The sequence below is a fragment of the Aquimarina sp. KJ22-3 genome, assembly GCF_055808215.1.
In genome coordinates this window covers 3576001-3633671 of record NZ_CM147859.1, presented here as the reverse complement: position 1 = coordinate 3633671, position 57671 = coordinate 3576001, and the positions used below count along the sequence as shown (strand labels likewise).

General features: G+C 36.2%; 53 protein-coding genes and 3 pseudogenes (2 of these 56 only partly in view). 24 read left to right on the top strand and 32 right to left on the bottom strand.

All coding sequences use genetic code 11. The annotated features are described in order from the left end of the window. From AC0L3Q_RS16630 to AC0L3Q_RS16605, 6 genes are all read left to right on the top strand, one after another. A protein-coding gene (locus AC0L3Q_RS16630; protein WP_473281157.1) for an enoyl-ACP reductase FabI crosses the window boundary here: on the top strand, positions 1 to 571 show its 3' portion. Its footprint begins 248 nt before the window's first position; 571 of the gene's 819 nt are visible here — the last part of the coding sequence; its start codon lies beyond the left edge, outside the window; its stop codon occupies positions 569 to 571. 76 nt (positions 572 to 647) lie between these two features. Beyond that, a complete protein-coding gene (locus AC0L3Q_RS16625) occupies positions 648 to 1652 on the top strand; it encodes a glycosyltransferase family 2 protein (RefSeq protein WP_473281155.1) in 1005 nt (334 codons plus the stop codon). 6 nt (positions 1653 to 1658) lie between these two features. Further along, on the top strand, positions 1659 to 2630 hold the full coding sequence (locus tag AC0L3Q_RS16620; RefSeq protein ID WP_473281153.1) for a CdaR family protein: 972 nt from the start codon (positions 1659 to 1661) through the stop codon (positions 2628 to 2630). Positions 2631 to 2632: 2 nt separating this feature from the next. Next, complete coding sequence (gene coaE / locus AC0L3Q_RS16615; RefSeq protein ID WP_473281151.1) at positions 2633 to 3211, top strand: dephospho-CoA kinase; 579 nt, start codon at positions 2633 to 2635, stop codon at positions 3209 to 3211. Positions 3212 to 3295: 84 nt separating this feature from the next. Further along, positions 3296 to 4864, top strand: a complete 1569-nt coding sequence (locus AC0L3Q_RS16610; protein WP_473281149.1) for a sensor histidine kinase — start codon at positions 3296 to 3298, stop codon at positions 4862 to 4864. A 3-nt stretch (positions 4865 to 4867) separates the two neighbouring features. Next, a complete protein-coding gene (locus tag AC0L3Q_RS16605) occupies positions 4868 to 5581 on the top strand; it encodes a response regulator transcription factor (protein WP_073316271.1) in 714 nt (237 codons plus the stop codon). Positions 5582 to 5618: 37 nt separating this feature from the next. Here the strand turns inward: AC0L3Q_RS16605 and miaA are convergent. From miaA to AC0L3Q_RS16570, 7 genes and pseudogenes are all read right to left on the bottom strand, one after another. Next, positions 5619 to 6529 (bottom strand): annotated as a pseudogene (miaA, locus tag AC0L3Q_RS16600) (tRNA (adenosine(37)-N6)-dimethylallyltransferase MiaA). Continuing rightward, a complete protein-coding gene (locus AC0L3Q_RS16595) occupies positions 6526 to 7281 on the bottom strand; it encodes an ion transporter (RefSeq protein ID WP_084549539.1) in 756 nt (251 codons plus the stop codon). Before AC0L3Q_RS16595 ends, miaA begins: the two are co-directional and overlap by 4 nt. 101 nt (positions 7282 to 7382) lie before the next feature. Next, positions 7383 to 8759: an exonuclease domain-containing protein gene (locus tag AC0L3Q_RS16590; protein WP_473281147.1), complete on the bottom strand. Its 1377-nt coding sequence runs from the start codon at positions 8757 to 8759 to the stop codon at positions 7383 to 7385. A gap of 156 nt (positions 8760 to 8915) precedes the next feature. Next, positions 8916 to 9578: a YggS family pyridoxal phosphate-dependent enzyme gene (locus AC0L3Q_RS16585; RefSeq protein ID WP_473281145.1), complete on the bottom strand. Its 663-nt coding sequence runs from the start codon at positions 9576 to 9578 to the stop codon at positions 8916 to 8918. 69 nt (positions 9579 to 9647) lie between these two features. Further along, on the bottom strand, positions 9648 to 10886 hold the full coding sequence (locus AC0L3Q_RS16580) for a DUF1015 domain-containing protein (protein WP_473281143.1): 1239 nt from the start codon (positions 10884 to 10886) through the stop codon (positions 9648 to 9650). Between the two features lie 144 nt (positions 10887 to 11030). Further along, the gene (locus AC0L3Q_RS16575; protein WP_473281141.1) at positions 11031 to 11918 is read right to left on the bottom strand and encodes a 3-hydroxybutyryl-CoA dehydrogenase; all 888 of its coding nucleotides are present in this window, start codon (positions 11916 to 11918) and stop codon (positions 11031 to 11033) included. Positions 11919 to 12040: 122 nt separating this feature from the next. After that, positions 12041 to 13006 (bottom strand): Gfo/Idh/MocA family protein, encoded by a 966-nt coding sequence (locus tag AC0L3Q_RS16570; protein ID WP_473281139.1) that lies wholly within the window; start codon positions 13004 to 13006, stop codon positions 12041 to 12043. A gap of 229 nt (positions 13007 to 13235) precedes the next feature. On the opposite strand from AC0L3Q_RS16570, the gene AC0L3Q_RS16565 reads away from it, so the two are divergent. After that, positions 13236 to 13877 carry a protein-L-isoaspartate(D-aspartate) O-methyltransferase gene (locus tag AC0L3Q_RS16565; protein WP_473281137.1) on the top strand — a complete coding sequence of 214 codons (642 nt, stop codon included), beginning with the start codon at positions 13236 to 13238 and terminating at the stop codon, positions 13875 to 13877. Here the strand turns inward: AC0L3Q_RS16565 and smpB are convergent, their stop codons facing one another. Together smpB and AC0L3Q_RS16555 are read right to left on the bottom strand one after the other, a co-directional pair. Further along, entirely contained in the window at positions 13878 to 14336 is a 459-nt protein-coding gene (smpB, locus tag AC0L3Q_RS16560) for an SsrA-binding protein SmpB (RefSeq protein WP_073316281.1), read from the bottom strand. An 82-nt stretch (positions 14337 to 14418) separates the two neighbouring features. Continuing rightward, on the bottom strand, positions 14419 to 14775 hold the full coding sequence (locus AC0L3Q_RS16555; RefSeq protein ID WP_473281135.1) for a DUF3887 domain-containing protein: 357 nt from the start codon (positions 14773 to 14775) through the stop codon (positions 14419 to 14421). Between the two features lie 165 nt (positions 14776 to 14940). Here AC0L3Q_RS16555 and AC0L3Q_RS16550 point away from each other — a divergent pair, with 165 nt between their 5' ends. Continuing rightward, a complete protein-coding gene (locus tag AC0L3Q_RS16550; protein ID WP_473281133.1) occupies positions 14941 to 15693 on the top strand; it encodes a DUF6503 family protein in 753 nt (250 codons plus the stop codon). On the opposite strand, the gene AC0L3Q_RS16545 is transcribed toward AC0L3Q_RS16550, so the two are convergent. The 6 genes and pseudogenes from AC0L3Q_RS16545 to clpB all read right to left on the bottom strand — a co-directional run bounded on the left by AC0L3Q_RS16545 (position 15686) and on the right by clpB (position 21079). Then, positions 15686 to 16192, bottom strand: a complete 507-nt coding sequence (locus AC0L3Q_RS16545) for a phosphoglycerate mutase family protein (RefSeq protein WP_473281131.1) — start codon at positions 16190 to 16192, stop codon at positions 15686 to 15688. The two genes, AC0L3Q_RS16550 and AC0L3Q_RS16545, sit on opposite strands and share 8 nt — an antisense overlap. A 32-nt stretch (positions 16193 to 16224) precedes the next feature. Continuing rightward, complete coding sequence (locus AC0L3Q_RS16540; protein ID WP_280174027.1) at positions 16225 to 16350, bottom strand: hypothetical protein; 126 nt, start codon at positions 16348 to 16350, stop codon at positions 16225 to 16227. 56 nt (positions 16351 to 16406) lie between these two features. Then, positions 16407 to 16889 (bottom strand): acyl-CoA thioesterase, encoded by a 483-nt coding sequence (locus AC0L3Q_RS16535; protein WP_473281129.1) that lies wholly within the window; start codon positions 16887 to 16889, stop codon positions 16407 to 16409. A gap of 49 nt (positions 16890 to 16938) precedes the next feature. Continuing rightward, positions 16939 to 17535, bottom strand: a complete 597-nt coding sequence (locus tag AC0L3Q_RS16530; protein ID WP_473281127.1) for a TetR/AcrR family transcriptional regulator — start codon at positions 17533 to 17535, stop codon at positions 16939 to 16941. Positions 17536 to 17627: 92 nt separating this feature from the next. Then, positions 17628 to 18269, bottom strand: a complete 642-nt coding sequence (locus tag AC0L3Q_RS16525) for a hypothetical protein (RefSeq protein WP_473281125.1) — start codon at positions 18267 to 18269, stop codon at positions 17628 to 17630. Between the two features lie 210 nt (positions 18270 to 18479). Further along, positions 18480 to 21079, bottom strand: a pseudogene (gene clpB, locus AC0L3Q_RS16520) (ATP-dependent chaperone ClpB). A gap of 199 nt (positions 21080 to 21278) precedes the next feature. On the opposite strand from clpB, the gene ytxJ reads away from it, so the two are divergent. Continuing rightward, positions 21279 to 21674, top strand: a complete 396-nt coding sequence (gene ytxJ / locus AC0L3Q_RS16515; RefSeq protein WP_473281123.1) for a bacillithiol system redox-active protein YtxJ — start codon at positions 21279 to 21281, stop codon at positions 21672 to 21674. A 47-nt stretch (positions 21675 to 21721) separates the two neighbouring features. On the opposite strand, the gene AC0L3Q_RS16510 is transcribed toward ytxJ, so the two are convergent. Beyond that, positions 21722 to 22909, bottom strand: a complete 1188-nt coding sequence (locus tag AC0L3Q_RS16510; protein ID WP_473281121.1) for a hypothetical protein — start codon at positions 22907 to 22909, stop codon at positions 21722 to 21724. Between the two features lie 107 nt (positions 22910 to 23016). Next, on the bottom strand, positions 23017 to 24297 hold the full coding sequence (fahA, locus tag AC0L3Q_RS16505; protein WP_473281119.1) for a fumarylacetoacetase: 1281 nt from the start codon (positions 24295 to 24297) through the stop codon (positions 23017 to 23019). A gap of 308 nt (positions 24298 to 24605) precedes the next feature. Between fahA and glyA the strand changes: the two genes are divergently transcribed. After that, positions 24606 to 25880, top strand: a complete 1275-nt coding sequence (gene glyA, locus AC0L3Q_RS16500; protein WP_073316291.1) for a serine hydroxymethyltransferase — start codon at positions 24606 to 24608, stop codon at positions 25878 to 25880. A gap of 83 nt (positions 25881 to 25963) precedes the next feature. Here glyA and AC0L3Q_RS16495 read toward each other — a convergent pair whose 3' ends face one another. The 4 genes and pseudogenes from AC0L3Q_RS16495 to AC0L3Q_RS16480 form a co-directional block, all read right to left on the bottom strand. Further along, complete coding sequence (locus tag AC0L3Q_RS16495) at positions 25964 to 26569, bottom strand: carboxymuconolactone decarboxylase family protein (protein WP_073316292.1); 606 nt, start codon at positions 26567 to 26569, stop codon at positions 25964 to 25966. A 5-nt stretch (positions 26570 to 26574) separates the two neighbouring features. Next, positions 26575 to 27087, bottom strand: a complete 513-nt coding sequence (gene lspA, locus AC0L3Q_RS16490; protein ID WP_473281117.1) for a signal peptidase II — start codon at positions 27085 to 27087, stop codon at positions 26575 to 26577. A 45-nt stretch (positions 27088 to 27132) separates the two neighbouring features. Next, complete coding sequence (locus AC0L3Q_RS16485) at positions 27133 to 27669, bottom strand: DUF4440 domain-containing protein (RefSeq protein WP_473281115.1); 537 nt, start codon at positions 27667 to 27669, stop codon at positions 27133 to 27135. 149 nt (positions 27670 to 27818) lie between these two features. Next, positions 27819 to 28210, bottom strand: a pseudogene (locus tag AC0L3Q_RS16480) (GNAT family N-acetyltransferase); the annotation flags it as partial. A gap of 87 nt (positions 28211 to 28297) precedes the next feature. Here AC0L3Q_RS16480 and AC0L3Q_RS16475 point away from each other — a divergent pair. Both AC0L3Q_RS16475 and AC0L3Q_RS16470 read left to right on the top strand, forming a co-directional pair. Further along, the gene (locus AC0L3Q_RS16475; RefSeq protein WP_073316296.1) at positions 28298 to 28876 is read left to right on the top strand and encodes a Crp/Fnr family transcriptional regulator; all 579 of its coding nucleotides are present in this window, start codon (positions 28298 to 28300) and stop codon (positions 28874 to 28876) included. Positions 28877 to 29001: 125 nt separating this feature from the next. Continuing rightward, positions 29002 to 29868: an SMP-30/gluconolactonase/LRE family protein gene (locus AC0L3Q_RS16470; RefSeq protein WP_473281113.1), complete on the top strand. Its 867-nt coding sequence runs from the start codon at positions 29002 to 29004 to the stop codon at positions 29866 to 29868. Positions 29869 to 29942: 74 nt separating this feature from the next. Here AC0L3Q_RS16470 and AC0L3Q_RS16465 read toward each other — a convergent pair whose 3' ends face one another. After that, positions 29943 to 31499: a hypothetical protein gene (locus tag AC0L3Q_RS16465; RefSeq protein WP_473281111.1), complete on the bottom strand. Its 1557-nt coding sequence runs from the start codon at positions 31497 to 31499 to the stop codon at positions 29943 to 29945. A 214-nt stretch (positions 31500 to 31713) separates the two neighbouring features. Here AC0L3Q_RS16465 and lpdA point away from each other — a divergent pair, with 214 nt between their 5' ends. Beyond that, positions 31714 to 33120, top strand: a complete 1407-nt coding sequence (lpdA, locus tag AC0L3Q_RS16460; RefSeq protein ID WP_473281109.1) for a dihydrolipoyl dehydrogenase — start codon at positions 31714 to 31716, stop codon at positions 33118 to 33120. A 64-nt stretch (positions 33121 to 33184) separates the two neighbouring features. Here lpdA and AC0L3Q_RS16455 read toward each other — a convergent pair whose 3' ends face one another. Continuing rightward, entirely contained in the window at positions 33185 to 33895 is a 711-nt protein-coding gene (locus AC0L3Q_RS16455; protein ID WP_473281108.1) for a LytR/AlgR family response regulator transcription factor, read from the bottom strand. After that, complete coding sequence (locus AC0L3Q_RS16450; protein ID WP_473281106.1) at positions 33885 to 34961, bottom strand: sensor histidine kinase; 1077 nt, start codon at positions 34959 to 34961, stop codon at positions 33885 to 33887. Before AC0L3Q_RS16450 ends, AC0L3Q_RS16455 begins: the two co-directional genes overlap by 11 nt. 215 nt (positions 34962 to 35176) lie before the next feature. Here AC0L3Q_RS16450 and AC0L3Q_RS16445 point away from each other — a divergent pair, with 215 nt between their 5' ends. Genes AC0L3Q_RS16445 through AC0L3Q_RS16435 form a run of 3 tightly spaced genes read left to right on the top strand, consistent with a single transcriptional unit; the run spans position 35177 to position 38416 of the window. Then, positions 35177 to 36622 carry an alpha/beta hydrolase family protein gene (locus tag AC0L3Q_RS16445; protein WP_473281104.1) on the top strand — a complete coding sequence of 482 codons (1446 nt, stop codon included), beginning with the start codon at positions 35177 to 35179 and terminating at the stop codon, positions 36620 to 36622. Between the two features lie 51 nt (positions 36623 to 36673). Next, positions 36674 to 37087, top strand: a complete 414-nt coding sequence (locus tag AC0L3Q_RS16440; RefSeq protein WP_473281102.1) for a MotA/TolQ/ExbB proton channel family protein — start codon at positions 36674 to 36676, stop codon at positions 37085 to 37087. A 12-nt stretch (positions 37088 to 37099) separates the two neighbouring features. Then, positions 37100 to 38416 carry a serine hydrolase domain-containing protein gene (locus AC0L3Q_RS16435; RefSeq protein WP_473281101.1) on the top strand — a complete coding sequence of 439 codons (1317 nt, stop codon included), beginning with the start codon at positions 37100 to 37102 and terminating at the stop codon, positions 38414 to 38416. Positions 38417 to 38466: 50 nt separating this feature from the next. Here AC0L3Q_RS16435 and AC0L3Q_RS16430 read toward each other — a convergent pair whose 3' ends face one another. The 7 genes from AC0L3Q_RS16430 to AC0L3Q_RS16400 all read right to left on the bottom strand — a co-directional run bounded on the left by AC0L3Q_RS16430 (position 38467) and on the right by AC0L3Q_RS16400 (position 44721). Next, positions 38467 to 38706 (bottom strand): CDGSH iron-sulfur domain-containing protein, encoded by a 240-nt coding sequence (locus AC0L3Q_RS16430; protein WP_473281099.1) that lies wholly within the window; start codon positions 38704 to 38706, stop codon positions 38467 to 38469. A 112-nt stretch (positions 38707 to 38818) separates the two neighbouring features. Beyond that, positions 38819 to 39787, bottom strand: coding sequence for a DUF3179 domain-containing protein (locus AC0L3Q_RS16425; protein ID WP_473281097.1), 969 nt, complete (start codon positions 39785 to 39787; stop codon positions 38819 to 38821). A 23-nt stretch (positions 39788 to 39810) separates the two neighbouring features. Next, complete coding sequence (locus tag AC0L3Q_RS16420; protein WP_473281095.1) at positions 39811 to 40185, bottom strand: hypothetical protein; 375 nt, start codon at positions 40183 to 40185, stop codon at positions 39811 to 39813. Positions 40186 to 40253: 68 nt separating this feature from the next. Then, complete coding sequence (locus AC0L3Q_RS16415) at positions 40254 to 42020, bottom strand: ABC transporter ATP-binding protein (RefSeq protein WP_473281093.1); 1767 nt, start codon at positions 42018 to 42020, stop codon at positions 40254 to 40256. Further along, positions 42017 to 42778, bottom strand: a complete 762-nt coding sequence (gene bla / locus AC0L3Q_RS16410) for a subclass B1 metallo-beta-lactamase (protein ID WP_473281091.1) — start codon at positions 42776 to 42778, stop codon at positions 42017 to 42019. Before bla ends, AC0L3Q_RS16415 begins: the two co-directional genes overlap by 4 nt. Then, positions 42775 to 43323, bottom strand: coding sequence for a metal-dependent hydrolase (locus tag AC0L3Q_RS16405; protein ID WP_473281089.1), 549 nt, complete (start codon positions 43321 to 43323; stop codon positions 42775 to 42777). The genes bla and AC0L3Q_RS16405 overlap by 4 nt, the downstream gene beginning before the upstream one ends. Before the next feature lie 36 nt (positions 43324 to 43359). Further along, positions 43360 to 44721 (bottom strand): DEAD/DEAH box helicase, encoded by a 1362-nt coding sequence (locus AC0L3Q_RS16400; protein WP_473281088.1) that lies wholly within the window; start codon positions 44719 to 44721, stop codon positions 43360 to 43362. A gap of 85 nt (positions 44722 to 44806) precedes the next feature. Here AC0L3Q_RS16400 and AC0L3Q_RS16395 point away from each other — a divergent pair, with 85 nt between their 5' ends. Both AC0L3Q_RS16395 and pabB read left to right on the top strand, forming a co-directional pair. Beyond that, positions 44807 to 45343, top strand: coding sequence for an NADPH-dependent FMN reductase (locus tag AC0L3Q_RS16395; protein ID WP_473281087.1), 537 nt, complete (start codon positions 44807 to 44809; stop codon positions 45341 to 45343). Positions 45344 to 45347: 4 nt separating this feature from the next. Next, entirely contained in the window at positions 45348 to 46658 is a 1311-nt protein-coding gene (gene pabB, locus AC0L3Q_RS16390) for an aminodeoxychorismate synthase component I (RefSeq protein ID WP_473286953.1), read from the top strand. Between the two features lie 24 nt (positions 46659 to 46682). Here the strand turns inward: pabB and AC0L3Q_RS16385 are convergent, their stop codons facing one another. After that, positions 46683 to 47381, bottom strand: coding sequence for a hypothetical protein (locus AC0L3Q_RS16385; protein ID WP_473281085.1), 699 nt, complete (start codon positions 47379 to 47381; stop codon positions 46683 to 46685). A 159-nt stretch (positions 47382 to 47540) separates the two neighbouring features. Between AC0L3Q_RS16385 and tilS the strand changes: the two genes are divergently transcribed. From tilS to AC0L3Q_RS16355, 6 genes are all read left to right on the top strand, one after another. Next, positions 47541 to 48857 (top strand): tRNA lysidine(34) synthetase TilS, encoded by a 1317-nt coding sequence (tilS, locus tag AC0L3Q_RS16380; protein WP_473281083.1) that lies wholly within the window; start codon positions 47541 to 47543, stop codon positions 48855 to 48857. Further along, positions 48857 to 50833, top strand: coding sequence for a protein-disulfide reductase DsbD family protein (locus AC0L3Q_RS16375; RefSeq protein ID WP_473281082.1), 1977 nt, complete (start codon positions 48857 to 48859; stop codon positions 50831 to 50833). The genes tilS and AC0L3Q_RS16375 overlap by 1 nt, the downstream gene beginning before the upstream one ends. 98 nt (positions 50834 to 50931) lie before the next feature. After that, positions 50932 to 51576: a Crp/Fnr family transcriptional regulator gene (locus tag AC0L3Q_RS16370; RefSeq protein WP_073316315.1), complete on the top strand. Its 645-nt coding sequence runs from the start codon at positions 50932 to 50934 to the stop codon at positions 51574 to 51576. Between the two features lie 199 nt (positions 51577 to 51775). Beyond that, positions 51776 to 54079, top strand: a complete 2304-nt coding sequence (locus AC0L3Q_RS16365; protein WP_473281080.1) for a spondin domain-containing protein — start codon at positions 51776 to 51778, stop codon at positions 54077 to 54079. Between the two features lie 218 nt (positions 54080 to 54297). Beyond that, positions 54298 to 56139: a CocE/NonD family hydrolase gene (locus AC0L3Q_RS16360; RefSeq protein WP_473281078.1), complete on the top strand. Its 1842-nt coding sequence runs from the start codon at positions 54298 to 54300 to the stop codon at positions 56137 to 56139. Positions 56140 to 56165: 26 nt separating this feature from the next. After that, positions 56166 to 57671, top strand: partial view of a DUF885 domain-containing protein gene (locus AC0L3Q_RS16355; RefSeq protein WP_473281076.1) — the 5' portion only. It continues 342 nt past the right edge of the window; the window shows 1506 of its 1848 coding nt (coding positions 1-1506); the start codon lies at positions 56166 to 56168; the stop codon falls past the right edge of the window.

The following is a 57671-nucleotide window of genomic DNA, read 5'->3' as shown; positions in this document are numbered from 1 at the left end:
TTTAGGCGGTAAGCTGGATTTTGTATTGCATTCTATAGGAATGTCTGTCAATGTTCGAAAAGGTCGTCATTATACAGATTTGAATTACAGTTTTAGTGAAAAAGGATGGGATGTGTCAGCATTATCTTTCCACAAAACCATGCAGACTTTGTATAAAAAGGATGCAATGAACGAGTGGGGGAGTATTGTGGCGTTAACCTATATGGCTGCGCAACGTGTGTTCCCTGATTATAATGATATGGCGGATAACAAAGCATATTTAGAATCTATAGGACGTAGTTTTGGATATTTCTTTGGAAGAGATAAAAAAGTACGCGTGAATACGATTTCACAATCTCCTACACCTACCACAGCAGGAAAAGGAGTAAAAGGTTTTGATGGCTTTATTGAGTATGCTGATAAAATGTCTCCACTTGGAAATGCAACTGCAGATGAATGTGCAGACTATACGATAACTTTGTTTTCGGATTTAACCAAAAAAGTTACACTACAAAACTTATATCACGATGGTGGATTCTCAAATATGGGAGTTAGTCAAATGGTGATGGATAAGTTTGTAGAAGAACAATAAATACTGATAAATAACGTAATAATAAAATCCCATTACCAGAGAGTAGATGGGATTTTTCTTTGATACATCTCGCTTTATGCAATTTGATTTTTCTTTTATTATACCGGTATATAATCGACCCAATGAGATTGATGAGCTTTTGGAAAGCATGTTGACCATGCAGTATTCCAAACCTTATGAAATCGTTATTGTAGAAGATGGTTCTTCGGATACGGCAGAGCAGGTAATAGAAGGATATCGTGATAAGTTAAAGATAAGCTATTATCAGAAAGAGAATACTGGACCTGGAGACTCTCGTAACTACGGAATGCGAAAAGCAAAAGGTAATTACTTTATCATTTTGGATAGCGATGTGCTAATGCCAGAGGATTACCTGGAAAAAGTGGATGCATTTTTATCAAAGAACTTTGTACATTGTTTTGGAGGACCAGACGATGCTCATCAAAGCTTTACAGATCTGCAAAAGGCCATAAGTTATAGTATGACTTCTTACCTGACTACAGGAGGAATTCGAGGACGAAAAAAAGTAGTAGGCAAATTTCAGCCGCGTAGTTTTAATATGGGGTTGTCTAAAGAAGCTTTTGAAGCTTCCAGGGGTTTTGGTAATATTCATCCGGGAGAAGACCCTGATTTAACGATACGACTTTGGAATTTGGGGTATGATACTGCTTTAATACCGGATGCAAAGGTGTTTCATAAACGAAGAATCTCCTGGAAAAAGTTTTACATACAGGTGAACAAATTTGGGCTTGTGCGCCCAATTCTTAATAAATGGCATCCTGAGACGGCAAAAATCACCTATTGGTTTCCTACTTTATTTCTGTGTTTTATTGGGTTCTCCTTGGTAACTGCGCTATTTGGATGGTGGTATTTCCTTGGATTGTTAGGACTGTATTTTGTGTTTATATTTTTTGGAGCTATTGCAGCTTACAAAAAACTTTCTATTGCATTGAAGGCGATTCTGGCAGTTTTGATACAATTTTATGGATACGGAAAAGGATTCCTGAAATCTTATTATTATATTCATCTACTCAATAGGGTTCCACAAAAGCAATTTAAGAAGTTGTTTTTTGAAAAGTAATAGCATATGTCAAACCGAAAAAAGAAGACTTTTTTATTCAAAAGAAGTAGTGTGAAAACTTTTCTGTTTTTTTTAGGTTTCACTTCTCTTTTATGGTTATTCATTCAATTTTCTAAAAATTATACAAAGGAAGTAGAAGTAGGTATTCGGTATACCAACTTGCCTGAGGGTAAGATCTTTAATGAAACCAGTGATCAAACCTTAAGAATGACTTTGAATGGTAATGGTTTCCGTTTGATCAATCATAATTGGCAAAAACCTATCCTGGAATTTAATGCAGAAGATGCTGTGTCCAAAAATGAAGATCATTTTTTGTTTTTTGTGGATAAAGAGTCTTCAATTTTGCAAAGTAAACTAGATTTTAAGGGGCGGGTATTGGCCATACAAAAAGATACACTTACTTTGAGACTGGATATCAACCTTGAGAAAAAGGTTCCTATAGCTATTCTTCAGGATATACAATATGCCAATGGGTATGGGAGTGATAAGGGATTAGTGATCACTCCGGATTCGGTAATGGTTAGTGGCCCTTCGGGGATGATAGACACCTTGCAACAGGTGCGAACTATACCATTAAGTTTAGAAGGACTTAATGTGGATTACGCTTCAGAATTAGAAATCGACACTCAGGTTTTGCCAACCAATATCAAGGTGTCTCCTGTTCAATTAAAAGCTGAGGTATTGGTAAGTAAATTTACAGAGGGAAGCCAAAGAATTCCTATTGTGCTTAACAATGTGCCTGAAGGGGTAAATATTAAAATCTTTCCCAAAGAAACATCAATCGTATATCGAGTTGGCCTGGATAAATACAATGAGATTACCGAAAGAGATTTTCGAGTAGTAGCTGATTATGCCAAAGCATCAGAAGAAAGTGTATTTCTAACTTTAGAATTGATGGATATTCCAGAGTCTATTCATGATGTGCGGCTTCAGGAAAAACAAGTGCAGTTTGTTGTTCTTAAACAAGAGAGTAATTAAGTATGAAAGTTGTTGGTCTTACCGGTGGTATTGGAAGTGGTAAATCCACAATTGCCAAGATGTTTGAGGACTTGGGAGTTGCAGTTTATATAGCGGATATCGAGGCTAAGAAACTGATGAATGAGGATCCCGCGGTAAAAAAAGAAATTACAGATTTGTTTGGTGAGGAGGCTTATCGGAATAATACCTTAAACAGACCTTTTATCGCCAATATTGTTTTTAATGATTCGACCCAGCTCGAGAAATTAAATGCTATCGTTCATCCTGCAGTAGCTGATCATTTCCACAAATGGAAAGACCGCCAAAACGGTAATTATGTAATCAAAGAAGCCGCTATCCTTTTCGAAAATGGCGGGTATAAACAGTGTCATCATACGATCCTTGTCGTGGCTCCATTAGAATTGAGAATTTCCAGAGTATTGAACCGAGATCAATCCACTAGAGATGAGGTTTTATCCAGAATAAAAAACCAGTGGGATGACGATCAAAAAATTCCTTTGGCCGATTTTGTTATACAGAACATCGATTTGCAAGATACCGAACAACAAGTCAATGAGATACACCAGAAAATATCTCGCTAACTACCTTGTAATCCTAATCCTTCATTTTGTTAACATTTGGTTAAACCCTAAAGTAGCTAAATGTTAAAGTCTTACTTTTGATCTATGAATAAAAGGTTATTCGTATTGCTGATAATCCTGATGAGTTTATCGTTGATTGGGATTATTTTTGTTCAGGGATATTGGATTAACAACACTGTAGAGAATAATGAAGAGCAGTTTTCTTTTAATGCAAAGCAAATTCTGATTTCGGTATCCAATGGGATACAATATCGAGAGTTTGAAGAAATGTTTTTTCCTTTACGAGAAATCATTCACAGCATAGAAGAGCCCGATAATAATACAATTCGTCAGCTGTTGAACCTTAGTATAGACAAAAGAACAAAGCCTTTTGAATATGCTAATGAAATTTTGGAAGAGGATGCAAAATTATTCTCTTCGTTCATTAATTTCAATATTGATACAGTTCGTTTAAAGAGTATTTTAAACCGAAATGTAGAAAACTCTTTACAAGAAACCCAGAGTAGTAATACAGAGCTTAGTGCAACGTCTAAGTTAGAAAGAAGGATAAAAGGGTTAACAGACCTGCAGAGAAAGGACTATGAAATTTTAATAGGAGAAATTGCGAGTTTTATTCCTATTCATAGAAGGGTAAAGAAAAAGGAAATTGAATATTTATTAAAAAAAGAGCTTGAAGAAAGAGATATAAAGGTAGGTTTTGAATATGCGATTTACAGCCGTTCTCTTGCTACCAAAGTACGTTCTGAAGATTTTAATTTGGATCACCCTGCAACTTACGCTATTGCACTATTTGCAGATGATCAAGGAGCTAGCGAATATCAGTTATTAGTTAATTTTACTGGTAAAAAACAATATGTGCTTTCCACTATTAAAGGAATGGCCATACTTTCTATCATTTTTACGCTGATTATTGTAATTGCTTATTCGAGTGCATTGTCGCAGTTGATGCAACAACGACAGATCTCCCAAATTAAAACCGATTTTATTAATAATATGACGCATGAGCTAAAAACTCCTATCGCTACCATCAACCTTGCTCTGGATGCTATCAAGAATCCTAAAATTTCGGGAGATAAAGAAAAGTTGCAACGGTATATGATGATGATAAGAGAAGAAAATAAGCGAATGCATGCCCAGGTCGAAAATGTTTTGAGGATTTCTCAATTAGAGAAAAATGAGCTTAACATCAAAAAAGACAGACAGGAATTACATGATATTATTGAAGATGCAGTGACACATGTCTCTTTGATTGTTGAAAATAGACAAGGGTATATCAAAACACATTTAGGAGCTTTAAAAACAACTATTTTGGCAAATGACAGTCATATGACCAATGTAGTTGTGAACGTTCTGGATAATGCTATTAAATATTCAGAAAGTGAACCCAAAATAGATATATATACTGAGAATGTAAAAAATAGTATTGTTCTTAAAATTCGTGACCATGGAATTGGTATGAGCAAAGTGGCGCAGAAAAAGATTTTTGAAAAGTTCTTTAGAGAGCATACAGGAGATCTGCATAACGTAAAAGGACACGGATTAGGACTAACATATGTGAAACGAATTATAGACGATCATCATGGTCAGATATGGGTAGAGAGTGAAAGGGGAAAAGGCTCTACATTTATAATTAAATTACCGTTAATATCATAAAATATGGAAACAGAAAACAAAAAGATTTTGCTTGTAGAGGATGATCCGAACTTTGGAACGGTTCTAAAGGATTATCTAGTAATGAATGATTATGATGTTGTGCATGCTAAAAATGGTATGGAAGGCTTCGAAAAGTTCAAAAAAGATGATTATGACATGTGTATCTTAGATGTCATGATGCCTTATAAAGATGGATTTACTTTGGCAAAAGAAATCCGTGATAAAAATGAAGAAATACCTATTATCTTCTTGACTGCAAAAGCAATGAAAGAAGATGTACTAAAAGGGTATAAGGTAGGTGCAGATGATTACCTAAATAAACCTTTTGATAGCGAGGTGTTATTAATGAAAATACAAGCTATTATGCAACGTAAGAGTACAGAGTCGGTTGCTGATAGCAAACAATTCGAATTCAAAATAGGAGGTTTTCATCTGAATTCAAAACTAAGATTCTTGACATATAAAGAAGAAGATCCTATAAAATTATCTCCAAAAGAAAATGAATTGCTTCGTCTTTTGGCACTACATCTTAATGACTTAATGCCAAGAGAACTTGCGTTAACTAAGATTTGGAGAGATGATAACTACTTCACCTCGAGAAGTATGGACGTATACATCGCTAAACTAAGAAAGTATCTAAAGAAAGATGAGAATGTTGAAATATTAAACATTCATGGAGAAGGGTTTAGATTAGTCGTAAGAGGCGAAGAAGTATAGAGAGCATATAACGGTACTATTTTATAAGGCATCATAATTATTTTATGGTGCTTTTTTCTTTTATATAAGTCACTACTTCTATTACATCTCCACTATACGGGAACCATTTGATTTCTGGGTCCTTTCTGAACCAGGTAAGTTGTCTTTTTGCGAAACGACGGGTATTCTTTTTGATTTCTGAAATGGCAAAATCTAATTCCCATTCCCCATCAAAATGGGTAAATAGTTCTTTATATCCTACAGTATTAAGTGCATTCAAATTTTTGTGTGGGAGTAAGGATTTAACTTCGTTAATTAATCCTTGCTCGACCATGACATTGACACGTTGATTGATACGATCATAAATAACTTCTCTATCTGCTGTAATCCCCACTTTTATAATCGAAAAAGGTCTGTTTTTTTGGTAGCCGTAGTAAAAGAAGAATAAGGCTGACCACTACTAATACAGATCTCTAATGCTCTCATTACTCTATGAGTATTTTGTTTGTCTACTTTGGAGTAATACTCGGGATCCAAAGCTTTTAGCTGAGCTTGAAGGTGTTCTATGCCTTTGGTTTCATAAGTGATATGTAATTCTTCTCGAATTTTGGGGTCAACTTCTGGAAATGTATCTAGTCCTTTGGTGATTGCATCAACATACAGTCCTGATCCTCCGACAAGAATGACAAAATCATTTTTTTGAAATAACCTATCTATTGTGTCTAGGGCTTCTTTTTCAAAATCTCCTACACTGTAGGGCTCTGTAATACTTTTGTGTTGTATAAAATGATGAGGTGCCTGGGCTAATTCTTCTTTTGATGGAGCCGCAGTACCAATATACATTTCCTTAAAAAACTGCCTGCTATCTGCAGAAACAATTTCGCAATCCAAATGATTGGCTAGCGCAATACTAAGACTGGTTTTTCCAATCGCGGTAGGTCCTATAACAACAATCAGGTTTTTACTCATTTCAGTAGATCTTCACCGCATTTATGACAAAACTTGGCATCATCTCTATGGTTACTTTCGTTACAGTTATTGCAGGATTGTGTGTTGAGATGAACTTTTTTGGTTTGGTGCGTATATTCTGCACTCACAATACCTGTTGGTACGGCAATGATACCATAACCCATGATCATTATGATAGCTGCCAAAAATTGGCCTAAAGGCGTAACCGGTGCAATATCTCCGTATCCTACCGTAGTAAGCGTAACGATACACCAATACACACTTATAGGAATGCTTTTGAAACCACTTTCTTCACCCTCTACGATATACATAACCGTTCCCATGATGATACATAATACCAAAACGGCGAATAGAAATACCAATATTTTGGCACGACTATCTTTGATCGCTTTTACTAATTTGTTGGATTCTCCAATGTACCTAGAGATTTTTAAAATCCTAAATATTCTTAATAACCGTAAGGCACGAACAGTAAGTAATGCACTGGATCCTGCAAAGAAAAAGGATAGGTATAATGGAATGGTAGATAAAAGATCTATGATGCCATAAAAACTAAAAATATACGAGGTGGGTTTCTTGATCGAAATAATCCGAGCGATATATTCAAAAGTAAAAAATATAGTAATGACCCATTCCGCGTAGTACAGGAACTCATAAATATCAATAGGAAGTCCTTTTACACTCTCCAGCATTACGAATACAATACTCAATACAATAAGGATTAATAAGGTAACATCAAATACCTTACCCATAGGAGTATCTGCTTCATAAATTATCTCATGTAATTTGTTTTTCCAGGTGTTATGATCTGCGTCTTTTGTCAAACTAAAATGTTTTACTTAAAATACAAACTTTAAGATTGTGTCTTCGGAAAAGGTACAATCTTTAATTTTTTATGCTGGCGAATGTAACTCTGAATAATATGTTGCGCATCTCTATTATGCTGCATAGGGGTAATGATCGTACGTAGTATTTCGATATTGTTGATTTGATGATTCAAATTGAAGTATCCAAACCCTTTAAATTTGCCATCTTCAACCAAAATAACTCCTTGTTCGTCAACATCTCGACCCCGATCAATGATGATCATATTCTGAGCTTCAAACGAGTTTTTATGAATTAATTTCTTCACTCGTTCATTGTACTCGTCCTTACTTTCGCTGCCAATACAAGCTCCTTCGCATTGTTTTATTGTATAATTAAAACAATTGCCTTTCCCATTAACCAGTCCCATTAATCGTTGGCAGAGGTTAAATTCTTCTGTCCAACGATGCATATAGCTTTTGGCCTGTTGTCTATTGGTAAAAGTGGTAATGCTCTTTTGTCGACCATTGGCTTTGCTTACTTTTAGATTGATGTATCCATCTTCGTCGACGAATTGATATAAGGCCTGGTCAAATTTTGTTTTTCGTAAGGCCCGGTTGTATTTTGGCTTGTTTACTTTTATCTCTTCACTTTCTTTTAGCAAGGCAAGTAATTCGCTACCTGTAATTTCATACGATACCGATACTACTTCTTCTTGTATACGTCTGGACTTTCTATTGTCATTTGTGAAATGTTGGTTGAGACGCTTTTTGATGTTCTTACTTTTGCCAATGTAAATGATATCTCCATTTTCATTATGCATATAATACACCCCCGTAGCAATGGGGGCTTGCTCAATCAATCGGAGTAATTTATCATCGATCTGACGCTTGGGGTCAGCTCGTACAGTATCGGTAATTATGCTTTTTTCAGAATCTTTAGTGAGGAGTAACTTAAAAAGCTTTACCGTTGCAAGGGCGTCACCATTTGCACGATGCCTATCTGATAAGGGAATACCTAGTCCTCTTACCAATTTCCCTAGGCTGTATGATTTTTGATCTGGAATCAGTTTTTTTGAAAGCTCTACTGTGCATAAAGAATGTCTTTCAAAGTCAAACCCTAGTCTTGAGAATTCAGTTCGTAGTATTCGGTAGTCAAAGCTTGCGTTATGAGCAACTACCACACAATCTTCTGTAATTTCTACGATTCTTTTGGCTACCTCATAAAACTTAGGCGCATTGCGAAGCATATCATTGTTAATACCAGTAAGATTTGCAACAAAGGGCTGTATAGGACGTTCTGGATTAACTAGACTTATAAACTGATCAACAACCTGTAAACCATCAAATTTGTAAATAGCAATTTCAGTAATACCTTCTTCATTATATTTTCCTCCTGTTGTTTCTATATCTAAAATTGCATACATAGTTTACTGTATAGGCATTTGTTTTACTGTTAAGATGTTTTGTGCTTTGAGTTTTCCTTTGTATTACTACCTAAAAGTAGTTTTGAAAATACTAAATTAACCCTTTTATTGATAGATCAAAATTAAAAGGGAGTATTGCTATTATACCTTTTGATATTAATGGTAATTTCTTGCACCAAAGATTGAACTTCCAATTCTTACCATGGTACTACCAGAGGCAATAGCGATTGCGTGATCTGCACTCATTCCAATAGATAGTGTTGTCAAGTTTGGATATTCCGGTTGTAATTGGTCAAAAAGACGCTTGATACCTCCGAATTCTGATTTTATTTGCTGTTCGTTATTGGTGAAAGTAGCCATTCCCATCAATCCTTTAATTTGTACATGAGTTAAGGATTTTACTTCTTCAGAGGCTAACAGAGCAATGGCATCTTCACTACTAAGACCAAATTTGCTGTCTTCTTCTGCAATTTTGATTTGGATAAGACAGGAGATTATTCTATCATGTTTTTTTGCCTGTTTGTCAATTTCCTTGAGTAACTTCAAACTATCTACGGCATGAATCAAATCCACAAACTCTGCCATATACTTTACCTTATTCGTTTGTACATGACCGATCATATGCCATTGAATATCTTTTGGCATTTGTTCCCATTTTTCGGTCATTTCCTGAATTTTATTTTCTCCAAAAACACGTTGCCCTGCATTATAGGCCTGCATTAATTCTTCAACGGGTTTGGTTTTTGAAACCGCAACAAGGGTGACTTCTTCCGGGATTTCTGTTCGAATTCGTTCGAGATTATGTTGGATATCGCTCATAGGCTGCAAATATATCTAAAATCGACGAGGTAAAAGGTGCCATCCTTGCACTTAGAAGTGTGTTGGATATCAAAATTCGTAGATGGTAATACCGCTTCTCAATTTGGGTTCGATATAGGTGCTTTTTGGAGGCATTTTTAGCCCTTCATCAGCTATTTTTTTCATCTGCGAGACCGAGGCAGGGAATAAAACAAAACCTACTTGAAATTCTTGATTGTCAATTCTACTTTTTACAGGAATAATATCGTTTTTACCGTGAGAATATTCAATTCTAGTATCAGTACGTAAATCTTCGATTCCAAGAATCGGTTTCAAAACGGTTTTATACAATATTTGAGCATCTAATTCTTCTAGTGCGTTATCGAACTGATAGCTGGTTTTTCTAAGGTAAAGCGAATAGAATTCTCCATCCAGATACATGCTAAAATGATGAGGTTTGGAAGGTTTGTAAGCTTCTATTCCTCTGTTCTCTATACGAAACCATTCGTCTAGCTTGATTAAAAACTCTTCTTTGGTCAATCCATTAAGATCTTTGATCAACCGATTGAACTCGTATATCCTCAGGTCGGACTCCGGAATCAAGTAACTCATAAAAAAGTTATAAGGCTCTTCTCCAGAATGATCGGGATTGTTGGCTTTGAGGTCTTGAGCAAGCAGGTGAGAAGATGCAGAACGATGATGACCGTCTGCAATATAAATAGTATCAATAGAAGCAAAAGCATCTTTTAGGACTTCTATGGATTTGGAATCTTCGACCTTCCAGAGATAGTGTGTGTCTCTATAAGTGGTTGTAAATTCGAACTCTGCTCTTTCCTGAATTTTTTTTGAAATCACATCTGATATCACATCATTGTCAGGGTAGGTAAGGAGTACAGGCTCGGCATTAAACCCTACTGTTTTTAGATACTCCTTAAACGTGTTTTCTCTATGTTGAAGCGTATCTTCATGTATTTTGATGACATTATTTTCGTAATCAGTAGTACTGGCAGCTGCCACAATACCAGAAAAAGATTCTTGTTCCCGATTTACAATTTTATAGACATAATAAGATGGTGTCTCATCCTGAACAAAAATTTCATCTTCTTTGAATTCCAGATATCTATTCCGAACCAGTTTGTAGCGTTCTTCTCCAGAGATTTCTTTTTGATATTTATATCCCGGATTAACAATATGAAGAAAAGAGTAAGGGTTGTATTCCATTCTTGAATCTCGTTGAAATGCGGTATAACTTTCATAAGATCTTGAAGCCACAAGACTTACTTTGTCTCTGGTTGGGCGAATTGCTTTAAACGGGTGGATTTTTGCCATTTCTTGATTTCGTATAACTTGGTATTCTTCGAGTTATTGAAGTATGTTTAATAATAAACACATTTTCAATATTAAATAAAAAAGTTGGACCTAGTGCAGATCCAACTTGTAAATATATAATTTCTGTATTCTGAAAGCTAGTCTTTATGCAAATTGCTTGGCAACTTTTTCTGCTTTTCTACTTTCCGAATAATCGTAAAATCCTTCTCCGCTTTTTACACCTAATTTACCAGCCATTACCATGTTAACCAATAGTGGGCAAGGCGCATACTTTGGGTTTTTGAAGCCTTCGTACATTACGTTAAGGATAGAAAGGCATACATCAAGACCAATAAAATCAGCTAATTGTAAGGGACCCATTGGGTGCGCCATTCCTAATTTCATTACCGTATCGATTTCAGTTACTCCGGCAACTCCATTGTATAACGTTTCGATAGATTCGTTGATCATTGGCATCAGGATTCTATTGGCTACAAATCCAGGGTAGTCATTTACCTCTACTGGGATTTTACCTAACTGCTTAGATACTTCCATGATGGTTTGTGTCACCTCGTCAGAAGTGTTATATCCTCTAATGATTTCTACCAATTTCATGATAGGTACAGGATTCATAAAATGCATCCCAATCACCATTTCTGGGCGATTAGTAACCGCTGCGATTTGTGTAATCGAGATAGAAGAAGTGTTGGTTGCCAAAATCGTGTCATCAGGACAAGCGTCGCTCAAATCTTTGAAAATCTTAAGTTTTAGATCTACGTTTTCAGTAGCGGCCTCTACTACCAATCCTGCGTATTCTACACCTTCTTTTATGTTGGTATAAGTAGAGATATTTCCTAAAGTAGCTTCTTTATCAGCTTCGGTGATTTTCTCTTTAGCGATCATACGATCCAAATTTTTGGTGATCGTTGCCAAACCTCTATCCAAAGCTTGTTGTGAGATGTCAATAAGTTGTACTTTAAAACCTTTTTGTGCAAAAGTATGTGCAATACCGTTGCCCATAGTTCCTGCACCAATTACTGCTATGTTTTTCATGTGTTTAGTCTATTTTTTATGACCATATAGAACTTGCCAAATTTCATTTTCGATGGTTTGTCAAAAACGTTGTTATGGCTTGTTTCATATGAGTTATTTGAGTGTATTGAAAGTTTAATTGTTTAGTGTTTGAAGCAATCGATAATTTTTAAAGCGACTTCCAAAGCTTTTTTACCTTGCTCTAGCGATACGATAGGAGTAGTGTCATTATTAATGGCATCTGCAAAAGTATCTAGCTCATCAAGGATTGCATTGTTTGATGGTATCGATGGGTTGTCAAAATAAATTTGCTTTCGCACTCCTTCGGCATTCTGCAAAATCATAGCAAAATCATCAGGTTGCTCGGGCGCGTCTTTCATTTTTACGACCTCACATTTCTTTTCAAAGAAATCAACAGAGATGTAGGCGTCCTTTTGGAAGAACCTTGATTTACGCATGTTTTTTAATGAAATACGGCTGGCAGTCAGATTAGCAACACAACCATTTTCAAACTCGATTCTGGCGTTGGCAATATCAGGAGTCTCACTGATCACAGATACTCCGCTTGCACTGATCTGTTTAACTTCAGAATGTACCACGCTCAAAATAGCATCGATATCATGAATCATCAAGTCCAGTACAACAGGTACATCAGTTCCTCTTGGGTTGAACTCAGCTAATCGATGCGCTTCAATAAACATGGGATTATCGATCTTTTGAGCTACAGCAGTATATGCAGGATTAAATCGTTCTACATGTCCTACTTGTCCTTTGACATTGTTTTGATTGGCCAGTCGTATCAATTCTTCTGCTTCTGCAACGGTATTGGTAATAGGCTTTTCAATAAAAACATGTTTGCCAGCCTCGATGGCTTGTTTGGCAACGTCAAAATGAGCAAAAGTAGGAGTGACTATATCCACTACATCAACGGCTTCAATTAATTCCTCGATAGAATTAAAAAGATGATATCCGAATTCTTTAGCAATTGCATTGGCTTGTGAAGAACTGGTATCGTAAAAACCAGTAAGTTCATAATTCTCGGATTGTTCAAGAAGACGTAAATGGATTTTACCAAGGTGTCCCGCACCGAGTACTCCGGCTTTGAGCATATTTCAATATTTTACACAAAAATAGTATTATTTATAAATTTTAAACCTTAAAAATATCTAAAAAGCAAAATTTAAGAATGGATTAGAAAACTGTGTAAGAACTGCTCTGTTTTTGATAAAAAGGTAATTGCTAGAATACTGCGATTTTTTTTAATAGTTTTTTGAAATAAAATATATTCCAACGAAATGTTTGTGTAATTTTATCGGGCTAAATAACCCCTAGATAATAGTGAAAGATACCCTTAGACATGCAGGAAAAAGAAAACAACTTGTTGATGTTTTGATTCGCAAAGGCATCAAGAACAAGGCTGTTTTGGCTGCTATTAATAAAATACCACGACATCTCTTTATGGATTCCGGCTTCGAAGATCATGCCTATCAGGATAAGGCCTTCCCGATTGCGGCAGATCAAACTATTTCGCAGCCTTACACCGTAGCTTTTCAATCTGAGTTATTAGAGGTTGGGAGCGGAGATAGGGTACTAGAGATAGGAACAGGGTCGGGTTATCAAACCGCTGTACTTTGCGAATTGGGAGCAAAGGTATATAGTATCGAACGCCAAAAGGAATTATTTAAAAAGACCAAGCTCTTTTTGTCCAAATTAGGATATCGCCCAAAGCACTTGTCTTTTGGAGATGGATATAAAGGATTAGAAGAGTACGCTCCGTACAAAGGAATTATCGTAACTGCAGGAGCTCCTTATGTGCCCAAACCCTTGTTAAGTCAGTTGGCTATCAATGGTCGATTGGTAATACCGGTTGGAGAAGATGTACAGATTATGACTCTTTTTATTCGTAAGACTGAAACTCAATTCGAAAAACACGAGTTTGGAGAGTTCAGATTTGTGCCTTTACTAGAGGATAAGAATTAACTATTTGTAATTCTTTTTAATCCGATCTAAGGCTCTTTTGTTATCTCGATCTTTGATCGTTTCTCTTTTGTCGTACATTTTCTTACCTCTGGCTAAAACAATGTCGAGTTTAGCCAATCCTCTATCGTTAATGAACAAACGGGTAGGGATAATCGTTAATCCAGTATTTCTTACTTCTTTTTCAAGTTTTCGTAGTTCCTTTTTGTTGAGCAATAGTTTGCGTTCGCTCTTAGGATTATGATTGAAGTAAGTGGCATGAGAGTATTCATCAATATGCATATTGATGACAAAGAGTTCTCCATTATTGAATTCGCAAAAACTCTCTGCAATACCTGCTTTTCCTTCTCGAATGGCTTTTATTTCGGTACCGGCAAGTTTGATACCCGCAGTATACTTATCGAGAAATTCATACTCGAACTTTGCTTTTCGATTTAATATGTTGATTTTATTCTGATTCATTGTTTCAAATACAGGCCTACAAAAGTACAAAGCTTTCTGAAAAGAAAGCTTTGTTCATCAAAAAATGAATATTTAAAATTTTTTAAGGTTCTTGAAATTGGATGGTAGCTATTTTGTTATCGGCACTTAACTGAAGCTCCATGACCAAACTCATTTTTTCGAATTCTGCTTTATAACTATTAATGCCTTCTGCGGTCTCTATAAAGGTTAGTTTTTTTAAAGAACCGAATTGCTCATAACAACCGTTGACAAAACGAGAGACTCCTTCTTTGGTCATTGCTTCCTGCATTTCGGTGGTGTATAGATTAAAAATGTTATCTACGTTTTGAGTATTAAAATTTTCCTGAAAGCTTTTGGTGACTTCTTGATAATTCGTGTTATCCTGAGCCAAAAGAGTAGATGAGCAAAGGAATACTAAAAGTAGTAAAGCGTATTTCATAGCGATGATATTTGGGTTTAATGCATACGCAAAATAAATATCTTTTTTAAAAGAAGGAAACATACGTTCAAAAAAACTTGGGTTTTGGATGGAGCGCAGTTTAACAAAAATGTCACAATTATTGGTTTTTTAAAGTTTAATTTAGCCGTCCAAAATGCTATAGAAATGAAAAAATATTTGATTGTTGTATTGGTAGTAACGCTTTCTTCTTTTACAATGTATAATCAGTTACAGGTTCAGGAAATTGTAGATAAAGCAATAGAAAATGCAGGAGGATCGAGATATGATCATGCGGTTATCCATTTTACTTTCCGCGGAAAACAATATAGTAGTAAACGTGATGGGGGAACATATCAGCTGGAACGCTTCGTAGAAGGGCCAGAGGGTGTGATCCATGATGTTGTAAGTAATAGTGGATTAGAAAGAACTATTGAAAATTGTAAAGTAAAGGTTGCCGATTCGTTGATCACCAAAATAAGCGACGGGGTAAACTCTGTACATTATTTTGCAGGACTTCCTTTTGGCTTGAATGCGGGTGCAGTGAATAAAGAATTGGTTGGAGAATCAACTGTTCTTGGAAAACGGTACTACAAAATAAAAGTGACTTTTGATCAAGAGGGTGGAGGAACAGATTTTGAAGATGAATTTCTGTATTGGATTCATAAAGACAACTTTACTATCGATTATTTAGCATACAAATATGCAGTGAATGAAGGTGGTATTCGATTCAGAGAGGCATACAATCCAAGGGTTGTAAATGGTATTCGTTTTGTGGATTACAACAATTACAAAACGGACGATTTAAAAACTCCTTTATCAGATTTGGATCAATTGTTTGAGAACAAAAAGTTGAAACTACTTTCTAAAATAGCTTTAGAAGATATTTATGTGTATATCGATAAGGTTGCTGCTAATTGATAGTTAGCATGTGATCGACAATCTCACCGTTTTTTAACGTTACTATAAATAGCTTTCCGTATACTTTTTCGTCTATTTTATCGTACTTTTTTGTACCGAGAATGGTATTAACAAAGATAGGAGTAGAGTTGCTGTGTCCTACAATAACACTGGTTTTCCCTTTTGTTTTTTTCTGAAACTCGGGTTCGTTTAGTTTTTTGTGATCATAAATCAATAAAGGAGCATTTTGCGCTTTTACGATAGGTTCGGCAGTATGTCTTGTCCTTATAAAGTCTGAAGAAAATACGAAATCAATTTTTACATCAGCTAGCACTTTTGCCCAATTTTGAGCACGTTCTTTACCTTCTTTTGTAAGTTTTGGGTCTCTGTTATTTGGATCGCTAAGCTCTTTTTCGGCATGACGAATGAAATAATAGGTAGTAGTTTCTGCAGTGTCAGATTTTTGTGCAATAGCAGAAAAAGACAATAGAAACACTAATAGACTTAGAGTAAATCTCATGGCTAGCTTGTTTTTTTGATAAATATAAATAATTAATCCAACATCCCCATTTTCCAGATAACAACGATCATAGAAAGAATAGCAATGATGAAGAATCCTATATATATGTAGTAACTTCTCTTTTTGTGAGAAGAGCCAAGATCTCCGGATGATTTCATATGGCCAGGCTTTAGGTGATTGTATGTGCTTATAAGACTGCCAAAAACCATAAGTGTTACACTTTTTGTGGTTTTAACTGTAAAATTCTTTCTTCAAAGTTCTTTACCGGTAATGGCATCACCACATTTTGGAATAATTCGGACAGTTCAGGTTGGTGATTCCATCTTTTTTGTTTCAATAGATTGAAGTGTACGAAGGTGCTCCACATCACAGCCTTAAGTTCTGTCTTTTCATTATTCCACATTCTGATTTCTACATGAAGCTGGTTCTCTGTAAAATGAATTAATTGAGAGTCAATAACTACTTCTTCCATCACAAGAGCAGGTTTCAGATATGCGATTTGATTACTGCCTACTACCCAGCTTATTCCTTGATTTTTGGCAAGTTTAAAGATATCAAGGTTGTAGTGTTTTTCGATTTGATCTTCTCGGGCATTGATCATGTAGTTGATGTAAGCCGCATTGTTAAGATGGTTAAAAGGATCGCAATCTTGAAATCTGATTTTTGCTTTGCTTTCTAATACTTTTAGTAGTTCCATAGTCTTGTTTATTATAATATACCAATCGGTATATTTTTGGTTAAAAAAATTATTTTTTTAGTTCAATTCGGATCATATTATCGATTTGATCCATAGTGTCTAACATATATTCGTTATCATCCATGGTATGGGTCATAAAAATAGCTCCGGTAATCATGCTATATAGTCGTTTGGAATATCTCATGGCGTTTACCGTTTCTTTTATTTCGCCTGCTGCTTTTCCTTTTTCTATGAGCTTAGCCAGGTTGTTTTGAATTTTATTAATTGAAAATCGAGCAGATTCAAAAAGGATATCATTTTGATATTTTGAATCTATAGACATGTTGATCACCGGGCATCCTCCAATCTCCTGGGTGTAATTGTAATAGTTTCTATAAAAATCGGTAACCAGGTATAATTGTTCCAAAGGAGATTCGCTCAGGGATTGATGCTCTGCGATTCGTTTTAGCATCTTTTTTTCAGTCATTCTAAATGCCGCAATAGCCAACTCTTCCTTGTTTTTGAAGTTGCCATAAATAGCACCTTTGGTCAAGCCAGTAGCTTTGGTAATATCACTCAAACTTGTTGCAGCATACCCATTTTTATTAAAGATGGGAGCCACAGTTTCAATGATAAATTCTGCTGTTTGTTCGGCTTTGGTTAACATTAGGATTTTAAATTAATAATTCAAAGATATAAAAAATATACCAATTGGTATATTTTGAGGTGTTTTTTATTCTTAATTAAAAGTTTTAAGGTTTAATTGATTCCTGCGCTACTGTAAATAAGGTTGTGAATTTCGCTGTCTTTGATGCTTCTCGGAAGGTCGCAAGCATCAGCTACATGTTGTTCTTGATATCCTACAAGAATGTCAAATTTCTCCAGTGCTTCTTGTGCTTGTTCGCAACCAATATTTTTATTACGAACATGCTGCGTCTTTCTTTGAGGAGAATTACTGCGATTTTCGAAGTCTTTAAACTGGCATTTGATCACTTCTCTATCTTTAAAATAGAAACGTTCTTCCAGCGTTAACGTCACGTTTACTAGTTTGCGTTTGCCACTTTTTGTTTTTTCGTAGTCCTTATACCAAATGTTATGTATGGCATATTGAAAAAACAGTTGGTTATCCCATACATAAAATTCATCTCTAAACTGGACATGTCCTTCTTTATAGATATGGACGATATGTTTCAATTCGGTACCATTATAGTAGAAGGTTAATGTACCTTCTTCAGCGGTTTCTTCACAAGAATAATTGGTATGATGTTGTCGTAAAGCATTAGAATCTACCAATTCACGAATTAACTGATACTTATTTCGGATATCAGATAGCGGACCCTTTCGGCTTTGGCCAAAACAGAGACTAGAGGTGAGAAGAAGTAACAAAAAAGTTGGTTTCATTGCAGTTGCAATGTAGCTAAAAGCATCTTTTTTTCAAGATTTAGTTATCAACCGTGTAGGAATAAATTTGTTAATATCTACGGTAAAACCGTAATTTAGTGAGGTTTGTAAGAATATTCAACCTGTTCATTTTTTTCAAAATGGAAAAATAAAACAGTCTATAACTGAGTGTTATAGACTGTTTTATGCTGTTTTTAACAGTTTTTTATGTTAACTAACCAGGTTTTCTTGGTTCCTAAAAACCAGATTATCGTCAAATTCATCCAGTAAAATGATACTATCTGTTGAAACTTTACCGGCCAAAATCTCTTTTGATAACTTATTCAGCACCTCTTTTTGAATGGTTCTTTTGATAGGTCTTGCTCCAAATTCTGGTTGAAACCCTCTTTCTGAAAGATAAACGATAGCTTCCTCGGTAGCATCCAAAGTTATGCTTTGTTGTTTCAACATTTCAGAAACATTTTCAAGCTGAAGTTTTACAATCTCTTTGATATTGGATTTGGTCAATGGTGAAAACATTACTATATCATCTATTCTATTCAAAAACTCTGGGCGAACCGTTTGTTTTAATAGACCTAAAACTTCCACCTTGGCGGCTTCCATCGCGGTATCCATATCTTTGATTCCTTCTAGCTTATCCTGAATAATATGGCTACCCATATTACTAGTCATGATGATAATCGTATTTCTGAAATCAGCCGTTCTACCTTTATTATCCGTAAGTCTACCTTCGTCAAGAACTTGCAACAGAATATTAAAGGTATCTGGATGCGCTTTTTCTATCTCATCGAGTAGAACCACAGAATACGGTTTTCTTCTCACTGCTTCTGTAAGCTGCCCACCTTCATCATATCCCACATATCCAGGAGGCGCTCCTACCAATCTGCTAACCGAATGACGTTCTTGATACTCACTCATATCTATTCGGGTCATGGCACTTTCGTCGTTAAATAAAAATTCAGCAAGCGCTTTGGCTAATTCGGTTTTACCAACTCCGGTAGTACCCAAGAATAGGAAGGAACCAATTGGTTTTTTTGATCCTGTAATCCAGCTCTGCTTCTTCGTACAGCATCACTCACAGCTTGTATCGCTTCTTCTTGCCCTACAACACGTTTTTGAAGCTCTTCTTCAAGAACAAGTAACTTTTCTCTTTCGCTTTGTAACATTCTCGTAACAGGGATGCCTGTCCATTTGGCCACCACTTCGGCAATATCATCATTGGTTACCTCTTCCTTAATTAAAGAAGTACTGCTTTGTTGTTGTTCTAGTTGTTTTTGAAGTTGCTCAAGCTCTTGTTGCGCTTCCTTAATTTTTCCGTATCGTATTTCGGCCACTTTACCGTAATCTCCATTTCGTTCCGCACGCTCAGCTTCCAGTTTATATTCTTCAATATCTTTTTTGGTATTCTGAATGCTATCTACAACTTCTTTCTCGCTTTGCCACTTCGCAAAGATTTCATTTCGCTCTTCTTTTAGATTTGCCAAATCACTGTTTAAAGCACCTAATTTGGCTGCATCATTTTCTCTTTTGATGGCTTCAATCTCTATTTCTAGTTGCATCACCTTGCGGTCTAGCACATCCAGTTCTTCAGGTTTAGAATTGATTTCCATTCTAAGCTTAGAAGCGGCTTCATCCATTAAATCAATGGCCTTATCCGGTAAAAATCTATTGGTAATATAACGCTGAGAAAGCTCTACCGCAGCAATGATTGCCTCATCTTTGATTCGAACTTTGTGATGCGTCTCGTATTTTTCTTTGATTCCTCTTAAAATTGAGATCGCACTTTCGGTATCGGGCTCGTCTACGGTTACTTTTTGAAATCTTCTTTCTAGTGCTTTGTCCTTTTCAAAATACTTTTGGTATTCGTCCAAGGTAGTAGCCCCGATAGCTCTCAGTTCTCCTCTGGCTAGTGCAGGTTTCAAGATGTTGGCTGCATCCATGGCTCCCTGCCCACCTCCGGCACCTACCAAGGTGTGGATTTCGTCTATGAACAATACGATATCTCCATCGCTAGAGGTCACCTCTTTTACTACCGCTTTTAATCGCTCTTCAAATTCTCCTTTAAACTTTGCTCCGGCGATAAGAGCTCCCATATCTAGAGAGAAAATTCTCTTATCTTTCAAATTTTCAGGGATATCTCCCGCAATGATTCGATGTGCTAGTCCTTCTGCAATTGCCGTTTTACCTACCCCGGGTTCTCCAATCAACATAGGGTTGTTTTTGGTTCTTCTGGAGAGGATCTGCAGTATTCTTCGGATTTCTTCATCTCGACCAATTACAGGATCCAATTTTCCGCTTTCTGCCAGTTCATTTAGGTTTTTGGCGTATTTGTTTAGGGATTGATAAGTGTCTTCTGCACTTTGTGAGGTTACGCGTTCTCCTTGTCTGATCTCATTGATTGCTTCGTTCAAATCTTTTTGAGTTACTCCCTGATCTTTGAGAATCTGAGCAATTTTACTCTTCGATTTAAAAATAGCAATTACCAAATGTTCTATAGAAACATATTCATCATTCATTTTTTTGGCAACGATGCTGGCTTCATTTAGCGATGTGCCTGCTTCTCGAGATAGTTGTATATCTCCTCCTGTCACTTTAGGAAAACTTTCTAATGTGCTATCCAATACTTTTTGAAGTAAAGCAATATTTACATTCAATTTCTTAAGCAAGAATGGAAGTACATTTTCATCTACCGTAAGGATAGCCTTGAAAATATGTTCATTCTCAATTTGCTGATGTCCGAAACTTTGGGCAAGCTGTTGCGCCTGCTGTATCGCTTCTTGTGATTTTATAGTGAAATTATTAAAATTCATTGTTGTTTATTTTGAGTTCGTCTCCATAGAATCAAATTGTATTCCTATTTAGTTTTAATGTCAAAATGTCTTGTAAGCTATTGGTTTTGCTGACTTTTTGACGTTTTGTAATATTTTGTATTGTGTAGCGACCAAAAGGAATACCCTATTTAAAGATAGGAATCATTTGCGTAAGTTTGTAACAAATTAAAACAAAGAAATGGGATTATTCGGAAAACTATTTGGATCTGGAGAAAAAGAAGGTAAGGAAGAAAAAGAAGCGTTGCCATGGCAGCAGATCACCAGACTGGATCAATTGGATGTTATCGCTAAAAGATCAAAAACGAAAACTCAGGTGATATTCAAACATTCTACACGATGTGGAATTAGTAGAATGGTAATTCGAAATTTTGAGAGTAGTTTTGATTTGTCTGCGGATCAAATTGATCTGTATTATTTGGACTTATTGAACTTTAGAGATATTTCTGCCGAGATAGCAGCAAAGTTTCAGGTATTTCATGAATCACCTCAAATGATCGTGATAAGAAATGGAGTTGCAGTGCATCATTCTTCTCATAGTATGATTACCCCACAGGTGATACATCAATTTGTATAGTATAAAATAAAAAAGGGAGGTTGAACACCCCCCTTTTTTATTTTGATTTATTGAAATCTATAACTCGTAATAATATTTTTCAATTTATTTTTCAGATCCTCACCAGAATCATAGACCATTTGTTCATTCGATGGAAATCTTACAGCTTGTAATCCTAAGAATCTGACTAAATCATCATCCAAGGCTCTTTTGTCACCGTTGTAATTGGCATAGATATGTTCAAAAACATATTCGCTTGCCAGTGGGAACGCTTCCAGAAGCTGTCTTGTTCTTAGGTTCTTGTATTGCACATTACCCGTAACTCTGGCAGATTTGAATTGAGTAAACTCATAGTATTCGCAAAATACTTTTACCATCTTATCTACCTTAACCTTGTTTCCTTCTTCATCTTTAACCACTTCGCCATTTTCATCCAAAAGGTATTCCCAACCGTCTTTGATCAACTTTTCTTTTTGTAATTGTCGTTCTCTAACCTGCTCTGGAGAAATTTGAATATCTCTGAAAGTTACTTCCATTGCATAATCATAATTTACCTTGTTTTGAGGTTGACTATGATATACGGTCCATAGATCATTTAGTCCGTAGGTCCCAAAATTAAGTAGGTCCTCTTCTAATCTTTTTGGTATGATTACATTGGTGCTATTTTTCATATTCACTTTTACAAAATCAATACCCTTATAATGTGCTTCCTCGATTAGATTCAGCGTATTCTTATAGTTCGGATTGATTTTATCTAGATATACCAAATCGTCATAGACTGCGCGATAGTCCGCTTTCTGTCTTGCATTAGACAGCAGGTTTTTTGCATTGTTATATAAGTAATCAGACAGTTTTTCTTTGGTAGATATGATTTTTTGATCATAATTTTCCATTAAGAAGTTGGCATTACGACCTTGTTCTATAACATAAAGAGGTAATAATGGTTTTATCCTTTCCTGTCTTTTTCTCATGGACTCTAGGGTAGTATAAATTCGTTCCAGATTTGCTGGATTCCCTTCTTTTTCCATGTAGCTCACAGCATTCTTATCCCGATCCACGACCTTTGCATAGGCCTGTTCTAACATTAAGATATAAGGTTGCTTACCTTTCTTTTCTTTATTTGTTCGGAGCTTGTTTAAAGCAATGTTAATTGCCTGGTCATAGTTTCCGGTATTCAGTGCCTTTTCTGTTTCTTTGACACTACTACAAGAAGATACTATAACGAGCAAAGAGAATAAAAGTAGTAGTTTTTTCATGTCGTTTGTTTTTTAGATTTGGGATACAAAATCAATTTTGATGCCACAAAATAACAAAAAACCTCGAAACCTTTGTTTTCGAGGTTTAAAAGATGTTTTTTGAGTTCTTATTTTTTGAAGATAGGCAGTAGTTTGGAGGATACTTCTCCAAATCCAATACGAACTCCTGATTTCTCACAATATCCTCTCATGATTACGGTGTCATTATCTTCGATAAACTTTCGACTTCCACCGCTTTTAAGCTGTACTGGTTTTTCTCCTCGCCAACTTAATTCCAGCATCGATCCATAAGAATTAGGTGTTGGTCCAGATAATGTACCACTTCCCATCATGTCTCCAGAGTTCACGGGACATCCATTAATGGTATGGTGTGCTAGCTGTTGAGACATATTCCAGTACATATACTTGAAATTACTCTCGCATACGATAGTTTCTTCTTCATTTTCTGGTTGGATCGCCACTTCCAGATTGATATCAAAACTTTTCTTCCCTGTAGATTGAAGATAAGGTAAAGGTTCTTTTAACGGCTTAGGACCATCAGTTCTATAAGGCTCTAATGCATCCAAAGTAACAATCCATGGAGAAATAGAAGAGGCAAAGTTTTTACCTAAGAAAGGACCTAGCGGCACATACTCCCATTTTTGAATATCTCTGGCACTCCAATCGTTAAATAATACCAAACCAAAAATGTAATCTTCAGCTTCTTCGATAGGAATAGGTTCTCCAAGTGCATTGGCATCGGTGGTGATAAACGCCATTTCAAGTTCAAAGTCTACTAAACGTGAAGGTCCAAAAATAGGCTCTGTAGCTCCATTGGTTAGTTTTTGTCCTTGCGGTCGATGGATCGGAATTCCAGAAGGAATAATAGAGCTACTACGACCATGATATCCTACCGGAAGATGCAACCAGTTTGGCATTAATGCATTTTCCTTTCCTCTAAACATGGTACCTACATTAGTAGCGTGTTCTATACTGCTGTAAAAATCGGTATAATCTCCTACACTAACCGGCAATTGCATTTCAATTTCATCCAAAGAAAAAAGAACTGCCTTTTTATGATCTTCATTATTTTTTAACGCATCATTTTTTGCATCAAAGATTTCTGCAATTCTATTTCTTACTAGTCTCCATGTTTTTTTACCATCAGAAATAAAATCATTTAGTGAATCCTGAAGAAAAATATCATCGGTTAAGGGGATTCCATCAAAGTATCCCAATTGATGTAGAGCACCAAGATCTATTGCTGTATCACCAATTCTTGTTCCTATAGTAATGATATCATCTCTTGTCAGAAACACTCCAAACGGTATGTTTTGTATAGGAAAGTCAGTATTTACTGTAGTTTCAATCCAGGTCTTTCTATCCGGATTATTTGCAGTTATTGGCATCGTTGTTTTTTTATGTTATTGCTAATTCGAATAATCAAATATATAATTTTAGAACGTTTCTTGGTTTTTAATTCTGTGAAAAATAATTAAAAGATTCTTAAGGAATGATAACCCTCAAAATTATGGAGTTTTTTCGATAAACGATCTATGATTTTACTGCTGAAAATTGCATTTTAGATTGGGCTATTTCTTAAAGAAGAAAGAATCTTGAACTGTGAACAAATTGTTCATATTTATTAAGGATTGTTTAGGTAATTGTAAAGAAAGGATTCCCTATTTTTGCTTTTTTATTAACAAACTAGGAATACATGCAACGCGACGAACAAATTTTTGATTTGATTCAAGACGAAAAAGAACGTCAGATCAACGGATTAGAGCTTATAGCTTCTGAAAACTTTGTGAGTGAACAAGTAATGGAGGCTGCCGGATCAGTATTAACCAATAAGTACGCCGAAGGATACCCCGGTAAAAGATATTACGGTGGGTGTGCTGTGGTAGATGTTGTTGAGCAAATTGCCATCGATCGTGCCAAAGAATTATTCGGTGCGGCCTATGCTAATGTTCAACCTCATTCTGGATCTCAAGCCAATACAGCAGTATATCATGCTTGTTTGAAACCTGGAGATAAAATACTAGGTTTTGATCTTTCTCATGGTGGACATTTAACCCATGGTTCTCCTGTGAATTTTTCAGGAAAATTATACAATCCTGTTTTTTATGGAGTGGAGAAAGAAACCGGACGTTTAAATTATGACAAGATCCAGGAGATTGCTGAAGCAGAGCAACCACAATTGATCATTGCAGGTGCTTCTGCATATTCCAGAGAAATTGATTACAAAAGATTCAGAGAAATAGCAGATAGCGTAGGTGCTATTCTTATGGCTGATATTGCACACCCAGCAGGTTTGATCGCTAAAGGAGTAATATCAGACCCTGTTCCTTATTGCCATGTAGTAACTACAACTACCCATAAAACACTTCGTGGACCAAGAGGAGGGTTGATCCTAATGGGAGAAGATTTTGAAAACCCATTTGGAATTACTTTGAAAAGTGGTAAAAAACGAATGATGTCTTCGATGTTTGATAGTGCTGTTTTCCCTGGTAACCAGGGAGGTCCACTAGAACATATCATTGCGGCAAAAGCAATCGCATTTGGAGAAGCATTAACCGATGAGTTCTTACACTATATTGTACAGGTGAAGAAAAATGCTGCTGTGATGGCAGAGGCATTCGTGAAAAAAGGATATGAGGTAATTTCTGGAGGTACAGACAATCATATGATGTTGATTGACCTAAGAAATAAAAACGTGACCGGAAAACAAGCTGAAGAAGCTTTGGGTGTTGCGGAAATTACCGTGAACAAAAACATGGTTCCGTTTGATGATAAATCACCATTTGTTACTTCAGGGATTCGTATAGGAGTTTCTGCAGTTACCACCAGAGGTCTAAAAGAAGACGATATGCTTCAGATTGTAGAATTAATCGATAAAGTAATCGTTAACGTAGAAAACGAAGAAGAATTACACAAGATAGCTGACGAAGTTAATGCAATGATGGCTGATAAGCCATTGTTTGTAAGCTAATCAGTAAGATTACAAATTTTGAGAACCAGTATCGAAGTATCGGTACTGGTTTTTTTATTTTAAAAAATTACGCAAAACAATTTTTAAGAATGTTCCCAGTTATCTGGATCTGCACTGTCGTTAGGGGATAAACCAATGATATCACCTTCAGTGTTTACGCCAAGACCTACCACTGTTCGGTTTACATAATTAAAATAGCTAACCACCTGGTTGATTTCCAGAATCTCCCCATCCGTCAAATTTTGATCTCGTAGCGCATGAATATCTGATTCGGTAATAGTGTGATGCGCTAGCGTAAGCTTTTTAGCGTATGCTAATCCAGCAAGGAATTGATATTTAAAATGTGCTTCTACATCGTCATTGAGAAGACAAGTTTTAATCTCCTGAAATTTATGGTCGTCTTGTAATAATCGTTTCAAACCTTCGGCATGATGATCCACACAGTAACTACATCGATTCAGCGAACTTACATATACACCTAGCGTTTCCAAATACCATTTGGGCAGCGTATTGTTAGAATTATGGAGTACGTTTTTATACAGTCCCATATGGCCTATTAAAGAGTGAGGTCTTAAGCTATGTATTGATAATACATTATCGATGTTGTTATTCGGGCCTTTTACACGATCATATATCTTTTTTAATTGCCCGGTGGCTTGATCGTATGGAATTTCTTTTATCCAACTCATGCTTTTTACTTTTTAAATAAGATTTCGTCTTTGTTTACCAAAACACTGAACAATACCAGAATAGAACCAACCATAATCGAAACATCTGCAAGATTGAAAATTTCGGTTTTGATAAGCCCGAGATCCAGAATTAGGAAATCGGTAACAGAGTTATGTACAATACGGTCAAATAGATTCCCAATACCACCACCTATAATAAAGGCAAAACCTACAACGGTTTCTTTTTTGTATTTGGTTTGTATCAGTATATGGCGAAGTAAAAAGACCAAAACCAAAGTCGGAATGATTTGTAAGAAAATGACTTTCAATATAGGAGATAAATCAGATCCAACACTCCATGCCGCACCTTCGTTTTCGACTTTGGTCAATACAAAACTATCTTTTATTACGTGAATTCTTTCTTCCTTTGCTATCGTTTGTCGCACTACGTTTTTTGAAACCTGATCACAACTTACGTTGAGTAGCACTAAAGCTAATATGAAAGTAATTCTTAGTTTTTTAGCAATTTTTATGGACATATTAAAAGGATGATTTATATTAAAATTAGTCAAGAGTAGCTTTATTTACTGTTTCCAATAGTCTTTGAAATCTGTAATAGGAAAAGCTTCTTCATATTTTTCGCTGTTGATGGTTCTGTTCTCGTTCGAGTCGTAATCCAGGGTGATTTTCCAATTTTTGCCTTCTAATTTTAATAAAAGATGAAATTGTCCATAAGATGTTTTTTCTTCATTGTTTTTATTGGTGTAATACACACGATAAATACCTCGGTCAGAAATCAGCGAATCCGATAGGATTCTTTCAAAAAGTCTGAAGCTGATTTTTGCAGGTTTTCTATTGGGTTCGCTCCATCTTTTTTGATATCCTTCCAAATATTGAGAAACTGTTTTTATCTCTCCACCATTTCCTGAAATTCGTATCATTTCTTTGCTGTGTATAGATGCAAAAAGGTCATAATCCAATGTTTCAAAAGCTTTGGAAAAGTTCTCATAAATATCTGCATTGATTTTGTCGTGTATGGTTGCTTTTTGGGCAATACTTTGTTGCATTCCGCAGATCACAATTGAAAGCAATATAAAGTTCGGAATATATTTAGATAGCATGAGAATTAAGATTTTGACTTTTTATACAATACACAAGATAACAATTCTGGATAGTTCTCCAGTTTAGGATGCAAAAAGGTTTCTATTCTTTCCATTCCTATTTTTTTCATTATGAGTTCGGATTTTACATTAATTTCTGGCGCGACAGAATATATGGTATCCAAACCAATTTGATGATAACCATAATCCAGGCACGCTTTAGCGCCTTCTGTAGCATACCCTTGATTCCAGATACTTTTTTTAAGCGCCATCCGATATCTACAAAGGTTCCAAGTTTTGTTAAGTAGGTTTGTTCGGATAGCCCTATAAACCCTATGAACTCCTGATTTTCCAAGATGTCTACAGCAAAATAACAAAACCCTTGTTCCTTATACATGCTTTGCATTCTTCTAATAAAATCCTCGGTATCCTCTTTTGAGGGTTTAAAAGGGAAAAATTCCATAACGTTATCATCATTATTGATTTGATATAAAGCTTCAAGATCATCCGTTGACCATTCCCGAAAACTAAGGCGTTGCGATGAGAAAATGTAAGTGTTCATAAGGTTGTTGCTAAAGAGAAGACTAAAATATGTTTTTCTTTCAAAAATGCTTTCTTTGTATACCAAACATTATATGTATTTTGTGATATGCACCCATTACAGCAACACTTATCCAAAGAAGTTGATCTTACCAGCGCTGAATTTGAGAAGGTTTTAGGCTATTTCGAACCCATCTCTTTTCAAAAGAAAGATCAAGTGATGCATTCTGGGCAATACATCAATCATCAATACTACGTGATAAGTGGATGTTTGCGGACGTATTTATTGGATCGAGATGCAAAGGAACATACTTTGCAGTTTGCCGTTGAAAATTGGTGGTCTAGTGATTATATAGCTTATTACACTGGAGCTAAATCTATCTTGAATATAGAATGTATCGAAGATACAGAGCTACTACGCGTCAATAAAAAAGATATTTTATTGCTGTTTGAAGAGGTTCCTAAATTAGAACGTTTCTTCCGTAGACAACTTGAAAATGCTTTTGTTGCCTTTCAAAAAAGAATACTTTCCAATTTAAATAACACTGCCGAAGAGCGTTATGATGCTTTTTTACAAAGTTATCCAAATATCGAGCAACGCGTAAAAAATTATCAGATCGCCTCTTATCTTGGAATTACTCCGGAAAGCTTAAGCAGGATTCGAAAACAAGTCAAAAAGAACTCTTAAGTTAGTACATCCCTTTCTTATCATATATCAATTTTTAGCAGACACGTTGGTTATACTTTTGAAATCAAATAGTACCTCAGAATTAGAGATGTACTTTAAAATGTTTGATTTTAAAATTTATGATTATGAAACAAAATATGATATGGATGGGCATTATGGTGTTATTATTTGTTAATGTACGTGCTCAAAAGGCGGAAAAGATTTGGGAGGTTAACGGTTTGGAAGCGCCAGAATCTGTTGTTTTTGATAAGGAAAACAAGGTGTATTATGTGTCGAATGTGGCTGGGCAACCTTCCGAGAAAAACGGATTGGGATATATTTCCATAGTAACCACTGATGGTGACATCAAAACAAAAAAATGGATTGCAGGGTTGAATGCACCAAAAGGCCTTGGGTTGTATAATAACCATTTATATATCGCCGATATCGATGTGGTAGTAATAGTAGATATCAGTACCGGGAAAGTTCTAGACCGACTCATAGCAGAAAAAGCTACTTTTCTAAACGATATTGAAATAGATGCTAATGGCACCGTGTATGTTACGGATACCTTTGGCGGGAAAGCGATTTATAGCATCAAGGATAAGAAAATTGAACTTTGGTTAAAAGATGAAAAATTGGACTATCCCAATGGACTCAAAATTGTAGATAATAAACTATATGTGGCAAGCTGGGGAGTGGTCACTAACCCAAAAACTTTTGAAACTGAAGTCCCGGGAAAATTAATGTCAATAGATCTGTCGACCAAGCAAATCAAGGATATCACTGGACCCAAAGGGAATTATGATGGTTTGATAACATATGATTCCCAATTTCTGATCTCAGATTGGATAGCAGGAGGGGTGTATGCGATTGATCAAAAAGGAGAGGTGTCTGAAGTTTTGGATTCAAATCCGGGTGCTGCGGATATTTTCTTAAATAAAGAAGAGAAGCTGTTACTCGTACCGCAGATGCTAGATGGAAAGATGACAGCGTATCAATTATCAGAATAGAAATAAGATGATCGTGTAATAAAAAAGCGCTTTCAATTTGTCGAAAGCGCTTTTTTATACATTGTATTTCATAGTTAATTTCCATCCTCAAAAACGGTACTTTCGTACGCACCAATATCCGGGGCCGTAGGATTTCGTGTTGTACCCAGAATATCGGTTCCCGAAGTAGGAGTACTGGCTCTGCCATTGGCAGCAGAATTGTCACCAATATTCAACATGTTATTAAATGGTGCTTTGAAGTCGGGATCTTCATTAAAGATGATGTTCTCAAAAAGAGATGTATTATCAAAATCATATAACGGATCATCTACAAACCGATCATTAAAGTCATTAAATCGAATCAAACTATTTTGGAAATTATAATTAAAAGCAGTTCCATCTACACGACTAAATAAAAGTTCTAAATCCTGATTACCGTAAATAATACAATTCGTAAAATTAGCAGCCAATAAATCCGCGACTACAACTTCGGTATCGCTGATTTGCAGATTATTATCAATCAAAACAGATGGCAGTTGTCTAAATCCAGTTCCTATGCTCGAGTAATTCGTAAAAGTACAATGATTAAAATTGTAGGTGCCTCCTAAGGAACAATTTAAAGCAACCTGTCCAGCATTATTGATGACAATATTCTCTCCGAGAATGTTGGCCGTTCTGGCCAATAAACCAACGTTTGAAGAATTATATATCTGCGTATTCGTTATGGTGAGAGTAGGGTCAGGACCTCCATCATTAGAATCCATCAATATACCTGCTGTAGCATTCTTTATGGTTGCATGATTAATGGTATGCCCTGTACTTCCAGCTGTTAACCAAATGGTGCCCCATTGTCCCGGGATATCACTAAAACCGGGTTCTAATCGATCTCCTTCAAAAATGACTTCATTTTCCATACGTTCGGGATCTGTACTCAACTCTCCATTAACTTGTAATGTGGCATTATTGGCTACAATCAATCCAGAATTAGCATGAAAATGGATTCTTGCACCAGGATCTATAACCAGGGTTTGTCCACTAGGTACCGCAGCATATCCATAAATTACGTAAGGCTTTTCGTTGGTGAAATTGAGTTGATCATTGTCCAGAAAGAACCCTTCTATACGGATCTCATTATTTTCATTGTCGACTCCTAATAATAAGGTCTCGACTTCTCCGGTCATCGCATCCCGAGAAGGGAATAGAAAAATGGCATCTTTGACCAAGGTAACCAAATCTACATCCTGTGGAATTCCTCCTGCATCAAAAATAATACGATCGGTGTATAAAAACTCCAGATCATTAGTTTGTGAGGTAATATCCGTAGTGGTTTCTACAAAGATGAAAATACTGTCTTTTGCCAAAACTTGAATATCTTCAAAGGATTTTCCAGGGATACCATCTACATTAAGTCTGTAATTAGAACTCTCTCCACGTTCTAGGGCTATGGTTGGAATGGTAAAGTCATCATTTGTTCTATTATATACTCTAAAACTATAAGTACTCGAGCTGATGTTTGTAAAAACGGTATCCAGAAAAAGAGTATCTACCGAAAATTCTAGATTCCCTATACTTGGTCCTGATTCGAAATCCTTACGACAGGAACTCCAGAAAATAATCACTATAAGTAAGAAAAGTGCTGATAAATAGCGCATTATGTTTTGGTTTTTTAGAGAAGAGATATCTCTTTGCAAATCAAGTCATACTTTGATCGAAATATCAATATCTAATTTGAGTTAAATGTATAACTTTTTATGTAGTCTTAATATTGCTTTTTGGCAAAAATTTCAGAATCCCTGTACTTCTGTAAGAAATAAAACATTCGTACATTTGTTGTTCACTATTAATACGACAACATAATAATCTATTATGAGTACATATGATGTAGCCGTGATTGGCTCTGGACCTGGTGGATATGTAGCCGCTATTCGATGCGCACAACTAGGTATGAAAACTGCAATAATCGAAAAATATTCAACACTTGGTGGAACTTGTCTTAACGTAGGGTGTATCCCCAGTAAGGCATTGCTAGATTCTTCTCATCACTATGAGCATGCAGTAAAGCATTTTGCTGATCATGGAATTGAAATTCCTGGAGAAGTAAAAATCAATCTCGAAAAAATGATCGCTCGTAAGCAAGCAGTAGTAGATCAAACTACAGGAGGAGTGGATTTCTTGATGAAGAAAAATAATATCGAGGTGTATGAAGGTGTTGGTGCTTTTAAAGATGCTACTCATATCGACATTACAAAGGCAGACGGAACAACAGAAACCATCGAAGCGAAAAATACAATCATCGCCACAGGTTCAAAACCTTCAACATTACCTTTTATCAAAATAGATAAAAAGAGAGTGATTACTTCTACAGAAGCGTTAAAGTTAAAAGAAGTACCAAAACACATGGTGATTATAGGTGGTGGTGTTATAGGATTGGAGCTAGGACAAGTATATCGCCGTTTGGGAGCCGAGGTTTCTGTGGTAGAATATATGGATAGAATTATTCCAGGAATGGACAAAGCTTTATCCAGAGAATTACAGAAAGTATTGAAAAAGCAAGGAGTGAAATTCTACACTTCTCATAAGGTTACCGAAGTAAAAGCTACAGCGAAACAAGTAACTGTAACTGCAGATGACAAAAAAGGAAATCCGGTACAATTCAAAGGTGATTATTGTTTGGTGTCTGTAGGGCGTCGTCCTTATACCGATGGATTAAATGCTGAAGCTGCCGGAGTAAAAATTAATGAAAGAGGACAGGTTGAGGTAAACGATCATTTGCAAACCAATGTGCCTAATATTTATGCTATTGGAGATGTGGTAAAAGGAGCGATGTTAGCCCATAAGGCCGAAGAAGAAGGAGTTTTTGTGGCAGAAACATTAGCAGGGCAAAAGCCGCATATCGACTATAACCTGATACCTGGAGTGGTTTATACCTGGCCAGAAGTTGCTGCAGTTGGTAAAACCGAAGAAGAATTAAAAGAAGCCGGTGTAGCCTACAAATCAGGTCAGTTTTCGTTTAGAGCGTTAGGAAGATCTAGAGCGAGTGCTGATTTAGATGGATTTGTTAAGATTTTGGCTGATGAAAAAACTGATGAGGTACTAGGGGTACACATGATCGGAGCACGTTGTGCAGATATCATAGCCGAAGCAGTAACCGCTATGGAGTTTAGAGCATCTGCCGAAGATATTTCACGTATGTCGCATGCACACCCTACTTTTACAGAAGCAGTAAAAGAAGCGGCCTTGGCAGCTACAGATAATAGACCTTTGCATATGTAAAGGAATAAGAATATAAATATAAAAAAGGCGAGCTTAAGAAGTTCGCCTTTTTTATTTGATGAAGTTATAGCTGTTCGAGTGTTTTTAGAACCCCGGTCTTATAGTTCCTGCTGATAGGGAGTGATTTGTTGCCTACTACAACTTCTTCATTAGAAAAAGAATCTATTTTGGATATAGCCACAACAAAAGAACGGTGGATACGAATAAAGTCTTGCGTAGGGAGTTTGGACTGCATATTACTAATAGTCTCTCGGGTTGTGATCACTCCAGAAGTACAATGTATTTTTAAGTAATCACTATAGCTTTCGATATATAAAATATCAGAAAAATCTATTCGTTTCATACGTCGGTCCGACCGTACAAAAATGTAATCTGTATGCAATGAATTCTCTTGAATATCTTTAGTAGGTTTTTGATACACTTCAAAGTAATTGTTCAATGATTTCAATAAGCGTTCAAAAGAGATTGGTTTTAATAAATAATCTACAGCATGCAAGTCAAAACCATCGATAGCATATTCTCTGTAGGCAGTAGTAAAAATGATTTTAATGTTTTTATTAATGGATCGGGCAAATGAAATGCCAGAAATACCAGGCATGTGTATATCCAAAAAAATCAAATCCACAGCTTTTTCATTAATACAGCTAAAGGCATCCATAGCATTGGCGCAAATTGCAATAATTTCGATTCGATCTATTTTACTTAAATGATCTTTGATGATATCCCGTGCCGTAGGTTCATCGTCTACTATGATGCAGGAAACTTTAGTATTCATTAACCGAAGATTTTGAAATGTTTAATTGTAATTTGGAGGTGTACCACTCACAGTCTTTATGCGTTTCTAATTGATAGTTATTTTTGAATAGAAGTTCAAGGCGTTTTTGGACATTGCTTAAGCCAATTCCTGGCGAATGTTCAGCTTCGTCATTTTGAATCGAATTTTTGATGTGAAAATACAATTCGTCACCAGTAAGTGTAAGTTTGATATAGATATATAATTTATCATTTCGTATTTGTCCGTGTTTGAAACTGTTCTCTACAAAAGGGATAAGTAACATAGGAGGGATTTCTATGGTGCTATTTACTACAGGTAGGTCTACTTCAATAGCCAAGCTATCTCTAAAACGCATTTTTTCCAGAGCGACATAATCTTTGATGTGCTCTATTTCCTCTTGTAAAGGAACCATAGGTTTATCACTTTGATACAGCAAGTAATCCAGAAGATTTGAGAGTTTTAGAATAAGTTCAGGAGTTTCTTCAGATTTTTTGATGGCAAATCCATACATCGTATTTAATGTATTAAAAAGAAAATGAGGATGAATCTGCATTTTTAAGTACTGAAGTTCTTGTTCTTTCAACTTTAATTGTGTCTCCAGAATTTTATGAGTTAGCTGTTGATTCGCCGTAATGGATTTGTAGTTGCGATAAGCAAGGTTTAAAGCACTGGCGATAAAAACCACAAAGTATACCGCGATAAAAAGGAATAGGGGACTTCTTGTCATGGGAGCCATATCGGCAACTTTTGTTTCAGTAAGAAATATCAGCCCATAAAAAAAGGAAATCACAATAAAATAAGCAGAAACTATAATGGTGTATATACAGTATAAGACAAAGAGCAAATACTTCTGCTGAAACAGATATTTAGGAATCAACAGTTCGATCACCGTATATGTTGTTCCCATGGTTACTGGCATCAAAAACAAAGAGAACGAAAACACATAATGAATGTCATTAGTATTGTATCCAAAGAAATAGGTATAACAAAACAACACAATCGTCCAAAAGGCAGCGTGTAATATTATTTGCGCGATTTTTTTGAAAATAAATTCTTTTGAGATCATCACATTATGGATACGCTTCTAATATCCGTATATTTTTTAAAACAGCATGATTAATGAGGTGAATAACTGAATTGCTCCCTCTTTTGACATTTTGAACAACATTTGTAACTGGACCTGCTATATGCAATGCTAATTTGGTCATTGATCGAAATTAAAAATGTTGAGGTCTCTTTGATCTTAATTTTGTTCCGAATCAATATCAAAATCATTCTTCAATGCGAATTTTAGAGATTACTTTTTTACTAAGTGTTATAGCTTTTTTTATCAGCATTTTTCTTAAGAACTCATCAATCAAGAAATGGATATTGTACAGCGCGAAACTATTTCTGGTACTACACTTACTGATTGAGCAAAGCAGATGGCAAATGTATTTGGGATATGTTTCATTTGTGATTGGAATACTCTTTTATGTTCGTCCCAGGATCAACCGATGGATAAGAGGAATAGGATCCGGTTTGGGGATGTTGTTATCTATTGTAGCATTTGTTTTAGGTATGGTCATGCCAGTAATCAAGTTTCCAAAGCCAACCGGGGATTATACCGTAGGAGTAGATACTTTGTATTTTGAAGATCAATCCAGACCCGAATTGATTACAGAGGTTGATGATGATAGAAGAAAACTGACGGTTCATATCTGGTATCCTTCTTCAAAAAAGATTACCGAGCCTGAACGATATCTGGATGATGGATATGCCGAAGTGTTTGCACAAAGTAAAGGTATGCCTACGTTTATGGCCTCTCATTTTAACCTTACCAAAACGCATACACAACGACTTTTACCCATAATCAAAAACAAGCGCTTACCCGTAGTGGTATTGTCTCATGGCTTAACATGGAGCGCTAAAATGTATACTACACTTGTTGAAGAAATGGTAAGCAAAGGATATATGGTTGTGGGTATTGATCATATGTATGAATCATTTTTAACAGAGTATGAAGGAGAACGAATCCGATGGAGTGAAGAGAACATCAAAAAAATGAATGAGGATGTTGATTTTAAGTTTGTAAATGAAACCAATGAACTTTTTAAACAAGAAAAAGATACCACTAGAAAATATGAATTGTTGAGTAAGGTGATCCAACATCTGCCATATTTTGAAAGTTTGGATCGATGGTCGGACGATATTTCTTTTGTACTGGATCAAATCGAACTGCTGAATAATAATCCGGATAGTGTGTTTTTTCAAAAATTTGATGTAAACAACATTGGTCTTATGGGACATTCCTGGGGTGGAGCTGCGGTCGTTCAAAATGCTGCTGTAGACTCAAGAGTTAAAGGAGTGATTAATTTAGACGGAGCGCAGTGGGGAAGAGCAATCGATACAACTCTGAAGGTGTCATTGCTGGTCATGCATGCCGATAGAAATTATAAAGAATTCTTTACCCCCAATTTTTACATCTACGATCGTATTACCAGAGGGGATTACTACCTAGCTACTATTGCATCCAGTACGCATACCAATTTTGGAGATCTTTCGTATTGGACCAAAATTAATGCCTTAACAGAAACAGGAACTATTGCACCCAAACGAATGAGCGACATTACCAATCAATTGGTTTTAGCGTTTTTTGATAAACATCTTCGAAGTAAGTCTATTGCACTTTATAAAGAATTTTCTTCAGAACAGTATCCTGAAATAGAAATGATCAAGAAAAAATAACCTTCGAGCATTATCGCTCACATATTATTTATAAATTAAACACCAGTTATTATGATATCACTATTTTTTATTCAATCTCAAGATCAATCTGCATCATTCCCTGTCTTTCAACTCTTACATGAAGGAGGTCCATTTTTTATGGTACCAATTTTGATGGTTCTTTTAGTAATACTGTTTTTGGTCATAAAGAGTATATGGGTATTCTATCGAGAAAAACGTTGGTCTTCAAAATACATAAAACTGATTAACTCCTTAGGACTGCTAATCTTGGTTTGGGGTATTTTGGGGCAGCTTATTGGGCTTATAGAAGCGTTCGATCGTATAGAAATGTTAGGAGATATTTCTACCAGCATGCTGGCTGGAGGATTAAAAGTATCAGCATTACCTACCTTATTCGGCTGTTTTGTATTTGTGGTTTCCAGAGCAGCGACAACAGTATTCACCTGGGTGCAAAAAGAAGAATAAAAGACAAATATCATGCAAAAATCAATCACGATGCTGTTACTATTTGTTGCTGTAACTATACAGGCACAAATGGTCAATACACAAAAGTTAGACAGTTTTCTTACTCATTTATCGCAAAAAAATAAGGCAATGGGAAGTTTGTCCATTCACAAGGCAGGTAATGAAGTATATGCTCGGTCTATAGGTTATGCCGATGTAGCTGAAAAATTGTTAGCCAATAGTGAAACAAAATACAGAATAGGCTCTATCACCAAAACATTTACAGCTACGCTAATCATGCAATTGATAGACGAAGGTAAGTTAACTCTCGATACTCCGCTTAGTACGTATTTTCCGCAAATGCCGAATGCCGACAAAATTACTATCGAGCACCTCTTAAGGCATCGTAGTGGTCTTTTTAATATAACAGGAGATAAAGATTTTAGACAGTGGATGCTAAGACCTAATACCAGAACCGAGATGTTGGACCGAATGGTAGAAAAAGAAATACAATTCAAACCCAACAAAAAAGCAAAATACTCGAACACGAACTATCTACTACTGGGTTATATTCTGGAGGATATTGAAAACAAGAGTTATGCAGAGATTTTGAAATCACGAATAGTGATGCCTTGTGACTTGAAAAATACAAGCTACGGTGCCAAAATTGATATAGCTAATAACGAAGCGAATTCCTATATGCTACATGCCAATTGGGTGGCACAGCCAGAAACAGATATGAGTGTTCCGGCAGCAGCAGGTGCTATTATATCTACACCAAAAGATGTAGCCATTTTTTATAATAGTTTATTCAAAGGGAAACTAGTCTCTGATAAATCATTGGATGAGATGAAACGATTGGTAGATCGATTTGGTTTGGGCTTAATGGAATTTCCATATACAGATGGAGAAAATTACGGGCATTCTGGAGGAATAGATGGTTTTCAATCCATTGCGATTTACATTCCTGAAAACGAACTGATCATTACATATTTGTCCAATGGAGTTGTCCTAGGGTTAACCGATATATTAATGGGAGTAGCCAAAATATACTTCGGAGCTCCATATGAGTTCCCTGAGTTCAAACCTCCTTTAGCCTTGAGAACCGAAGAGTTAGATTCGTATTTGGGCGTGTATAAGGCAAACAAGTTTCCACATCAAATAAAAATCACCAAAGAAGATACATTACTGATTGTTAATGCGAAGAATGGACCCACATTTCCGGTAGAATCTTACGAAAAAGATGTGTTTAAATCTGATCAAACGGGAGTGCAAATTCAATTTTTTCCAGAGCAGGATAAAATGGTATTACACCTGGGCGCCAAAACCACAGAATTAATAAGAGAATAATATAAGATATGAAGTTCTAATTGAAGGAAATAAATTAGAGCTTCATAATTTTAGTTTTTGTGAGACCCATCGCAATAAGGAGGGTTTTTGGTTTGTTTACAGGTACATAAATATGCTTCTTTAGATGCTTCAACCTTAAAAATTACTGGATCGGTACCGTCTTCTTTTTTATGGTTTCCGTTGCAAAAAGGTTGGTCAGAACTAAAACCACAACTACACCAGGCATAATTTTTATCTGCTTCTAATTGACAGGGAATAGGAGCATCACCCGCTTTTTTTACATTTTTCATAGCTAAACGATTTTTTGTGTATTTAAATGTATTAAAATGAGCGTTAAGACTGGTTCTAAATACGATCATTTTTCAATAGAAAAAGGAGTCATCCAATTATGAGGAGCGTTCTTTATTTTATTAGAGTAACATCAGGAAAAGCTGCTTTATAACCAAACCAAAACGCATTGTGTGTAGGAACTCTTTTTAAAACCTCTTGCGTTTTCGTATTGATTAATTCTTCTTCTTCCAACTGCCAGGAGTTGCCTTTACTATCGGTTGCTTTAGACTGCCCATCATAAGCTGCAAATTCAATGGTTTTGTTGAAATATACCCGATGTGCTCCGCTTTTATCCGTAAATACAATAAAGCTTTTTTGATGGATTACACCGGTATGTATTGGATTCTTTCGTAGATATTTGGAAGAAATGGCAATGTTTTCTTCAGTCTCTCCGGGTAGTCGTATGGCCAGAATTTCTTGTTTGTTTTTTAATCTTTTATCGTTTTTAGGAATATTAAACATTAACTCATCTGTAGAAAAGTAGTCTTTGTAGGCAATCCCTTCGTCATAATTACGATCATGTCCAGTTTTAAGAGACAATACTTTAGTTTCCGGATGCCTCTTTTTCCATTCGCCCCAAGTGGTGGTGACCACACTAAGGTATTCGAGTTCAATCCCTTTATCAACCAAAGGGCCAATAACTGGCTTTCCCCATAAGGTGTTCCATAAAGATTGTGTCTTTTTATCATACATTAATTTGTTAGAACGATATAAAAAACCACTGGTACCCATTTGGTATTGCACGCCATTTTGTTCAGTTTTATAGAGAATAACAGTACCACAAAGTGTGCAATACACCCCAGCTACCGGAACTCCTCCAACCTGATCGGTAAACATTTCGTGCCAAGCCAAAATTCGTTTGGGATAAGCTCGTGTATCTCCATTAATCGATATCCCAAATACGATATGATCATCTTCCAAATAGGAGGCCTGATTGGCGTTGATCATATTGGGATTTCGCAATGGAGGAATCCCATCCTGGATAACACCACCCCAACGTACTTCATCTAATCGGATTTTAGATTGACCTTGGCGACTCAAAAAATACTTAGCAAATCTGGAATCTATCGCTCTATGTAAAGCGGCTTTAAAAAAGTAATATCCCTCATTATACGTAGCATCTTTGTTCCAAAGATACTCGTACCATTGATTGAAATCGTAGGTGTAATTTTTACCGGTTTTTTTTGCAAGATATTCAAAAGCTTACTTGAGGTAGAGGGGCTTTTTAAAAAATACAAGCTCTCTATAGCCAAAGCTTCAAAATCTTCAGACCAGTTATCATCAATGTATATTAACGCTTTTTGATGTGTATTACGATCTCTGGTGGCAAAAAAATCTAGAAAATAATCGTAATCCTGTTTGGGAAAATGAGTATTGTTTTGAGCTTCCAAGGTTCCTAATTGCAGACACGCCAAAAGGATAAACACAATCTTTTTCATAGACTTACTTTTTAGGTAAGTCGTTATGGATAGTGGATATCAACAGATTTTAAGGAAACTTTAGAGAATTAAATTCGAGCCTGGTAGGTATACAGGTCAAAATACCTGCCCTCGGCTTTAATTAATTCATCATGGGTACCACGCTCCGCAATGTTTCCAGATTCGATAACAAGTATCTGATCTGCTTTTTTTATGGTGCTTAATCTGTGGGCAATCACAAATGTGGTACGTCCTTTCATGAGTTCGGCAAGACTTTTCTGTATCAAGGCTTCGCTTTCGGTATCCAGATTCGATGTGGCTTCGTCTAGAATAATAATTTTTGGATCGGCCAATATAGCTCTGGCTATCGCGATACGCTGACGTTGTCCTCCGGATAATTTCACCCCTCGTTCTCCGATTAAAGTGTCTAATCCATCTTCAAAGCGATCTGTAAATTCATTTACGTAAGCCGCCTTTACTGCAGATTGTAATTGTGCCTCGGTGGCATCAGGACGAGGGAAAAGAATGTTTTCCCGAATAGTACCTTCAAACAAAAATTCATCCTGGAGTACCACTCCCAGATTCTTACGGTAACTCTTGAGTTTTACTTTAGAGATATCATGGCTATCTATGGTAATGATCCCGGATTTTGGATTGAGAAAAGTAGCTGCCAATCCTGCAATGGTAGATTTTCCAGAACCTGAGCTTCCTACCAAAGCAGTTACCGAACCAGACTGAGCCCTAAAGCTTATGTTGTGCAATACTTCTTTTCCTTCTTCATAGGCAAAACTCACATTGTCGAAAATAATATCACCATCGATTTGGTCCAAAACAATATTTCGGTCCTCAATCTCTTCTTCGGGAGTCATGTTCATCAATTCTTCAGTCCTGTCCAAACCAGCTAGGGCTTCGGTTAATTGACTTCCAATATTGCTCATTTGTACAATAGGGGCGATCATAAAGGCAAGCACCATAGTAAAAAACAGAAAATCACCTGTGGTCATACTGTCTTGCATCATAAAATAACCACCGATCCCCATGATTCCTGTAGAGGCAATACCTGCCAAAAGGAAAGTAGAAGAACTTGTCATTAACGCAGTGGCGGTCAAACTCTTTTTTACATTTTGAAACAATCGATCAACTCCTCTTTCAAAAATCTTATTTTCTTGTTTTTCGGCATTAAATCCTTTAATGACTCTTACACCTGCTAGCGTTTCAGTAAGTCGACCTTTTACTTCGGCATTAATTTCACCTCGAGCTCTAAAAATAGGTCGAATATATTTGAAGGCTTTAAGAGCGATGATGCCAAATAAAGTAACAGGAACAAGCACAAATAAGGTCATCCAGGGATTGATGTAAATTAAAAGAATCAAAGAAACAATGGCTGTAAACGTACCGCCAACCAGTTGTACTAATCCTGTACCGATCAAATTTCGCACTCCTTCAACATCACTCATAATTCGTGATACAAGAGAGCCGGACTTGGTGTTGTCAAAAAAACTAATAGGTAAGGAAAGCACCTTTTTTTGCACTTGGGCACGTAATTCTGAGATGAGGTATTGCGCCTGCACACTCAAAATTCGAGTTAAAAGAAATGACGTGGTCGCTTGAATCAATATGGCCAACCCTACTATGATCAATAGTTCGTATAATTCACCCATATCTTTACTAGGGATTACTTCATCCAGTAAAGCTTTACTTTTCCAGGGTAAGATTAAACCAGCGATTCTATTAAAAATAATTAAAACCAATCCAATAAAGACCAAATTGCGTCTTGGCCAAATAATAGTTTTAAATGCGGTGATCATGCTCACCTTAGGTTTCTTTTTGCTCTTTGTTTTATCTTTTGTATTCATTGGTTTTCGTTAGTTTGAAATAAGGAAATAGTATAATCCAGTAATGTGCTATCTCCATGCACTCCATGACCTGGGATTACAATGGCAACTTCAGGATAAGCCTTTTTGATGTTTTGCACGGTAAAGGGCCATGCAATGACATTGGCATCGGCTAGATTTCCTTTTCTTGCCTCAAGACTTTTGATCATACACCCTCCGAAAATGATCTTCTCTTCTGGGAAATACGAAATGATGTTATCAGCTGTATGCGCTTCTCCAAAAAATCTATTAATGATAGTCTTATTTCCAAGTGTGAGCTCTAGGCTATTTTCGAAGATGCGATCCACGGATCCTGAATTTTCTTGTTGCATAAAAAATGCGGTTTTTTGCGAAGCAATAGATGGGATATTGTATTGTTTAAAGACATCCATTCCTTCGATACAATCATTATGATGATGATTAAAAACTACTCCTCTTATAGTTAGCTTTTGATCATCCTGAAGCCATTGGATCAGCTCTTTGGTTGCAGTATCATTTGCAGGAGTATCAAAAACATAGGCTTGTCCCTCATTTTTGTATACAAAACCATTACAAGGAAATAGGGCTCCATTTTGTAAAGTAATATTAGAAATATGGATATAAGCGTTATCGGTGATTTTGAGTAGTTTTAAATCCTCTGAAACAATAATTGTTTCAACATCTTTATGAGTTTGGCAAGAAATGAATTGAGCACACAGAAATACAAATAAGAGTGCTTTACTCATTGGATTGATCCTCATATGGTCGGGTGGTTTTTCTTCTTTTTGATTAATCGTACAACTAAGATATAAATCCCAACGGGAATTCCGATCCAAATAAGTTCACTTAACAATACTTTAATGCCCCAAATTCCAAAAAAGTTACTGGCTCCAATAGGCGATACCATGATTGGGCGCCAAGGAAAGAAATATCGGGTATCATCAAATGGTGAGAAAAAAGCAATCCCTAATCCACCTCTAGTCATAGCATCCAGAACTCCATGAGAAGCTGTGCATAGCGTAAAGTATAGGATTAAAAGTAACCCGGTACGTGAGAAAAAGTGTCTTCGATAAAAAATGATGGTAACCAGAAATCCTAGCAAGACTGCAAAAACCAGTGAATGCGAAAATCCGCGATGTCCCCAAAAATCTTCATAAGCAATACCAAATTTAAACCCAGCCACATCGGCATCTGGTAACATAGCACATAAGATACCAAGGATCCAGAATTTTGTGTTGATCATGGATTTGGGAAAGGTCTTTCCAATACCATATGCCAAGAAACCATGTGTAAATATAGAAGCCATAAATAGCAATTGTTTCTAAGCGTTTAATATCTTGAATTATCGCTTCTTTCGTTTTTTATTCTTTTGATTAAACGTCTTATCCCCACGAGTTTTGGGTTTTTTGTACTTCTTTTTGATCTCTCGTTTATACTTTCCACCCAGATTTACTTTTTTGTTTTTTTCCTTTTTTTCATGAAAGGCTGCACCAGCTTCATCATCGTTAGGACGTTTATGGGGGTTATAGATTTCCTTGATTTTGGGTTGCTCTTCTGGAGTAAGTTCTTCAGAAATTTCTACAGCTTCCGGAAAAGAAAGCTGTTCTATCTTCATTTCCATTAGTGCTTCAATGGCTTCGAGAGATTCTTCCTCTTGCGAAGTCACCATGATGATGGCGTTTCCTTTCTTTTGCGCTCTACCCGTTCTACCGATACGGTGCATATAATTCTCTGGGTATGCAGGAGTATCCACATTGATTACATGAGAGATATCGTCGATATCCAATCCTCTAGCCATAACATCCGTAGCGATCAAAATACGATGTTCCCCACTTTCGAACTGTTCAATACTTCGAAGGCGATAGTTTTGAGTTTTGTTAGAATGAATAACAGCGCATTGGTCTGGGAATGTTCTTTCGAATCGCTCAAACAAACGATCTGCCATACGCTTGTTAGCTACAAAAAGCAAGGTTTTTTGAAACACTTCGTTATCTTCTAGAAGATATTCTAGTAGATTTACTTTGGTATAAAAGTTTGCTGTACTGTATGCATATTGTTTGATATTCTCTAACGGTGTTCCACTTTTGGCAATTGATATTTTTTTAGGATTGATAAAAATATCTTTTATGATTTCTTCAACCTGTTCGGTCATCGTTGCCGAGAACATAATATTTTGCCGCTGCTGTGGTAGGATGTCAAAAATGTTCATCAGCTGATGCCTAAATCCTAGGTCCATCATCACATCTACCTCGTCGATTACTAATTTTTGTATGGATTTTAATTGCAGTGCTCTACTTACTGCAAGATCATACAAACGACCTGGGGTTGCTACAATAATATCTAACCCCTGAGCAACAACTTGTTTTTGTGTGTTGATATTAGTCCCCCCGTATACACCAGCAATGCGAACGTTGATATAAGTGGATAACTTTTCAATTTCATCTACTACTTGTACTACCAGTTCGCGGGTAGGAACGAGCACTAAAACTCTTGGGTTTTGTTGAACCGAATATTTAAGCATTCGCAAAATAGGAAGCATGTAGGCATAGGTTTTACCCGTACCGGTTTGTGCTATCCCCACCACATCTTTACCAGACATGACTACTGGAAATGCTTTTTCCTGAATTGGAGTAGGAGTGGTAAACCCTAAATCGTCTAGAGCGTTTAAAAGTTGAGTACTTAAATTAAGATCTTGAAAAGTCAATGGTTTCGATTTTGATGGTACAAAGGTAGCCTTATTTTGTGACTGTATGCATTTTGGTTAATTTTGAAATCAAAATCACACAAATATGAAAAAGATTCTTGCTTTTGCCGGGTCTAACAGCAGCACATCGATCAATCACAAATTAGTAAAGTATGTAGCCTCAGAGATTAAGGAACATGAGATTATGGTCTTGAATTTGAATAGTTATACTATGCCCATGTATAGCGAAGATGAAGAGAAAAAAGGGTTTCCTGCCATGGCTATGGGTTTGAAAAAGGAAATTTCGGAAGCCGATGCTTTAATCATTTCGGTTAATGAACACAACGGAAGTTTTGGTGCTTTTTTCAAAAATATTGTGGATTGGTTGTCTCGACTGGATCGTAATTTTTTGGAGGGCAAAAAAATATTATTGATGAGTACTTCTCCAGGAAAAAGAGGAGGATTAAGCTCCTTAGAATACGCTAAAGGTATTTTCCCGCGTTTTGGAGGTGAGATTATCGAGAGTTTCAGTTTTCCTTCTTTTTATGATAATTTTTCTATGGAATCTGATACTGTATCAGACGAGACACTTTTGTTGGGATTAAAACAAGTTATAAGTACTTTTGCACATCAAATTAAATGATGCCGTGCGAAGTACCCAAAAATATGCTTTAACAGATCCCGCTTCTTTCAAAAATCAAATGTTACAATGGGCGCAGACATTTGATGAAGCTATTTTGTTGGATTCTAATTCGTATCAGCAACTGTATTCTAGTTATGATGCTGTTTTGGCGGTTGAGGCCTTTACTACAATAAAAACAGATCACGTAAACGCTTTTGCAGAGTTAAAAGAATACCAGGAGAAAACGGCCGATTGGATTTTTGGATATCTATCTTATGATTTGAAGAATGATGTGGAGCATTTAATTTCACAAAACAAAGATGGCCTGCTATTTCCTGATCTGTATTTTTTTCAACCCAAGAAATTGTTGTTGCTGAAAGGTAACGAATTAGAGATGCACTATTTGCGTATGGTGGATGATGAGATGGATGATGATTTTCAGGAAATCCAGGAGTTACCGGATACGATTCAATTGCTGGAAAAAGAAGATAGTGATTGTGGTAAAGTGAAAATTAGCCTTGGGATGACCAAAGATGTGTATAAGAAAAAGGTCGGGCTGATGTTGGATCATATACATCGGGGAGATATTTATGAAGCCAATTTTTGCCAGGAGTTTTTTGCCAAAGACAGTTGTATAGATCCTTTACAAACCTATCACCATCTCAATGCTATTTCGCAACCACCTTTTGCTACATTTTTGAAGTTCGACAATCAATATTTGTTGTCAGCATCTCCAGAACGATATATTCGAAAAGAAGGGAAGAAGATCATTTCGCAGCCTATAAAAGGAACTGCCAAACGAGCCGAAGATAAGACAGAGGATGAAAAGTTTGCAACGCAATTAAAAGCAGATTTAAAAGAGCGTTCAGAGAATATTATGATCGTGGATCTGGTACGTAACGATTTGTCCAGAACTGCGGTCAAAGGTTCGGTGAAGGTAGAAGAACTTTGTGGAGTATATAGCTTCAAACAAGTGCATCAAATGATTTCGACGGTTGTCTCTGAGGTGAAGGAAACAACCTCTCCGGTAGAAGTAATCAAGACTACATTCCCCATGGGAAGTATGACCGGAGCACCTAAAATTTCTGCTATGCAGATTATTGAAAACCTGGAAGAATCTAAACGCGGATTGTACAGTGGTGCGGTGGGATATTTTACTCCCAAGGGAGACTTCGACTTTAATGTAGTGATACGTAGTATTTTGTATAATGCTGAAGAGAACTATATATCCTATACCGTTGGGGGAGCAATCACAGCCAAATCCGATCCCGATAAGGAATACGAAGAATGTTTGCTAAAAGCTAAAGCAATGCGCGAAGTGCTTGAAGGTGTTTAATTGATTTTTGGAATATTGTTTTAGTTAAATAAGATTTTTCCTGAAACTCTTTCTAACATTAATAATAGTTTCCTTTACATCATTCGCGGTGATTTCCATGATGGTAGCAATTTCGTCAAAATTAAGTTTACCAAACACGAATAAATCAATGATTTTGGAAGTTTTCATCGGTAACCAACTGTAGAATTTACCTAAGAGTTTCTGTTTCCTAAAATCTGTAGAGGGCTCGGCGTCAATGATACGAAGGATTTCAGAATCCAGATCATCATAGATGAAGTTTTGTTTGTTTTCAGAAGATTGATGGTAGCATATGTCATTCAGATCTTCTTTCATGATTAGTTCGTTACCTTCTGTAGTATACACTTCTTCTAGTTTCTCCAATTCGTTTTTTAGGAAATGGTTCGTACTAATACTTCGCTGATGCCAACCTTCTCTTAGATACAATTCATCAATAAGTTCGTCGGCAATTTTGAAAAGTTGTAATTCCAGGGATAAGGTATCCATATGGATATCAAATTTATCCTGGTGTAGTTTTACAATAGCATCGTCTATTATACCGTTAGAACAATACATGTTTTGCGGCAAAATACCAACACTTTCAGCAATGTATAATCGGTGTTTTACATATGGATGTAAGTGAGGAACAATAGAAAGTAATTTTTTACTAAATTCCCTTTGATCATCAGCCCTATAAAATTTCTGCAATTCATCTGTCCTTGTCATTGGTCCTTGATTTAAGAGTTGTTGTTTTAAAAATAACGAAAACAAACCAATTTTGATGTTAAAAACTTGAAAATCAATGGATAAATCAATGTTTTGAGTGTAATGTTATTGGTAAATCAAAATTGTATATTTGAAAAACCGTAAAAAAAGACAAATATCTTGTTAGCACAGGAATTTAAAGAGCATATTTCTACACAACTCCCTTTTTTGCTGGGGAGCAGAATATTGATTGCCTGTAGCGGAGGATTGGATAGTATGGTGCTTGTAAAATTATGTATTGAGACCTCTTTTGAAACAGGAGTTGCACATTGTAATTTTAAGCTTCGAAATGAAGAGAGTGACGGGGATGAAGCTTTTGTAAAAGCGTATGCTCAGCAATTACATATTCCTTGTTTTACAACTTCATTTGATACCGAAAAGTATGCAGCAGCTCATAATTTGTCAATACAAATGGCAGCTCGAGAGTTGAGATATCGTTGGTTTGATGAAATGGCCGAACTCCATCAATACGATTATATCCTAACCGCGCATCATACCGATGACAATCTCGAAACCTTTTTGATCAATTTGTCAAGAGGAACGGGAATAGAAGGACTTGCCGGTATTCCAGAAGTAAATGGAAAATATATCAGGCCTTTACTTAATTTTTCGAGGGAAGATTTGCTAAAGTTTGCTAAGAAGCGAAAGTTGCAATGGAGAGAGGATAGTAGTAATAAGAGTACCAAATACCTTAGAAATAAATTGAGGCATGATGTGATCCCAGAGTTGAAGATGATTAATCCAAGCCTACTTAAAAACTTTCAAACTACTGTAGCCAATATACAAGCTAGTACTAACTTTATCAAGTCACAAGTTCTCTTGCTAAAAAAAGAGCTGTTCCTCTTGGGGGAGAATGGTGTTATAAAAATTCCGATTAATCGATTACAGAGTTATGGTAATTCAAAGAGTAGCTTATTTTTCCTATTAAAAGATTATGGGTTTACAGCTTGGAGCGATATCGAACAAATGGTAACGGCGCAATCCGGGAAACAGATTTTTTCTGCAACCCATCGTTTGGTAAAGGATCGAGAACATTTATTATTAAGCCCAATAATCGAAGAATTACCGGATCATGTGTATTCAATTCCTGAAGAAGAAACCATGTTAATGTTTCCTTCGGGAACGATGCGTTTTAAGGAGGTTGACGAGATGGATAATCCAAATTTGAAGACGATTTTTGTAGATAAAGAAAAGTTAAAGTACCCTTTGAGTGTAAGAAAATGGAAAGAAGGCGACTACTTTTATCCACTGGGAATGAAAGGGAAAAAGAAATTAAGTAAATATTTTAAAGACGAAAAATTATCTTTGTTAGCCAAAGAACGAGTATGGTTGTTGTGTTCTGGAAAAGAAATCGTTTGGATCATCAATTACAGAGCAGACAGTCGATATAAAATTATGCCCCAAACTAATCAAATACTAAAAATAACTATAACCTAATGCGCTATCTACTACTATTTATAACCCTATTGTCTACATCTGTTTTTTCTCAAACCCTCGACCCAATAGAATGGAACGCAGGAATTGAAAAAGAAACAGAAGATACGTATATCTTAAAATTTACCGCCAAACTGGATAAAGGATGGCATCTATATTCAATACATGAGGTAGAAACCGATGAAATAGCTCCGGTACCCACAGAGTTTACCTTCTATCCAACACCAGATACCTACGAGTTAATTGGAGAGACTATAGAGCCTAAGGGAATTGAAAAGTTTGATAAGATTTTTGAGATGGATATAAAGTACTTTGAAGAGAAAGTCACTTTTACTCAAAAAATAAAACGCATTAATCCTAATTTAAAAAGCGTTAAGGCAGAGGTATATTTCTCTATATGTGATGATGAGCGTTGTTTGGCTCCGGAAATGGTAGAGTTTGATATTAGTTTTTCGGGTGCAGCTTCAGAGAACAAAGGAGATGCTTCTGCAATAACTGATAATGATCGTAATAGGTCTGATGCGTTACATATTGATATACAAGGGAAAGAAAAATTCCCATCAGAAGAAGTAGAAAAGAAAAGTGTTTTCAACATCTTTATTTTAGGTTTTTTAGGCGGTTTGATTGCACTGCTTACACCTTGTGTATTTCCTATGATACCGCTCACAGTATCGTTTTTTACCAAAAGTGCCAATAACAAGAAAAAAGGAATGTTTAATGCTATTTTGTATGGCTTTTTCATTTTTGCGATATATGTATTACTAAGTTTACCATTCCATTTATTGGATTCTGTAGACCCAGAGATTTTAAATAATATCTCTACCAATGTGACGCTCAATATCTTGTTTTTTATCATATTTATTGTTTTCGCAATTTCCTTTTTCGGGTATTTTGAGATTACTTTACCTGCCTCTTGGAGCAATAAGCTAGATAGTAAGGCAACCAGTATAGGAGGAATTGTAGGTGTGTTTTTTATGGCACTTACGTTAGCTTTGGTTTCCTTTTCTTGTACAGGACCGATTTTAGGATCGTTGTTAGGAGGATCTCTAAGTACCGATGGTGGAGCGATGCAGTTAAGCTTTGGTATGGGAGGTTTTGGATTGGCTTTGGCATTGCCATTTGGACTATTTGCCTTGTTTCCAAATTGGTTAAACTCTCTACCAAAAAGTGGAGGGTGGTTGAATACGGTTAAAGTGGTACTTGGGTTCATTGAGCTAGCCTTAGCTTTCAAATTCTTGTCTAATGCTGATCTTGTAGAGCATTGGGGACTATTGAAACGAGAAATATTTATCGGTATCTGGATTGTTATCGGAATAGGGATGGTTCTCTATTTGTTTGGGAAAATTCGTTTTCCGCACGATGGCCCGTTACAAAAATTGAGTACAGCAAGAAAAACGCTGGGAGTAGTAACCTTAGCCTTTGTAATTTATTTATTACCTGGCCTTACCAATACAGCTTATGCAAATCTAAAATTATTAAGTGGTTTCCCGCCTCCGTTATTTTATAGTGTTTATGAAAAAGAAGCGCATGGCCCTCTAGGATTAAATGCATATACTGATTTTGAAGAAGGGGTGAAAGCGGCCAAAGCTCAAAACAAACCGATTATGTTAGATTTTACGGGATGGGCGTGTGTAAATTGCAGAAAGATGGAAGAGCAGGTTTGGAGCCATCCAGAAATTATTGAAATATTAAAAGATAAATATACATTGATTTCATTGTATGTAGATGATCGCGAAAAACTATCGGACAATGAGCGATTTAAATTTCTGAAACCTGATGGAAGAGTAAAAAATATAAAGACTATTGGGGACAAATGGGCAACTTTCCAGACCCTTAATTTTCAGAATAATTCTCAGCCGTATTATGTTCTTTTGGATAGTGATATGAATATGCTAAACCGTACTACAGCTTACACTCCTGATGTCAAAGAATACCTAAAATGGTTAAAGACCGGATTGAAGAATTATAGTTCAAAATAATAGTTTTTAATGTTATTATAAATTTTTATTATAGTTATCGTGTAAGTACGTTTGTTTTTTTCGACTTACTTAGTGTTCAAACCCTAATACAATGAAGAATGCTAAGTGAAAAATTAGAACTTTCCAGATGTTTTCCGTTTATCGAAAAAGAGCTTGAAGATGAAATGCTTTCTTTTGGGCAATTAAAAAGTATTCCTAAAGGAGAGTATGTCGTAAAACAAGGTAGTTACCTTAACTTTCTTCCCATCATATTAGACGGTTTGATTAAAATGTATGCTGAAGAGGAGGAAGTAGAATTTTTGCTATACTACATTCATCCAGGACAATGCTGTATTTTGAGTTTTAATCATTTGTTTGGACAAGAACCTGTTCGTTTCTCAGCAGTTACAGAAAAAGAAACAAAGGTGTTATGCCTACCCATTAAAAATGTAAAAGAATGGTTTTTTAAATATCCATCATTCACGCAAATTATATTAAAAGACTTTCAACGTAATTACGAGGATCTATTGAATACTACAAAACAAGTAGTGTGTTATAAAATAGAAGATAGATTGGTGAATTACCTAACCGAAAAAGCGAAGCTTCAAAATTGCAATATGATACAAATGTCTCATCAGCAAATAGCTTCAGATTTAGGAACTTCAAGAGAAGTAGTCTCAAGACTTACCAAAAAATTACAAGCTACGGATTTACTGATTCAGCATAAAAGACATATCGAACTAAAACAATTGCAAGTAAGCTAAAATAATAGTTTTTCTACCCTTTGCTTTTAGGTGCCAAATTGGTGCCTAAAAGCGCATGTATTTTTGCGTGTAATCATTTGATTATTAATTAATTAAATAACAAATTTTTAACAATTTACGGTGACTTTTGTCACCGTTTTTTGGTTTTGATTGCGATTAATTTTGTCTCAAGTAAAATGAACAAATAAAAGTATATATCATGAAAAAAATTAATCTTTACTTTTTTATTGCTTTAATAGCATTCGCATCGTGTAGTGATGACGACGATGTAGTGACACCTCCGGATAATCCGGATCCTGTCGAAAATAATGTTGTAATCAACGAAATTAGATTTCTAGGTACCGACTTGGTAGAAATTTTTAACCGAGGAGACCAGGAAGCAGACCTTAGCGATTACTGGTTATGTTTAGGGCCTGGTACCTACCAAAGAATTGGAGAAATCACTCCAGAAAGTGGAAGTGTTGTAATTCCTGCAGGGGGATATTTGGTATTACCTTATAATTTACCTGATACGGATGCAGGTTTAGGATTGTATTCTTCAAATGAATTTACCAATGCCGATGCACTTGTAGATTTCGTACAGTATGGATCTGGCGGTAGTGCTAGAGAAGATGTAGCTGTAGCTGCTGGTTTATGGGCAGCAGGAGAGTTTGTTCCTGCCACAACAGATGCAGACAACAGTATTATCTTTGATGGAGAAGGTAATGGTGCTGCAAATTGGGCAGAAACTACTACTGTGACATTTGGAGCAGAAAACGTATTAACAATGCCTGTTAATGATGTACGTTCTATCGTGTTTAACGAGGTAAATTATGGGGAAGACAAATTAATCGAGTTATGGAACAACGGTACGGTATCAGTAGACTTGGCACCATACTGGTTATGTCTTGGTCCTGGTCAATATTTACAGATTGAAAACGCAACCGTAGTAAGCGGTAATAGAGAGCTTGCACCAGGTGAATTTTTGGTGGTAAACTGGGATATGTTAAGTAATAATGAAGGATTAGGGTTGTATTCTACCAATACCTTTGCTAGTGCTGATGCCATCGTAGATTTTGTTCAGTGGGGATCTGGTGGTAATCCTAGAGAAAATGTTGCGGTTGAAGCTGGAATCTGGACTACTGGAGACTTTATCCCAGAGGTAAGATTACCAAGTTTCAGTATCGCGTACGATGGAGAAGGAGATGCTTCTACAGATTGGGAAGAGAGAGTTAATCCAACTTTTGGACAAGGTAATGCTACTGCGGTAACTAATAGAACATTTGCTGTTACCATCAGAAATACTGTAAATTACTTATACGCAGCTCCATTTGCAGAAAACGCACCCGTAGGAGCTTTGAATGGAACATTAACCAAAACTTTTAAAGCTGTTCCTGGAGCAAAATTAAATTTTGCAACTATGTCTGCGGCAACAAATGATTGGTTTTTTGGACCAAGAGGAGTGGGGATAGATTTATTTAACGGACAAACAGCGGTAACCGGAGATATTACAGATCAAGTTTTACTTTGGGATCTAGGTACAGAAGAAGAAGAAGCGGCCTTTATCGCTACCGTACAATCGGGACCAAACATGGGGAATCCAGATGATGACAATACCGTTAGAATCATACAAGAAGATGTAAGTGCTGATATTCGAGTAGAACTAGCATATGATGAGCCAAATAGAGAATTTACATTAACCATTACTAACTTACAAGGTGCAGGAAATGGAATCGTTATTACTCCAGGATTAGTTGTACTACATGCTCAAAATAACCCTTTATTTACTCTAGGGCAGCCTGATAGAGGAGTAGGTCTTGAAGCTATTGCGGAAGACGGTCTTCCTGCCGAATTAAATGATTGGTTCAATGAATTAGGAACGCAAGGAACACCACTTAGATTATCTTCTTCATTAACACCTTTATCTCCTTCATTTATCTACGCTTTTAACACAGACAGAGATCCATGGTTTACACAAGGAGAAGCAGCAAAAGCATCTAGCGGATTAGAAGAAATTGCAGAAGATGGTGATAGAAGCGTGGCATACAATTACCTAAAAGATTTTGGTATCCCAACAGCTTTACCAACCGAGGCAGGACCAATTATGCCTGGAGGTGTACATACCTTCACAATAGAGGTTCCAGAAGGACAAGATTATAAATTAGGTTTCGGTACTATGTTCGTTCAATCCAACGACTGGTTTATTAGTACAAACAATGTTGGATTGGTATTGTTTAACCCAGATGGATCTGCTTTCTCTGGAGTGAGTGAAAGTTCAAATACATACTTATATGATGCCGGTACAGAAGATGATGAGCCAGTAGGTTTTGGACCAAATCAGGTAATGAGACAAACTGCGCTTAATACAGGACCGGCGGATGCGGATACTTCTGTAAGAAGAGTTTCATCTCTAGAAGATGTTCAATTCGGAAAAGGAGTGATCAATAGTGGACCTGGAGTAACATGGTTTGGAGATCCAAGAGGAGGATATAACCTTATTGAAGTTGAAATCACGCCACAATAGTGCTTACCCCAAAGCCAAAATATCTATATAAGGGGATATAGATATAATAATAGATCGTGGGAAAAACCTTTGGCATATTAGCCAAAGGTTTTTATTTATGATAATATCTCAGAGATAACTAGATAATAATATCGCTGAACCTGTGTTAAAATCTCCTTAAAGGTATCTTTATGGCTACACCATTTTTTTATCTTCAGCGACAAACTAAATTAACATCAATGCAAGTCTTAAAAATTAACTATTTTACTTTATTCGTACTATTTGTTTCCTTTATAGGGTTTTCTCAACAGGATAATGCATACGAAGTAAAAGATCACTACACAAAGAAAGAGGTTGATATCGTAATGCGAGATGGTACCAAGTTACATACAACCATTTATTCTCCAAAAGATACTTCAAAAAAGTATCCTATTTTAATGCAACGTACTCCATATAGCTCTAGACCATATGGAGAGGGACAATTTAGATCTCAGATTGGTCCCAATAAATATATGATGCAAGAAGGAAATATTATTGTTTATCAGGATGTGAGAGGTCGTTGGATGAGTGAAGGAGTTTATGATAATATGCGGGCTTATATCCCTAATAAAAAAGGAAAACAGTTCGACGAAGCCAGTGATACTTACGATACTATTGATTGGCTGGTAAAAAATGTGGCTAATAACAATGGAAATGTTGGTGTATGGGGGATTTCGTACCCAGGGTTTTATGCCACGTATTCCTTGTTAGATTCACACCCAGCGTTAAAGGCAGTTTCGCCTCAGGCGTGTATTGGGGATTTCTTTTTTGATGATTTTCATCACAACGGAGCTTATTTGCTAAGCTATTGGCGAGTTACTGCACTATTTGGTTATGAAAAAACAAAACCCGTATCAAAACCTTGGTATGAGTTTACCAAATTACCAAGCAAAGATCAATATCAGTTTTTCTTAGATGCAGGTCCATTAAGTAATCTGGACCAGTATTATAAAGAAGATAACGTGTTTTGGACCCAACTAAAAGAACATCCTAATTATGACGAATTCTGGCAAAAAAGAGGAATCATCCAACATCTTGAAAATATTAAGCCTGCTGTAATGGTAGTAGGGGGACTTTTTGATGCTGAAGATTTGTATGGTCCGTTCGAGACCTATGAGAACATAGAAAAAAGAAGTGATAATTATAATATTATGGTTTTTGGTCCTTGGAGTCATGGAGATTGGGCTAGAAGTAAGGACCGTCAGGCTATAGGAAATGTATATTTTGGAGATAAAATTTCTGAAAACTACCAAAAGAATGTGGAGACCCGATTCTTTAACCGTTTCCTGAAAAATGATACCAAAGAAGAAGCTTTACCAGAAATACAAATCTTTGATACGGGAGCCAAAAAATGGGACTCTTTTGAAACCTGGCCACCAAAAAATGTTGAAAAGAAAACATTTTATCTGGCAGATGGTCTTACCGAAGCAAAAGGGGATGGAGTTTCAGAATTTATAAGTGATCCTAAAAAACCAGTTCCGTATTCAGAGGATGTGAAGATGGTATTTACACCAAGAAAGTATATGACCGACGATCAAAGATTTGCTGCTCGTCGTCCAGATGTTTTAGTGTTCGAAACCCCGGTTTTGACGGAGGACGTAACTTTATCTGGAGAAATATTAGCCAAATTAAAAGTGGCTACTACAGGTACAGATGCAGACTGGGCAGTAAAATTGGTGGATGTATTTCCTAATGACGCCGAAGATACTCAGGAAACCCAGAAATATTTAAAAATGGGGAACTATCATATGATGGTTCGTAGCGAGGTAATGAGAGGTCGTTTTAGAAACGATTTCGGTAAACCAGAACCTTTTACTGCTAACGAAAAAACAGCTGTGAATATTAAATTACAGGATGTTCATCATACCTTTAAGAAAGGGCATAAAATTCAGATTCAGGTACAGAGTACATGGTTTCCATTAATTGATTTGAACCCGCAGACTTTTGTGCCAAATATATTTAAAGCAAAAGCATCAGACTTCAAAAAACAGACGCATAAGGTATTTCATGATTCTGCTATCGAAGTTTCAATTTTAAAATAAACCATCACCCTAAATACATGTGTAACATGCAAAATTTTTTAAGAATAAGTACTCTTGTAATGTTTGCAACATTTGCTTTTACAAGTTGTAAACAGGAAAATAAAGAGACCGCTACCGAAGTTTCGAGTGCTGAAAGTATAGAAGAGCATTCCAAAAATTTGAATGATTGGTTTGAAGCTCAATTTCAGGAAGAGGTAAAATTATCTCCAATGACTCAAACCTACTTAGGAGTTAAAACTGAAGATTATGGTAAATGGGATGACATTTCATCAAAGAGAGAAGCAGAAGACTTAGAACGAGTAAAACGACGCTTAGCATATCTTAATGATTCTGTATATGTGTCCTTGCTTAATGATGCTACCCAGTTGAGCTATACTTTGATGAAACAAGATCTTGAAGATGAAATTGAAGATTTTCAATATCGCTTCTATGATTATCCGGTAAATCAAATGCATGGTATGCAAGCCGAAATACCTGCGTTTATGATCAACATGCACCGAATTTCAGCAAAGAGTGATGCAGAAGCTTATATTTCCAGATTGAACGGAATAGATGTGTTGTTTACGCAACTTGTAGAAAATATGAAGATCCGTGAGAAGAATGGAATTTTACCTCCAAAATTTGTGTTCACCAAGGTTTTGGATGACAGTAAGAACATTATCACAGGTCAACCCTTTGATGAATCCAAGGAAGAGAGTACATTATTGGCTGATTTTAAAGGGAAAATAGCTTCGCTAGAATTATCGGAAGAAGAAAATCAGGAACTCATAGCAAATGCAAAAAAAGCATTGCTAGAAGGTGTAAAACCAGGGTATGAAAAACTGATTACTTTGTTAGAAAAACAACAACAAAGAGCAACTACAGACGATGGAGCCTGGAAATTTCCAAAAGGAGATAAGTTCTATAATATGGCGTTAAAAAGAACGACAACTACTGATATGACAGCAGACCAAATTCATGATTTGGGTCTAAAAGAAGTGGAGCGTATACATAGTGAGATGCGAGATATTATGAAGCAGGTAAAATACGAAGGCACGTTGCAAGATTTCTTTAAGTATATGAAAGAGGATAAGAAGTTCTATTATCCTAATACAGAAGAAGGAAAAGCGGCCTATCTAAAAAAGGCTGTAGGACTAATCGATAACCTGAAATCAAGATTGGATGAGTTGTTCATCACAAAACCCAAAGCGGATATCATCGTAAAAGCTGTAGAGCCTTTTAGAGAAAAAAGCGCTGGTAAAGCATTTTATCAGCGGGGTACACCTGATGGATCTCGACCAGGAACCTATTATGCAAATCTTTATGATATGGAAGCCATGCCTATATATCAAATGGAAGCTTTGGCATATCATGAAGGAATCCCAGGACATCATATGCAAATATCGATAGCGCAAGAGTTACAGGATATACCAAAATTTAGAAAGTTTGGTGGATATACTGCCTACATAGAAGGTTGGGGGCTTTACAATGAGCTCTTACCAAAAGAAATAGGACTTTACAGTGATCCGTATTCGGATTTTGGTCGTTTGGCA

What these genes read in the sequence shown, in the direction of transcription:
- AC0L3Q_RS16625 (WP_473281155.1), top strand. Translation starts at nt 648, where the DNA reads ATGCAATTTGATTTTTCTTTTATTATACCGGTATATAATCGACCCAAT.
- AC0L3Q_RS16620 (WP_473281153.1), top strand. Translation starts at nt 1,659, where the DNA reads ATGTCAAACCGAAAAAAGAAGACTTTTTTATTCAAAAGAAGTAGTGTG.
- coaE (WP_473281151.1), top strand. Translation starts at nt 2,633, where the DNA reads ATGAAAGTTGTTGGTCTTACCGGTGGTATTGGAAGTGGTAAATCCACA.
- AC0L3Q_RS16610 (WP_473281149.1), top strand. Translation starts at nt 3,296, where the DNA reads ATGAATAAAAGGTTATTCGTATTGCTGATAATCCTGATGAGTTTATCG.
- AC0L3Q_RS16605 (WP_073316271.1), top strand. Translation starts at nt 4,868, where the DNA reads ATGGAAACAGAAAACAAAAAGATTTTGCTTGTAGAGGATGATCCGAAC.
- AC0L3Q_RS16595 (WP_084549539.1), bottom strand. Translation starts at nt 7,281, where the DNA reads ATGGGTAAGGTATTTGATGTTACCTTATTAATCCTTATTGTATTGAGT.
- AC0L3Q_RS16590 (WP_473281147.1), bottom strand. Translation starts at nt 8,759, where the DNA reads ATGTATGCAATTTTAGATATAGAAACAACAGGAGGAAAATATAATGAA.
- AC0L3Q_RS16585 (WP_473281145.1), bottom strand. Translation starts at nt 9,578, where the DNA reads ATGAGCGATATCCAACATAATCTCGAACGAATTCGAACAGAAATCCCG.
- AC0L3Q_RS16580 (WP_473281143.1), bottom strand. Translation starts at nt 10,886, where the DNA reads ATGGCAAAAATCCACCCGTTTAAAGCAATTCGCCCAACCAGAGACAAA.
- AC0L3Q_RS16575 (WP_473281141.1), bottom strand. Translation starts at nt 11,918, where the DNA reads ATGAAAAACATAGCAGTAATTGGTGCAGGAACTATGGGCAACGGTATT.
- AC0L3Q_RS16570 (WP_473281139.1), bottom strand. Translation starts at nt 13,006, where the DNA reads ATGCTCAAAGCCGGAGTACTCGGTGCGGGACACCTTGGTAAAATCCAT.
- smpB (WP_073316281.1), bottom strand. Translation starts at nt 14,336, where the DNA reads ATGAATCAGAATAAAATCAACATATTAAATCGAAAAGCAAAGTTCGAG.
- AC0L3Q_RS16555 (WP_473281135.1), bottom strand. Translation starts at nt 14,775, where the DNA reads ATGAAATACGCTTTACTACTTTTAGTATTCCTTTGCTCATCTACTCTT.
- AC0L3Q_RS16550 (WP_473281133.1), top strand. Translation starts at nt 14,941, where the DNA reads ATGAAAAAATATTTGATTGTTGTATTGGTAGTAACGCTTTCTTCTTTT.
- AC0L3Q_RS16545 (WP_473281131.1), bottom strand. Translation starts at nt 16,192, where the DNA reads ATGAGATTTACTCTAAGTCTATTAGTGTTTCTATTGTCTTTTTCTGCT.
- AC0L3Q_RS16540 (WP_280174027.1), bottom strand. Translation starts at nt 16,350, where the DNA reads ATGAAATCATCCGGAGATCTTGGCTCTTCTCACAAAAAGAGAAGTTAC.
- AC0L3Q_RS16535 (WP_473281129.1), bottom strand. Translation starts at nt 16,889, where the DNA reads ATGGAACTACTAAAAGTATTAGAAAGCAAAGCAAAAATCAGATTTCAA.
- AC0L3Q_RS16530 (WP_473281127.1), bottom strand. Translation starts at nt 17,535, where the DNA reads ATGTTAACCAAAGCCGAACAAACAGCAGAATTTATCATTGAAACTGTG.
- AC0L3Q_RS16525 (WP_473281125.1), bottom strand. Translation starts at nt 18,269, where the DNA reads ATGAAACCAACTTTTTTGTTACTTCTTCTCACCTCTAGTCTCTGTTTT.
- ytxJ (WP_473281123.1), top strand. Translation starts at nt 21,279, where the DNA reads ATGGGATTATTCGGAAAACTATTTGGATCTGGAGAAAAAGAAGGTAAG.
- AC0L3Q_RS16510 (WP_473281121.1), bottom strand. Translation starts at nt 22,909, where the DNA reads ATGAAAAAACTACTACTTTTATTCTCTTTGCTCGTTATAGTATCTTCT.
- fahA (WP_473281119.1), bottom strand. Translation starts at nt 24,297, where the DNA reads ATGCCAATAACTGCAAATAATCCGGATAGAAAGACCTGGATTGAAACT.
- glyA (WP_073316291.1), top strand. Translation starts at nt 24,606, where the DNA reads ATGCAACGCGACGAACAAATTTTTGATTTGATTCAAGACGAAAAAGAA.
- AC0L3Q_RS16495 (WP_073316292.1), bottom strand. Translation starts at nt 26,569, where the DNA reads ATGAGTTGGATAAAAGAAATTCCATACGATCAAGCCACCGGGCAATTA.
- lspA (WP_473281117.1), bottom strand. Translation starts at nt 27,087, where the DNA reads ATGTCCATAAAAATTGCTAAAAAACTAAGAATTACTTTCATATTAGCT.
- AC0L3Q_RS16485 (WP_473281115.1), bottom strand. Translation starts at nt 27,669, where the DNA reads ATGCTATCTAAATATATTCCGAACTTTATATTGCTTTCAATTGTGATC.
- AC0L3Q_RS16475 (WP_073316296.1), top strand. Translation starts at nt 28,298, where the DNA reads ATGCACCCATTACAGCAACACTTATCCAAAGAAGTTGATCTTACCAGC.
- AC0L3Q_RS16470 (WP_473281113.1), top strand. Translation starts at nt 29,002, where the DNA reads ATGAAACAAAATATGATATGGATGGGCATTATGGTGTTATTATTTGTT.
- AC0L3Q_RS16465 (WP_473281111.1), bottom strand. Translation starts at nt 31,499, where the DNA reads ATGCGCTATTTATCAGCACTTTTCTTACTTATAGTGATTATTTTCTGG.
- lpdA (WP_473281109.1), top strand. Translation starts at nt 31,714, where the DNA reads ATGAGTACATATGATGTAGCCGTGATTGGCTCTGGACCTGGTGGATAT.
- AC0L3Q_RS16455 (WP_473281108.1), bottom strand. Translation starts at nt 33,895, where the DNA reads ATGAATACTAAAGTTTCCTGCATCATAGTAGACGATGAACCTACGGCA.
- AC0L3Q_RS16450 (WP_473281106.1), bottom strand. Translation starts at nt 34,961, where the DNA reads ATGATCTCAAAAGAATTTATTTTCAAAAAAATCGCGCAAATAATATTA.
- AC0L3Q_RS16445 (WP_473281104.1), top strand. Translation starts at nt 35,177, where the DNA reads ATGCGAATTTTAGAGATTACTTTTTTACTAAGTGTTATAGCTTTTTTT.
- AC0L3Q_RS16440 (WP_473281102.1), top strand. Translation starts at nt 36,674, where the DNA reads ATGATATCACTATTTTTTATTCAATCTCAAGATCAATCTGCATCATTC.
- AC0L3Q_RS16435 (WP_473281101.1), top strand. Translation starts at nt 37,100, where the DNA reads ATGCAAAAATCAATCACGATGCTGTTACTATTTGTTGCTGTAACTATA.
- AC0L3Q_RS16430 (WP_473281099.1), bottom strand. Translation starts at nt 38,706, where the DNA reads ATGAAAAATGTAAAAAAAGCGGGTGATGCTCCTATTCCCTGTCAATTA.
- AC0L3Q_RS16420 (WP_473281095.1), bottom strand. Translation starts at nt 40,185, where the DNA reads ATGAAAAAGATTGTGTTTATCCTTTTGGCGTGTCTGCAATTAGGAACC.
- AC0L3Q_RS16415 (WP_473281093.1), bottom strand. Translation starts at nt 42,020, where the DNA reads ATGAATACAAAAGATAAAACAAAGAGCAAAAAGAAACCTAAGGTGAGC.
- bla (WP_473281091.1), bottom strand. Translation starts at nt 42,778, where the DNA reads ATGAGGATCAATCCAATGAGTAAAGCACTCTTATTTGTATTTCTGTGT.
- AC0L3Q_RS16405 (WP_473281089.1), bottom strand. Translation starts at nt 43,323, where the DNA reads ATGGCTTCTATATTTACACATGGTTTCTTGGCATATGGTATTGGAAAG.
- AC0L3Q_RS16395 (WP_473281087.1), top strand. Translation starts at nt 44,807, where the DNA reads ATGAAAAAGATTCTTGCTTTTGCCGGGTCTAACAGCAGCACATCGATC.
- AC0L3Q_RS16385 (WP_473281085.1), bottom strand. Translation starts at nt 47,381, where the DNA reads ATGACAAGGACAGATGAATTGCAGAAATTTTATAGGGCTGATGATCAA.
- AC0L3Q_RS16375 (WP_473281082.1), top strand. Translation starts at nt 48,857, where the DNA reads ATGCGCTATCTACTACTATTTATAACCCTATTGTCTACATCTGTTTTT.
- AC0L3Q_RS16370 (WP_073316315.1), top strand. Translation starts at nt 50,932, where the DNA reads ATGCTAAGTGAAAAATTAGAACTTTCCAGATGTTTTCCGTTTATCGAA.
- AC0L3Q_RS16365 (WP_473281080.1), top strand. Translation starts at nt 51,776, where the DNA reads ATGAAAAAAATTAATCTTTACTTTTTTATTGCTTTAATAGCATTCGCA.
- AC0L3Q_RS16360 (WP_473281078.1), top strand. Translation starts at nt 54,298, where the DNA reads ATGCAAGTCTTAAAAATTAACTATTTTACTTTATTCGTACTATTTGTT.